Origin of the sequence: Alteromonas sp. 38 (genome assembly GCF_902506055.1) — a bacterium.
Taxonomy (GTDB): domain Bacteria; phylum Pseudomonadota; class Gammaproteobacteria; order Enterobacterales; family Alteromonadaceae; genus Alteromonas; species Alteromonas lipotrueae.
This window is the reverse complement of sequence record NZ_LR733300.1, coordinates 1,787,814-1,845,484: the sequence shown is the minus strand read 5'-3', so window position 1 is coordinate 1,845,484 and position 57,671 is coordinate 1,787,814. Positions and strand designations below refer to the sequence as shown.

General features: G+C 44.6%; 50 protein-coding genes (2 of these 50 cut by a window edge). 37 read left to right on the top strand and 13 right to left on the bottom strand.

Annotated features, from left to right (window positions below; genetic code table 11):
* Window positions 1-2,203: the end of a S8 family serine peptidase gene (locus tag FLAVO9R_RS20520; protein ID WP_159530249.1), read on the top strand. 2,681 nt of this gene lie to the left of the window's left edge; 2,203 of the gene's 4,884 nt are visible here — the last part of the coding sequence; the start codon falls outside the window, past its left edge; the stop codon is at window positions 2,201-2,203.
* Window positions 2,204-2,323: 120 nt separating this feature from the next.
* Here FLAVO9R_RS20520 and rmuC read toward each other — a convergent pair whose 3' ends face one another.
* Together rmuC and FLAVO9R_RS07880 are read right to left on the bottom strand one after the other, a co-directional pair.
* Window positions 2,324-3,715: a DNA recombination protein RmuC gene (rmuC, locus tag FLAVO9R_RS07885; RefSeq protein WP_159530247.1), complete on the bottom strand. Its 1,392-nt coding sequence runs from the start codon at window positions 3,713-3,715 to the stop codon at window positions 2,324-2,326.
* Window positions 3,716-3,799: 84 nt separating this feature from the next.
* Window positions 3,800-5,329: a fumarate hydratase gene (locus FLAVO9R_RS07880; protein WP_159530245.1), complete on the bottom strand. Its 1,530-nt coding sequence runs from the start codon at window positions 5,327-5,329 to the stop codon at window positions 3,800-3,802.
* Window positions 5,330-5,592: 263 nt separating this feature from the next.
* On the opposite strand from FLAVO9R_RS07880, the gene pabB reads away from it, so the two are divergent.
* The 3 genes from pabB to FLAVO9R_RS07865 all read left to right on the top strand — a co-directional run bounded on the left by pabB (window position 5,593) and on the right by FLAVO9R_RS07865 (window position 9,224).
* The gene (pabB, locus tag FLAVO9R_RS07875; RefSeq protein WP_159530243.1) at window positions 5,593-7,119 is read left to right on the top strand and encodes an aminodeoxychorismate synthase component I; all 1,527 of its coding nucleotides are present in this window, start codon (window positions 5,593-5,595) and stop codon (window positions 7,117-7,119) included.
* Window positions 7,106-7,678, top strand: a complete 573-nt coding sequence (locus FLAVO9R_RS07870) for a CoA pyrophosphatase (RefSeq protein WP_159530241.1) — start codon at window positions 7,106-7,108, stop codon at window positions 7,676-7,678. Before pabB ends, FLAVO9R_RS07870 begins: the two co-directional genes overlap by 14 nt.
* Window positions 7,679-7,850: 172 nt before the next feature.
* Window positions 7,851-9,224, top strand: coding sequence for an L-serine ammonia-lyase (locus tag FLAVO9R_RS07865; protein ID WP_159530239.1), 1,374 nt, complete (start codon window positions 7,851-7,853; stop codon window positions 9,222-9,224).
* Between the two features lie 189 nt (window positions 9,225-9,413).
* Here FLAVO9R_RS07865 and cysB read toward each other — a convergent pair whose 3' ends face one another.
* A complete protein-coding gene (cysB, locus tag FLAVO9R_RS07860) occupies window positions 9,414-10,388 on the bottom strand; it encodes an HTH-type transcriptional regulator CysB (RefSeq protein WP_013784052.1) in 975 nt (324 codons plus the stop codon).
* A gap of 245 nt (window positions 10,389-10,633) precedes the next feature.
* Between cysB and FLAVO9R_RS07855 the strand changes: the two genes are divergently transcribed.
* Together FLAVO9R_RS07855 and FLAVO9R_RS07850 are read left to right on the top strand one after the other, a co-directional pair.
* Window positions 10,634-11,335, top strand: a complete 702-nt coding sequence (locus FLAVO9R_RS07855; RefSeq protein ID WP_159530237.1) for a sensor histidine kinase — start codon at window positions 10,634-10,636, stop codon at window positions 11,333-11,335.
* Between the two features lie 72 nt (window positions 11,336-11,407).
* Window positions 11,408-12,163: a hypothetical protein gene (locus FLAVO9R_RS07850; RefSeq protein ID WP_159530235.1), complete on the top strand. Its 756-nt coding sequence runs from the start codon at window positions 11,408-11,410 to the stop codon at window positions 12,161-12,163.
* A 27-nt stretch (window positions 12,164-12,190) separates the two neighbouring features.
* Here FLAVO9R_RS07850 and FLAVO9R_RS07845 read toward each other — a convergent pair whose 3' ends face one another.
* Window positions 12,191-13,078: a LysR family transcriptional regulator gene (locus tag FLAVO9R_RS07845; protein WP_159530233.1), complete on the bottom strand. Its 888-nt coding sequence runs from the start codon at window positions 13,076-13,078 to the stop codon at window positions 12,191-12,193.
* Window positions 13,079-13,268: 190 nt separating this feature from the next.
* Here FLAVO9R_RS07845 and FLAVO9R_RS07840 point away from each other — a divergent pair, with 190 nt between their 5' ends.
* The 4 genes from FLAVO9R_RS07840 (at window position 13,269) to FLAVO9R_RS07825 (ending at window position 17,118) form a co-directional block, all read left to right on the top strand.
* Window positions 13,269-14,000: a CoA transferase subunit A gene (locus FLAVO9R_RS07840; RefSeq protein WP_159530231.1), complete on the top strand. Its 732-nt coding sequence runs from the start codon at window positions 13,269-13,271 to the stop codon at window positions 13,998-14,000.
* The gene (locus FLAVO9R_RS07835; RefSeq protein WP_159530229.1) at window positions 14,000-14,656 is read left to right on the top strand and encodes a CoA transferase subunit B; all 657 of its coding nucleotides are present in this window, start codon (window positions 14,000-14,002) and stop codon (window positions 14,654-14,656) included. The genes FLAVO9R_RS07840 and FLAVO9R_RS07835 overlap by 1 nt, the downstream gene beginning before the upstream one ends.
* A 92-nt stretch (window positions 14,657-14,748) precedes the next feature.
* Entirely contained in the window at window positions 14,749-16,146 is a 1,398-nt protein-coding gene (locus FLAVO9R_RS07830) for a DEAD/DEAH box helicase (protein WP_159530227.1), read from the top strand.
* A gap of 804 nt (window positions 16,147-16,950) precedes the next feature.
* Entirely contained in the window at window positions 16,951-17,118 is a 168-nt protein-coding gene (locus FLAVO9R_RS07825) for a hypothetical protein (protein ID WP_232370607.1), read from the top strand.
* A 34-nt stretch (window positions 17,119-17,152) separates the two neighbouring features.
* Here FLAVO9R_RS07825 and FLAVO9R_RS07820 read toward each other — a convergent pair whose 3' ends face one another.
* Window positions 17,153-18,157, bottom strand: a complete 1,005-nt coding sequence (locus tag FLAVO9R_RS07820; RefSeq protein WP_159530225.1) for an AraC family transcriptional regulator — start codon at window positions 18,155-18,157, stop codon at window positions 17,153-17,155.
* A gap of 189 nt (window positions 18,158-18,346) precedes the next feature.
* On the opposite strand from FLAVO9R_RS07820, the gene FLAVO9R_RS07815 reads away from it, so the two are divergent.
* The 13 genes from FLAVO9R_RS07815 (at window position 18,347) to FLAVO9R_RS07755 (ending at window position 35,267) form a co-directional block, all read left to right on the top strand.
* On the top strand, window positions 18,347-19,798 hold the full coding sequence (locus FLAVO9R_RS07815) for an FAD-binding oxidoreductase (RefSeq protein WP_159530224.1): 1,452 nt from the start codon (window positions 18,347-18,349) through the stop codon (window positions 19,796-19,798).
* Between the two features lie 44 nt (window positions 19,799-19,842).
* Window positions 19,843-21,129 (top strand): (Fe-S)-binding protein, encoded by a 1,287-nt coding sequence (locus FLAVO9R_RS07810; RefSeq protein ID WP_013796881.1) that lies wholly within the window; start codon window positions 19,843-19,845, stop codon window positions 21,127-21,129.
* Window positions 21,129-22,805 (top strand): FAD-binding oxidoreductase, encoded by a 1,677-nt coding sequence (locus FLAVO9R_RS07805; RefSeq protein ID WP_159530223.1) that lies wholly within the window; start codon window positions 21,129-21,131, stop codon window positions 22,803-22,805. The genes FLAVO9R_RS07810 and FLAVO9R_RS07805 overlap by 1 nt, the downstream gene beginning before the upstream one ends.
* Before the next feature lie 62 nt (window positions 22,806-22,867).
* A complete protein-coding gene (locus tag FLAVO9R_RS07800; protein WP_159530222.1) occupies window positions 22,868-24,388 on the top strand; it encodes a class I adenylate-forming enzyme family protein in 1,521 nt (506 codons plus the stop codon).
* Window positions 24,389-24,423: 35 nt separating this feature from the next.
* Complete coding sequence (locus tag FLAVO9R_RS07795; protein WP_159530221.1) at window positions 24,424-25,854, top strand: aldehyde dehydrogenase family protein; 1,431 nt, start codon at window positions 24,424-24,426, stop codon at window positions 25,852-25,854.
* A gap of 138 nt (window positions 25,855-25,992) precedes the next feature.
* Complete coding sequence (locus tag FLAVO9R_RS07790) at window positions 25,993-26,925, top strand: NmrA family NAD(P)-binding protein (protein WP_159530220.1); 933 nt, start codon at window positions 25,993-25,995, stop codon at window positions 26,923-26,925.
* A 366-nt stretch (window positions 26,926-27,291) separates the two neighbouring features.
* Entirely contained in the window at window positions 27,292-28,263 is a 972-nt protein-coding gene (locus FLAVO9R_RS07785; RefSeq protein ID WP_159530219.1) for a fumarylacetoacetate hydrolase family protein, read from the top strand.
* A gap of 2 nt (window positions 28,264-28,265) precedes the next feature.
* On the top strand, window positions 28,266-28,778 hold the full coding sequence (locus tag FLAVO9R_RS07780) for a cupin domain-containing protein (protein WP_159530218.1): 513 nt from the start codon (window positions 28,266-28,268) through the stop codon (window positions 28,776-28,778).
* Between the two features lie 113 nt (window positions 28,779-28,891).
* Window positions 28,892-29,827, top strand: coding sequence for an NAD-dependent epimerase/dehydratase family protein (locus FLAVO9R_RS07775; RefSeq protein WP_159530217.1), 936 nt, complete (start codon window positions 28,892-28,894; stop codon window positions 29,825-29,827).
* Window positions 29,828-29,849: 22 nt separating this feature from the next.
* Window positions 29,850-31,457 (top strand): carboxyl transferase domain-containing protein, encoded by a 1,608-nt coding sequence (locus tag FLAVO9R_RS07770; protein WP_159530216.1) that lies wholly within the window; start codon window positions 29,850-29,852, stop codon window positions 31,455-31,457.
* A gap of 95 nt (window positions 31,458-31,552) precedes the next feature.
* A complete protein-coding gene (locus tag FLAVO9R_RS07765) occupies window positions 31,553-32,344 on the top strand; it encodes an enoyl-CoA hydratase/isomerase family protein (RefSeq protein WP_159530215.1) in 792 nt (263 codons plus the stop codon).
* 5 nt (window positions 32,345-32,349) lie between these two features.
* Window positions 32,350-34,371, top strand: a complete 2,022-nt coding sequence (locus FLAVO9R_RS07760; RefSeq protein WP_159530214.1) for an acetyl/propionyl/methylcrotonyl-CoA carboxylase subunit alpha — start codon at window positions 32,350-32,352, stop codon at window positions 34,369-34,371.
* The gene (locus FLAVO9R_RS07755; RefSeq protein ID WP_159530213.1) at window positions 34,368-35,267 is read left to right on the top strand and encodes a hydroxymethylglutaryl-CoA lyase; all 900 of its coding nucleotides are present in this window, start codon (window positions 34,368-34,370) and stop codon (window positions 35,265-35,267) included. The genes FLAVO9R_RS07760 and FLAVO9R_RS07755 overlap by 4 nt, the downstream gene beginning before the upstream one ends.
* 29 nt (window positions 35,268-35,296) lie before the next feature.
* Here FLAVO9R_RS07755 and FLAVO9R_RS07750 read toward each other — a convergent pair whose 3' ends face one another.
* Window positions 35,297-36,208, bottom strand: coding sequence for a LysR family transcriptional regulator (locus FLAVO9R_RS07750; protein WP_159530212.1), 912 nt, complete (start codon window positions 36,206-36,208; stop codon window positions 35,297-35,299).
* A gap of 147 nt (window positions 36,209-36,355) precedes the next feature.
* Here FLAVO9R_RS07750 and FLAVO9R_RS07745 point away from each other — a divergent pair, with 147 nt between their 5' ends.
* From FLAVO9R_RS07745 to FLAVO9R_RS07700, 10 genes are all read left to right on the top strand, one after another.
* A complete protein-coding gene (locus FLAVO9R_RS07745) occupies window positions 36,356-37,951 on the top strand; it encodes a DUF1302 domain-containing protein (protein WP_159530211.1) in 1,596 nt (531 codons plus the stop codon).
* 15 nt (window positions 37,952-37,966) lie between these two features.
* On the top strand, window positions 37,967-39,328 hold the full coding sequence (locus tag FLAVO9R_RS07740; RefSeq protein WP_159530210.1) for a DUF1329 domain-containing protein: 1,362 nt from the start codon (window positions 37,967-37,969) through the stop codon (window positions 39,326-39,328).
* A 327-nt stretch (window positions 39,329-39,655) separates the two neighbouring features.
* Entirely contained in the window at window positions 39,656-40,813 is a 1,158-nt protein-coding gene (locus FLAVO9R_RS07735; protein ID WP_159530209.1) for an alpha/beta hydrolase family protein, read from the top strand.
* Window positions 40,814-40,835: 22 nt separating this feature from the next.
* Window positions 40,836-41,789: a VOC family protein gene (locus tag FLAVO9R_RS07730; RefSeq protein WP_159530207.1), complete on the top strand. Its 954-nt coding sequence runs from the start codon at window positions 40,836-40,838 to the stop codon at window positions 41,787-41,789.
* A gap of 241 nt (window positions 41,790-42,030) precedes the next feature.
* Window positions 42,031-43,197, top strand: a complete 1,167-nt coding sequence (locus FLAVO9R_RS07725; RefSeq protein ID WP_159530205.1) for an MFS transporter — start codon at window positions 42,031-42,033, stop codon at window positions 43,195-43,197.
* A complete protein-coding gene (locus FLAVO9R_RS07720) occupies window positions 43,194-44,255 on the top strand; it encodes a WD40/YVTN/BNR-like repeat-containing protein (protein WP_159530203.1) in 1,062 nt (353 codons plus the stop codon). The genes FLAVO9R_RS07725 and FLAVO9R_RS07720 overlap by 4 nt, the downstream gene beginning before the upstream one ends.
* Window positions 44,252-46,762: an efflux RND transporter permease subunit gene (locus tag FLAVO9R_RS07715; RefSeq protein WP_159530201.1), complete on the top strand. Its 2,511-nt coding sequence runs from the start codon at window positions 44,252-44,254 to the stop codon at window positions 46,760-46,762. Before FLAVO9R_RS07720 ends, FLAVO9R_RS07715 begins: the two co-directional genes overlap by 4 nt.
* Window positions 46,759-47,118: a Rieske (2Fe-2S) protein gene (locus FLAVO9R_RS07710; RefSeq protein WP_159530199.1), complete on the top strand. Its 360-nt coding sequence runs from the start codon at window positions 46,759-46,761 to the stop codon at window positions 47,116-47,118. Before FLAVO9R_RS07715 ends, FLAVO9R_RS07710 begins: the two co-directional genes overlap by 4 nt.
* A gap of 1 nt (window position 47,119) precedes the next feature.
* Window positions 47,120-48,250: an FAD-dependent oxidoreductase gene (locus FLAVO9R_RS07705; RefSeq protein ID WP_159530197.1), complete on the top strand. Its 1,131-nt coding sequence runs from the start codon at window positions 47,120-47,122 to the stop codon at window positions 48,248-48,250.
* 45 nt (window positions 48,251-48,295) lie between these two features.
* Window positions 48,296-48,880, top strand: coding sequence for a cupin domain-containing protein (locus tag FLAVO9R_RS07700; RefSeq protein WP_159530195.1), 585 nt, complete (start codon window positions 48,296-48,298; stop codon window positions 48,878-48,880).
* Window positions 48,881-49,080: 200 nt separating this feature from the next.
* Here FLAVO9R_RS07700 and FLAVO9R_RS07695 read toward each other — a convergent pair whose 3' ends face one another.
* Together FLAVO9R_RS07695 and FLAVO9R_RS07690 are read right to left on the bottom strand one after the other, a co-directional pair.
* The gene (locus FLAVO9R_RS07695) at window positions 49,081-49,320 is read right to left on the bottom strand and encodes a hypothetical protein (protein WP_013661371.1); all 240 of its coding nucleotides are present in this window, start codon (window positions 49,318-49,320) and stop codon (window positions 49,081-49,083) included.
* A complete protein-coding gene (locus FLAVO9R_RS07690; protein ID WP_159530193.1) occupies window positions 49,317-50,903 on the bottom strand; it encodes a phytoene desaturase family protein in 1,587 nt (528 codons plus the stop codon). The genes FLAVO9R_RS07695 and FLAVO9R_RS07690 overlap by 4 nt, the downstream gene beginning before the upstream one ends.
* A 116-nt stretch (window positions 50,904-51,019) precedes the next feature.
* On the opposite strand from FLAVO9R_RS07690, the gene FLAVO9R_RS07685 reads away from it, so the two are divergent.
* Window positions 51,020-51,967, top strand: a complete 948-nt coding sequence (locus FLAVO9R_RS07685) for an AraC family transcriptional regulator (protein ID WP_159530191.1) — start codon at window positions 51,020-51,022, stop codon at window positions 51,965-51,967.
* 63 nt (window positions 51,968-52,030) lie between these two features.
* Here the strand turns inward: FLAVO9R_RS07685 and FLAVO9R_RS07680 are convergent, their stop codons facing one another.
* Window positions 52,031-52,369 carry a hypothetical protein gene (locus FLAVO9R_RS07680; protein WP_159530189.1) on the bottom strand — a complete coding sequence of 113 codons (339 nt, stop codon included), beginning with the start codon at window positions 52,367-52,369 and terminating at the stop codon, window positions 52,031-52,033.
* A 124-nt stretch (window positions 52,370-52,493) separates the two neighbouring features.
* Between FLAVO9R_RS07680 and FLAVO9R_RS07675 the strand changes: the two genes are divergently transcribed.
* Window positions 52,494-52,850, top strand: coding sequence for a hypothetical protein (locus FLAVO9R_RS07675; RefSeq protein ID WP_159530187.1), 357 nt, complete (start codon window positions 52,494-52,496; stop codon window positions 52,848-52,850).
* A 184-nt stretch (window positions 52,851-53,034) separates the two neighbouring features.
* Here the strand turns inward: FLAVO9R_RS07675 and rluF are convergent, their stop codons facing one another.
* The 4 genes from rluF to FLAVO9R_RS07655 all read right to left on the bottom strand — a co-directional run bounded on the left by rluF (window position 53,035) and on the right by FLAVO9R_RS07655 (window position 55,780).
* Window positions 53,035-53,775, bottom strand: coding sequence for a 23S rRNA pseudouridine(2604) synthase RluF (gene rluF / locus FLAVO9R_RS07670; RefSeq protein ID WP_159530185.1), 741 nt, complete (start codon window positions 53,773-53,775; stop codon window positions 53,035-53,037).
* Window positions 53,776-53,909: 134 nt separating this feature from the next.
* Window positions 53,910-54,152 (bottom strand): EF-hand domain-containing protein, encoded by a 243-nt coding sequence (locus FLAVO9R_RS07665; RefSeq protein ID WP_013784036.1) that lies wholly within the window; start codon window positions 54,150-54,152, stop codon window positions 53,910-53,912.
* A 62-nt stretch (window positions 54,153-54,214) separates the two neighbouring features.
* A complete protein-coding gene (gene trhO, locus FLAVO9R_RS07660) occupies window positions 54,215-55,210 on the bottom strand; it encodes an oxygen-dependent tRNA uridine(34) hydroxylase TrhO (RefSeq protein WP_126872299.1) in 996 nt (331 codons plus the stop codon).
* Window positions 55,211-55,294: 84 nt separating this feature from the next.
* The gene (locus FLAVO9R_RS07655; RefSeq protein ID WP_159530183.1) at window positions 55,295-55,780 is read right to left on the bottom strand and encodes a VC2046/SO_2500 family protein; all 486 of its coding nucleotides are present in this window, start codon (window positions 55,778-55,780) and stop codon (window positions 55,295-55,297) included.
* 192 nt (window positions 55,781-55,972) lie between these two features.
* Between FLAVO9R_RS07655 and FLAVO9R_RS07650 the strand changes: the two genes are divergently transcribed.
* Both FLAVO9R_RS07650 and FLAVO9R_RS07645 read left to right on the top strand, forming a co-directional pair.
* On the top strand, window positions 55,973-57,616 hold the full coding sequence (locus tag FLAVO9R_RS07650) for a response regulator (RefSeq protein WP_159530181.1): 1,644 nt from the start codon (window positions 55,973-55,975) through the stop codon (window positions 57,614-57,616).
* Window positions 57,616-57,671, top strand: partial view of a hypothetical protein gene (locus tag FLAVO9R_RS07645; RefSeq protein WP_159530179.1) — the start only. It continues 274 nt past the right edge of the window; the window shows 56 of its 330 coding nt (coding positions 1-56); the start codon lies at window positions 57,616-57,618; its stop codon lies off the right edge, out of view. The genes FLAVO9R_RS07650 and FLAVO9R_RS07645 overlap by 1 nt, the downstream gene beginning before the upstream one ends.

Below are 57,671 nucleotides of genomic sequence, written 5' to 3'. Positions count from 1 at the left end.
AGGTATGGTTGCACAAGACTCAGACAACAGCGACTACCTAGATGACTTAGAAGATGGCTTGCATATTACACAAATCGAAGTACCTGAAGGTACCCTTCGTTTAGTAGCTGCAACTATGGATACGACGTCGCCAGATCTAGATTTACGCGTTGTGTTTGATGCAAATGCCGACGGTATACCTCAAGAAGATGAAGAAGTAGGTATTAGCGCAACGGCTTCATCTGAAGAGTACGTAAGCGTTGAAATGCCTGCAGCGGGTAGCTACTGGGTTATTGTACAAAACTGGGCCGCATCGTCTGATGAAGAAGGTTTTGAAGATAGCTTTGTATTAGCACATGCCATGGTTGATAACCAGGCAGGTGAAGGGTTAACTATTGACGCTCCTTCAGCTATTCCTCAGCTAACCGAGTTCGACGTACGCTTTACATGGGATTTAACCGACGCGGTTGAAGGCGATATCTACGTTGGTGCTGTTTCAATGGGTACTGATGCTGATAACGTTGATAACCTTGGCGTTATTCCTGTTGATATTGTTCGTGCTGAAGATGATGTTTATGTCACTGCGGAATCTGAAGAGCGCGTTCTACCGGGTGAAGAAGCAACTTTCTATGTAAACGTACTTCCAAACTTTACAACGGAAGACCGCGACTATGAAATTTCACTAACGCTGCCTGATAACGTTACGTTAGTTGAAGGTTCATTGTCTCATGATGGTGTCGCTACTGAAAATACGCTTTCTTGGTCTATTACCCAAGAATCGCTGCTTGGTGCTACTCCATCTTATGAAATTACCACTAATGCCACTGACGCATTCTGTGCTAACCCTGACTTTGGCCAAGGCGGTGGATATATCGACCTAGCCGCTTTTGGTGTTGGTATGGATGATACATTGGATGGGGACACAGTAGACGGAACTTATTCACTTCCTGCTTACTTCCTTGGTTCCATGTACAGTGCCGTGACGGTAACTGATGATGGTTTTGTAACATTAGGTACTGCTATCTCGTCGCCTTGGGTTAACCAAGACCTTCCAGATGTTGCAGATCCAAATGGTGTCATTGCTCCGCTATGGCGCGATCAAGAATTTGACGTTGCTAATGGCACAGGTGTTTCTGTCGCTTCTGCAGGCGCTGCGTATACCATCATTGAATGGGATAACATGAGATTCTGGGGTCTTAGCGAAGATTTTGCTGATATTGCAGATTACCAAATTGTTTTCTTCAATGAGCCAACTGAAGGTCAGCCAAACATCGTATTCTCATACGATAACGTGACACATGACCTTGGTAGTATCTTGCCTGTGACCATTGGTTACGAAGATATTGATGGCGCTACGGGTCAAGCACCTTACTACACGCCTTACAGTCAAGACTTCTTTGACGCGAATTTTGATGCTGAAATTGTATCTGGTACGCAAATCTGTATGTATCTTGATGACGTTGATAGCAGCCCTACTCAGTTAGCTTACACCGTTATGGTAAATGCTGATGACGAAGGTGGTGCGATTCAAATGATGGCGATGTCAGAAGTGACTAACATCCCTGGTGCAGCATCTGCAGTATCTGAAACTTATGAAGGTTTACAAGTTGAAGGTCCTCCAGCTGTAACTATCGACGGCATGACAGTGGCCACACTGGAAATTGTTGAATTAATGGAGTTGAACTTACCAGGTCTAGTAGAAGAGCCTAACGGCGATGCTGTTGACATTACTTGGAAGCAAGTTGAAGGACCAGCGGCTATTATTGCAGGTGCAGGTATACAAGAAGCTATCCTAGTTGCTCCAGAAGTAACTGAAGATACGCTAATTGTACTTGAGCTTACTGCTACTGATAGTAACGGTAACACTTCAATGGCAACAGCTAATGTAACGGTGAAAGATAACTTACCACCTGTTATCAACATCTCTGCTCCGTTTACTGTTGAAGAAGGTGAGTCAATCACTGTTTCTGCTACAGCAACAGATCCAGAAGGTGATGACGTTACATTCACCATCAATGACATCCCAGGCTCAAGTCTAACGACTACAGCGCCTAAAACGAATAGCACTACTACTGTTCAGTTTGAAGTGGTTGCATTTGATGGTTTAAATACAACAACAGAAACAGTAACCGTCAGTGTTACTGATAAGAGCGGTGGTTCAATGGGTTGGTTAACATTGCTACTTGTTCCAGTTATGTATTTACGTAGACGTAAAATGAAATAAGCGATATCACCTAGATATTACTTAAACGCAAAAGGCCGCTGTTAAGCGGCCTTTTTTATACCTGAAACTTTAATAATTATTGGTAGTTAACGTTACATCTATACCAACTACACCCTTTCATTATTCTTCATCCGATAATCTCGATAATGTATTGTCTAGACGTTTGTTGGGTTGAACCCCCATCTCTCTAAATTTCTCGACTTGTCGCACTAAATTTCCACGCCCACTTGAAAGCTTATTCATTGCCGCTTCATAGCTGCCATGCGCGGTGTCTAGTGCTTTACCAATCTTTTCAATATCAGAAACAAAGCCTACAAATTTGTCGTAAAGCTTTCCTGCTTGCTCTGCAATGAGCTGTGCGTTTTGATTCTGGTACTCGTATTGCCAAATGTTATTAATGGTTCTAAGTGCCACAAGCAAATTTGTGGGGCTAACTAACATAATATTATGATTAAGCGCGAGTGAAACAAGATCAGGCTCTTCTTCGATGGCTAACAAGAACGCAGGTTCGATAGGAATGAACAGTAACACATAATCCAGCGTGCGAAGCCCTTTAAGGGACTGATATTCTTTGGCACCTAACCCTTTAATATGCCCTTTTATTGAGGCGACGTGTGCACTTAGATACTGTTTGCGGCTAGTATCATCATCACAGTTAAAGTATTGCTCATAGGCCGCTAAACTTACTTTAGAATCGATAATCACGTCTTTGTCGTTAGGTAGGTGCACGACTACATCAGGTTGCAATCGCCTACCCTGTTCAGATTGTGCCGACACTTGGGTTTCAAATTCATGGCCTTCTCGAAGCCCAGATTCTTTGAGTATGCGCTCTAGAATAACTTCGCCCCAATTGCCTTGTTTTTTGTTATCGCCTTTAAGGGCATTGGTTAACGCTGATGCCTCTTCGGTTATGCGCTGGTTTAACGCTTTTAGACTTAAAATTTCCGTTTTTAGCGACGCGCGTTCTTGCCCCTCACGAATATGTTGCTCGGAAATTTGTTGCTTAAACCCATCTAATTGTGATTTGAACGGAGCCAAAACCGCTTCAATATTATGCTTACTTTGACTTTGATAGGTTGCACTTTTCTCATCAAAGATTTTGTTTGCTAAGTTTTCAAACTGGATTTGTAAGCGTTGTTCCGACGAATGCATTAACGCAAGCTTTTCTTCATGATTCTGCATAAGCGCATCAAGCCTAGCCTTTTGCGCCTCGTGTTGCGCCTGCAACTTACTGTACTCTTTTTGCAGCACGCCTGATGCTTCACTAAGTTGGTGTTTCTCAGCTAAAACCTGCTCATACTGACGTGACTTTTCAACCAGCATGCCCATACGTTCTTGGGTTTCATTGTAGCTCTGCTGCTGTGCGAGTAACGCATCACTTTTCTCTGCCACTTGTAAGCGAGCCTGACTCAACGTCCTGCGGGTCGCTAATAGCAAGATAAGAAAAATTAACGCCAGTAGTAAAAGGCCAGCATTCAAATATTGGGGGGGCAAATCAGATAAGGAATACATATTAAATACACGCACTGTTAATTTATACAGCACTATAAACAAAAACAGGTGCCATTGGCACCTGTTTTAATCACAAAGGCATGATTACTTAGATAATGCGTTATCTAAATCTTCAATTTTTGCTTTCCAAATAGCCGGTCCAGTTTCGTGGGCGTTAGCACCGGTGCTGTCTACCGCTACAGTAACTGGCATGTCTTCAACGTCAAATTCGTAAATGGCTTCCATCCCTAAATCTTCAAACGCCACTACACGTGACTTCTTGATAGCTTTAGAAACCAAATACGCCGCACCACCTACAGCCATTAAATAAACTGACTGATGCTTCGCAATAGATTTCACCGTTGCAGGGCCACGCTCTGCTTTACCTATCATACCGATAAGGCCTGTTTTCTCTAACATCATGTCAGTGAATTTATCCATACGGGTGGCAGTAGTTGGACCGGCTGGGCCTACTACTTCATCGCCAACCGCATCAACAGGGCCTACGTAATAAATAAAGCGGTTGGTTAGATCTACGCCTTCGGGCAAACCTTCACCGTTATCTAGCATGGTTTGAATACGCTTGTGCGCCGCATCACGGCCAGTCAACATTTTTCCAGAAAGTAGTACAGTTTCACCCACTTTCCAGTCTTGAATGTCTTCTTTGGTCACATCATTAAGGTTAACGCGACGGGTGTTTTCACCCACTTCCCACGTTACCTCTGGCCAATCTTCTAATTTAGGCGGCGTAAGTTCAGCAGGACCTGAGCCATCTAAATGAAAATGTGCATGCCGGGTTGCTGCACAGTTAGGGATCATTGCCACAGGCTTAGATGCCGCATGGGTAGGCAATGACATTATTTTAACGTCTACTACGGTCGTTAAACCACCTAGGCCTTGTGCACCAATACCCAATTGATTCACGCGCTCGAAAATTTCAACACGTAGCTTTTCATCTGTGGTTTCTGGGCCGCGAGCAATCAGCTCTTGAATATCAACCGGATCCATTAAGCTTTCTTTAGCGAGTACAGCCGCTTTTTCTGCTGTACCACCAATGCCTATGCCTAACATTCCAGGTGGACACCAGCCAGCGCCCATGGTTGGCAACGTTTTCACTACCCAGTCAGCAATATTATCGCTAGGGTTTAACATTACCATTTTAGATTTGTTTTCTGAGCCACCACCTTTTGCCGCAATCATCACCTCAACTTTTTCACCTGGCACCATATCAATGTGAACAACTGACGGTGTGTTGTCTTTGGTGTTGGTTCGTGCGCCCGCGGGGTCGGCAACGATAGAAGCGCGTAATGGATTATCTGGGTTTAGATAAGCACGGCGTGTACCTTCATCAACCATCTGTTGAACAGTCATGTCGGTTTTATCCCATGTCACACCCATACCTACTTTAACAAAGCAGGTAACAATACCGGTGTCTTGACATAAAGGACGCTTGCCTTCAGCTGACATTCTAGAGTTGATAAGGATTTGTGCCATCGCATCTTTAGCTGCTTGGCTTTCTTCTCTGTTATACGCTGCTTCTACGGCTTTAACGTAGTCGAGCGGGTGATAGTAAGAGATAAACTGTAGGGAATCTTCAATGCTATCAATGAAGTCCTGTTGGCGGATAACGGTCATGACATCCTCTTTTTTTATTTTGCTTTCGTGGTCTTAGCCTGCTAAAAAAGCGTATACTAGCGCATCTGTTAGCACCGTACCATGTAAAATATGGGTGAGGCTTTGCGATAAAACAAACTTGTACTGTTAAATTTAACACTCTTGACCAACGTTATCTGTTTGATGTGGTGCTAATACTGTTAAATTAACCATTCAAAGCCAATTTAACGCTGCTTTATTGCCAACAATATTCTTCTTAACCTGATGTATAGAGTTAGTTTTTCATGCCCGTAACATCGCTAGTTACCATTACGCCAATCAGTATATCCCCTTCCCTTATAGATATTTTTGAGCAGGTTGCTCATAAGGCCGGTGCCATTTTGCTTGATACCTGTGGCTCCACTAAAAGTAATGGACGCTACAATGTTATGGTGTGGGAACCCAGTGCTACCGTAACGGCCAAGCATGGCGAAACAGCGCTCGTGCAGTTAGCGGGCGATGACGCATTCACAACCGACCTTCTGCCTTTTGAAGCCGTTACGCACTATCTTCATGGTTCGGTGGCTAACCTTGAGGTAGATGTGGCTAGCGAATCGTTAGCCAAACAACTTCCTTTTATTGTAGGCGTAGCAGGTTTTGCAGGATACGATACAGGGCGTTATTACGAGAAACTTCCAGCAAATGCGGCGCAAACCTATACCACCCCCGATTTTTCCGTAGGACTTTATCTATCTTCATTGATTGAGGATACGGTAACAGGCACCTTATACTTTTGCTCGGCGAAAGGTGAGGTCACACCACCTGACTTTGTCTTTCAACCTAATTTTGCTGCTGATGTTAAAGAGAGTGCTGATGCTGTCTATTTATGCGATGAAAACGAGCATAAAGACCGTGTCTCTTTAGCCTCCAACAATGATGAGAAAACGCAAGGTGATGATATCGCCAAAATGCCGTTTTCATTAACCAGTGATTGGGGATCTAACCTAACAAAAGAAGCCTATATTGGCTGTATTGAACGAATTCATGACTATTTAAAAGCGGGCGATTGTTATCAAGTGAACATGGCTCAGCGGTTCTCAGCCACATACACTGGCGATTGCTGGCAAGCCTATCGCGCCTTACGTGAAAGTAACCAAGCGCCCTTTTCTGCATTCATTCAATTAAAAAACAGCACTATTTTGAGTATATCTCCCGAACGCTTTATAAGTGTAAAGCAGGGCGTGGTGGAAACTAAACCCATTAAAGGTACTCGGCCACGGTTTAGCGATAAAGCTAAAGATGCACAAAGTGCCCAGTCTTTGCTAACTGCATCGAAAGATCGTGCGGAAAACCTTATGATTGTTGATTTACTGCGAAATGATCTTTCAAAACACTGTAAGCCTCATTCAGTGAAAGTGCCTGAGTTATTTGCACTAGAGAGCTATGAAGCCGTGCATCATTTGGTAAGTACCGTTGTTGGTGAACTTAGCGACGACGCTACCCCATTAGATTTGCTCGCCTCCTCATTTCCTGGTGGTTCTATTACAGGCGCACCTAAAATAAGGGCGATGGAGATTATCGACGAACTGGAAGTGCATAGACGCAATATCTATTGTGGCAGCATTTTTTATATGGGCTTTCGTGAAGATATGGATTCAAGTATTTGTATTCGAACGCTGCTTGCCGAGAATAACCAGCTGCATTGCTGGGCTGGTGGTGGTATTGTTTTAGATTCAGTGGCTAATGACGAGTACAAAGAAACCTTGGATAAAGTGTCTAAAATTCTGCCCGTGCTAACCTCTCACTTTGGAGTGGGCCGTGAACAGAGCTGATTTTCTCCGCCAATTTCATCATTTGCGCCAAACGCACAGAGAGCCTGATTTTCCACTAAAGTCTAGAGGCAGACCAGCGGCGGTATTAATTCCGCTTATGGACTATGGACATGAACTAACGGTGTTACTTACAGAGCGTGCACATCATTTACGCCATCATCCAGGGCAAATTAGTTTCCCTGGTGGCGCGGTGGATGAAGTCGATAATAGCGTTTTCGATGCCGCCCTTCGTGAAGCCCACGAAGAAATAGGCATGCCTTCTGAAAACGTTGAGATTATAGGTGTCTTGCCCAATTACAGGACAGTAAGCGGTTATCAGATAGCCCCGGTTGTGGGTTTTGTGGAGCCTAGTTTTACGCCTGTTATCGACCCTAACGAAGTAGAAAGTGCTTTTGAAGTTCCGTTAGCCCATGTACTGAACCGCAAAAATCATCTTATCCATACCGCTCGCAAAGGTAAGCGTTCATCGCCTATCTACTTTATTCCGTGGAACGAACACATGATTTGGGGCGCTACGGCTGCCATTTTGCGAAACCTGTCTCACCATATTCACCCATAAGCTTGCTTACACTTAAGCTGGCCTGCCTTTGCGAGCTGCCACTTGCTTGCCGTTAAATATTTCTTTACACCACATTAGCAATTCTAATCAATTGATTAGCTTTTCTGTATTGTAGTTAAGCCCGTCTACATGCATGATCTGTTTATTCGAAAATTAGAACGGTGTAGATTTTATGATTAGTGTTTTTGATATGTTTAGCGTGGGTATTGGCCCTTCAAGCTCGCATACCGTTGGCCCCATGCGGGCGGGTGCTGAATTTGCTAAAACACTTGCAACAGACACCGCGTTATTTTCAAAAATCACCACGGTTAGAGTGGAACTATTCGGTTCTTTGGGTCAAACCGGTATTGGCCACGGAACAGGTAAAGCTGTGATCCTTGGGTTATCTGGGGAAATGCCTGAAAGCATTGACGTGAATAAAATAGAGCCTCTACTAGAAGATGTGCGAAGCCAAGAGTCTTTGTATCTAAATGGTGAGAAGCCCATTTTATTTCCAAATAAAAACGCGATTGTCTTTCACCGCCGCAAAACGCTTCCTAAGCATGCAAATGCACTTACCTTTTACGTATACGAAAACGACACTTTACTTTGCGAACAAACGTACTACAGCATTGGTGGCGGCTTCATAGTAAAAGAAGAAGATTTCGATGCCACTAAGGCACACGCTGGAGCCGTTCAAGCGACTGTGCCTTTCCCTTTTAAGTCTGGCGCCGCGTTGTTAGAACAATGCAAGAATAACGGGTTAAGTATTAGCGCCCTTATGCTTAAAAATGAAACCACGTTTCAACCTGCTCACGCCGTAAAACAAAAGCTGTTTGAAATATGGTTAGTGATGAAAGCCTGTGTTCAACGTGGCATCGACAGTGAAGGCATATTGCCAGGTGGTCTCAAAGTGGTGCGCCGTGCACCTGCGCTTTATCGTCGCCTGCAAACGGAGCATACCACCGACCCCATGCAAACCATGGACTGGGTGAACTTATTTGCCTTAGCCGTAAATGAAGAAAATGCCGCAGGGGGAAGAGTGGTTACTGCACCTACCAATGGCGCGGCGGGTATTATTCCAGCGGTTTTACATTATGTAGACAAATTTATTCGTCCAGTGGATGAAGAGGTGGCAAGCCGCTTCTTACTGACCGCAGGAGCGATTGGTATCTTGTACAAAGAAAATGCCTCAATTTCAGGTGCTGAAGTGGGCTGTCAGGGTGAAGTGGGTGTGGCATGTTCTATGGCTGCAGGTGCGCTGGCAGAGATTATGGGCGGTACTGTACCGGCAGTAGAAAATGCCGCTGAAATTGGTATGGAACATAACTTAGGGTTAACTTGCGACCCTGTAGGCGGCTTAGTACAGGTACCTTGTATTGAACGTAATGCAATGGGTGCAATTAAAGCGATAAACGCTTCTCGGTTAGCACTGAGAGGAAGCGGCGAGCACAAGGTATCATTAGATAAAGTCATTAAAACCATGCGTGATACCGGTAACGATATGAAAACCAAGTACAAAGAAACAGCCCGTGGCGGTCTGGCGGTTAATATTATCGAATGCTAGCCGTTAAATTAAATCACTAGACGTGATAAACCTGTAGAGACAAAAAAGGCGATTGGCGGTTTAGTAAGAACCCCGCAAATCGCCTTTTTTATGCCGTTACTTAAGTGCGTACTCAAACAGGCAATTCAAATGACCCGATTGTGAATTAAGCACTAAGCTAACCTGTTTAGATGAGCTTGACTCGTTAGCTTATTTAACGGGTAAGGTAACCCCTTTAAACATCTTTTCTACTTCGTCATTATTTTTTAGCATCATGGCTTTTTCAACTTTATCTTTCGTTAAGTGCGGAGCAAAGCGCTCGATAAAGTCGTACATATAGCTTCGTAAAAAAGACCCTTTTCTAAAGCCAATTTTGGTCGTGCTGTAATCGAACAAATGACTTGCATCAATTTTCACTAAATCGGAATCGAGTTCATCACTAACGGCCATGGAAGCAATAACCCCAATACCCACACCTAATCGAACATAAGTTTTAATAACATCGGCGTCGGTGGCGGTAAAGACAATTTTAGGCGTAAGACCCGCACGCTCAAACGCTTGATCGAGTTCTGAACGGCCGGTAAAACCAAATACATAGGTTACTAAGGGGTATTTGGCGATATCGCTAATATCAATAGAGCCCTTCTTCGACAAAGGGTGGTCTTTATTTACAATCACACTTCGATTCCAGTGATAACAAGGCAACATCACTAAATCATTGTATAAATGCAGAGCTTCAGTAGCGATAGCAAAGTCGGCTTCGCCCTTAGCGGCCAAATCACTGATTTGCGATGGCGTACCTTGGTGCATGTGTAAAGACACCTTCGGATACTTGCTCATAAAACCTTGGATTACATCCGGTAGCGCGTAACGTGCTTGGGTATGCGTAGTAGCAATATTTAGCTTACCTTGGTCTGGTAACGTATGCTCTCTAGCCACCGCTTTAATACTTTCTACTTTCGCCAGAATTTCGCGGGATATATTAATGACATCGTTTCCGGCATCTGTAACATGGGTAAGATGCTTACCGCTACGCCCAAAAATCTGTACACCCAACTCATCCTCTAGCATTCTCACCTGCTTACTAATGCCCGGCTGAGAGGTATATAAACTTTCTGCCGTGGCAGATACATTCAGATTATTGTTAAGTACTTCTACTATGTAACGTAGCTGTTGTAATTTCATGTAAAACATCGCTCCTTGTAACCAGTTGTGTACTATAACCTTATCGTTATAACCAAAACTACTAATAATTACGATAAGCTATTACAAAAGTGACAGATTAACCTAGAAAATAGTAGGTAATTTTGCGCTAAATAAGTAATACTGAAAATGGGCCATCTACTGAATAATTGTTTTCCTTTATCTTTACAGATGTTTTAATCGGTTCAACACCTTCTATTTTAAGGAAAATAACGGGTTTTATTCATATGAGCGAAAAAAAGCAACTTACCTCACCTATCGACTTTTCGTCGGTGCTAGCAGCTGCAGTGCACGATATGAAAAATTCGCTGTTTCTTCTTATTCAGTCAATTGAAAATCTGTCTAATGATTTAGCCCCTGAAAACAGTAAAGCACGAGAGCAAGTGGCTAATGTGCATTATGAAGCATCGCGGCTCAATACCAACCTAGTGCAAATTTTATCACTTTATCGTGCAGAATTAGAAAGTCTGCCGATAACAGTAGATGAATGTTTTGTCAGTGACTTAATAGACGATGTAGTTGGCTCTAATAATATTTACATTGATCAAAAAGAAATTGTGGTTAATGCAAATGTCGACCTTGATTTAAGTTGGTATTTAGATAGAGAGCTCATATACCTATTAATAAACGACGTGTTGGTGAATGCCCTTCGGTATGGCACCTCTCAAATTTGTATTTCAGCACAGGTTGAAGATGAATGCTTACATATTTGTGTGGAAGATGATGGCACTGGCTATCCGACGTCTATGCTTGAAAAGAGCCACGAAGACTTAGCCGATTTTCAGCTCAGTCAAGGCAGAACAGGATTAGGGCTTTTCTTTGCTAGACTCATTGCATCAGCTCACTCACAAGGCCAACTACAAGGTGAGATTTCTTTAAGTAATGGTGGTTCTCTTGGCGGAAGTGTATTTAAGGTAAAAATACCGTAACATTAACGCATAATAGTTTGGCAGTGAAAGCCAACATATAATTCGAATTAAGTAATAAACGGAAATACGCGCATGTACATGATAATAATAATTCTGATTGTTGTATTACTTATAGCGGCAATCTTTATAAATGCTATGCAACAACATCGCGCTAAGGCTGACTCGGAGCGTCGAGCAGATCTGGCTAAACAACGTGCTGTTATTGATGAAACAGAGAATGTTATTCTAGCGTGTTCGAACATGCCTATTTCAGGCCGCATGTTACAAATCTTGGATAATCGTGTGTTAGGCGCGCTTAAAACCGTCAACGAGCTTGGTGGTACGCCAGAAACAAAACAAAAACTTGCCAATGCAGAGCAAAAATCGGCTTCAATAAACCCTGATTCGGTCAGCGCTAACGAATTCGTTTTACCCGATAATGACAAACTTATTATTCAGTACATTCAGGCTGTTAAAAAGCTCCGCATTATACTTCGTTCAGAACACAGTAAAGGCAAAGTTGAAAGCAAAGTGTTTTTTGACGAAGACAAACAGTTAGAACGCTTACAAATTAAGGTTAATGTTGAAACGCTTATTAAACGCGGCAGAGCTGCACAGCAGTCGAATATGTTAGGTTCAGCTCGTCAGTATTACGAAAAAGCAAAAACCGCGCTAGAAAATCAAAATCATCAAGATGAATACACACAGTCTCGTTTGGCCACATTGCATGAATGGTTGTCAGAAATTCAAAACAACCTTAAAAGCGTTAACGCACAAGATAGAGCGAAGAAACAAGAAGAAGAGCGTGATGAATTGGATGAGTTATTTGCGCCTAAGAAGAAATGGTAACGCGTTAGTTCACATGCACTTGATACGTTACCTATGGTAGTGGTTTAACACTTCGCTCCACAGCGCTTGGCCAGCCACAGACATATCTCGTTTGGCATTTTTCACCATGCCTACCCTTTTTACCAAGGGGTCGTCTTTCATTTTAAGCACGGTTAGCCCGATGCTTTCCATCGAGTCAATACACAGCGATGGCATAATAGCGATGCCTAACCCCTGCTTAATTAGCTGACCAAGAGTACCCAACTGCCCAGTTTCGGCAACAATCACTGCTTCACCCACGGTACTTATCTTTTGCTGAGTCCACATTCTTACTGCTGACCCTCTATTCATCATTACCATAGGGTATTCGATACACGCTTCCCAGCTAACCGTTTTCGTTTTTGCTAATTCGTGCTTGGGGTTTACCACCACCACAAAACAATCGTCGAAAAGCGGCGTAAAAATAAGCCCTTCATTTTGCTGTGGTTCGAAGGTGAAGCCCATCTCAGCCCTTCCCTCTGATACTTCGTAAATCACGTTTTCCATGACCACATCTAAAATGCGCAGGTTAATATTAGGCGCAATTTGATGATACTTTTTAAGCAAATGAGGCAGATGTGACTCAGCAAAGGATGGCATAGCCGCAATGGTTAACCGCCCCTTGGCCATGGCGAAAAGGTTCTGAATATCGCCAAAGGTATCGTCCCAGTCCCGTAATATTCTAATGGCGTTAGGTAACAAGGCTTCGCCTTCTTTGGTTAACGCCACATGCCTGGTGCTACGACTAAACAACTTCCCTCCCAGCTGCTCTTCCATTTTCTTTATGGCAGAAGAAAGTGCCGGCTGAGTGAGATGAAGCTTAATAGCGGCCTCAGCAAACGTGCTTGAACGTGCTACGTGAATAAAAGCCTGCAAGTTTCTGTATGAAATATTCATTAAAATAATAACCTCGCCCTTGATTTGAAATACTGGCAAGGAAGGCCAATAAATTCAGTTACCCATGCCACGACCAATTAATAACTAAAGTTTATTAATTGAGTGATTAATTCAATTTTACATAACTGAAAACATTGTTGATACTTTTAATTAACATAAATTCAAAGCGATTAATTTAAGGGGAAGTACCATGTCTGGATTTGACAAAGTCGTCGCCACCTATCAAGAAGCCATGGATGGGCTAGCAGATGGTATGACGGTTATTGCTGGTGGTTTTGGCTTATGCGGCATACCAGAAGGACTCATCGCACAAATTAAAACTTTGGGCATAAAAGAGCTCACTGTAGTTTCTAATAACTGTGGCGTAGATGGTTTCGGGCTAGGGATCTTGCTGGAAGACAAACAGATTAAGAGAATGGTGTCTTCTTATGTGGGTGAAAACGCATTGTTTGAAAAACAATTACTAAATGGCGAGCTTGAAGTTGAACTTACGCCGCAAGGCACACTCGCCGAGAAGATGCGTGCAGGTGGTGCCGGCATTCCTGCTTTTTATACGGCTACTGGCTATGGCACGCCTGTAGGCGAAGGTAAGGAAGTGAAAACGTTTAATGGCCGACCTTATATTTTAGAAGAAGCTATTACTGGCGAATTTTCCATTGTGAAAGCGTGGAAAGCCGACCGATATGGAAATTGTATATATCGTCATACTGCACAGAACTTCAATCCTATGGCAGCCAGCGCTGGCACAATTACCGTCGTTGAAGCAGAAGAGATTGTTGAACCAGGTGAATTAAACCCTAGTGAAATTCATACTCCCGGCATTTATGTTAATCGAGTCATAAAAGGGGAATTTGAAAAACGCATAGAGCGTAAGGTTGTTTCTAAAACTGTACATAACACCACAGCAAAGGAGTCACAATAATGGCATTATCACGAGATCAAATAGCAATGCGTGTGGCTCAAGAATTCAAAGATGGTGATTATGTCAATTTAGGAATAGGTATTCCTACCTTAGCCGCCAGTTTTGTGCCTGAGGGCATTAGCGTGATGCTTCAATCTGAAAATGGTTTATTAGGTATGGGCCCCTACCCTCATGAAGATGAGCTAGACGCAGATATGATTAACGCAGGAAAAGAAACCGTTACCGCGATAACAGGTGCTTCAATTTTTAATTCTGCGGAAAGCTTTGCCATGATCCGTGGCGGCCACGTTGATTTTACTGTACTCGGCGCGTTTGAAGTAGACGTAAGCGGAAACATTGCGTCGTGGATGATCCCTGGAAAGCTTGTTAAAGGTATGGGCGGCGCTATGGACTTAGTGGCAGGTGCTAAAAATATTATTGTAACCATGACTCATACCGATAAACATGGCAACCCAAAACTACTCCGTGAATGTACCCTGCCGCTAACCGGTGTAAATTGCATAACCCGAATTATTACCGATCTTGCGGTATTAGAAGTGGTTGATGGTGCCTTTTTACTTAAAGAACGTGCCCCTGGAGTAACGGTTGAAGATATACAAGCAAAAACCGGCGGCAAGTTAGTTGTATCGGAAAATGTGACCGAAATGCGAGTATAACCGCATTTTCGCCAAGGTAAACGCATAGCAAGCTTTCATAATATCGGCCTTTAAGGGATAATACGCGATGATATTATTCATGAGGCCGAATCTTGCTAGTTACTGACTTACCCGTTCATCACAAAATCATTACCAAACTCGAAAGTAGAAACTTTACCGAGCTCACTGAAATTCAGGAAAAAAGCATGCTTCCTGCTATTCAGGGTAAAGATATTATTGCCTCATCTAAAACGGGATCGGGTAAGACACTCGCATTTTTAATTCCAGCCATTAATCGTTTGATGTCGCAAAAGGCGTTAAGTCGACAAGACCCACGCGCCCTTATTCTTGCACCTACTCGCGAATTAGCTAAGCAAGTTTTCATAGAAGCCAAAACCATGTGTACGGGATTGAACCTATCTTGCACTTTGGTTGTGGGCGGTGAAAACTACAACGACCAGGTAAAAGCCTTACGCCGTAACCCACATATTATTGTGGGTACTGCTGGCCGGGTGGCCGACCATTTGAAAGATAAAAGCATATTTTTAAATGGCCTAGAACTGCTTATTTTTGATGAAGCCGATCGCATGCTTGATTTAGGCTTTTCAGAACAGCTAAACATGATTAATGAATTTGCGAACCACCGTAAACGCCAAACGATGCTATTTTCAGCTACGCTAGATAGCATTGAGCTTAATTACATGACTGCGCGTTTAACAAAAGCTGCGGTGCGTGTATCGGTAGGTGATTCAACGGCGCACCATGGCGATATTCAACAACAGTGTTTCTTTGCCGATAATATCGAGCATAAAGACACCCTGCTTCATCATGAAATTTCAAACCGTACCTATAATCAAGCTATTGTATTTACCGCAACTCGTGAAGATACCGACCGTTTAACCACCATGTTAAACAAAGATAAGCTTGAAGCCATCGCCCTACGAGGCGACTTACCACAAAATCAACGTGCTGCTATTATGAGTGAGTTCGCCCGAGGACAACACTCTGTATTGGTGACTACCGATGTGGCATCACGAGGTTTAGATTTGTCTAAAGTTGGTTTGGTTATTAATTTTGATTTGCCAAAAAATGCCGATGAATACATTCACCGCATTGGTAGGACGGGACGTGCTGGACAAAAAGGTGAAGCTGCTTCATTTGTTGGCCCTCGCGATTGGAAGAGCTTTATAGCGCTGAAGGCACATTTACAATATGACCTGGAGTGCGAGGCACACGAAGCACTACCTGCTAAATTTAAAGGGATTAAAGCCCCTACGCCTAAACAAGATACGCAGAAAAATAAAGCCAGTAAGCAAGATTGCGCAGAAGCAGCTGTTGCTAAGAAAGTACGCCGCGTAGACACCATGGCAGGTACAGAAATTGGTATGGCGCCAGTGAAACGCAAGCCAAGAAAAGTAGAGCTTGAACCTGAAGACGATACCGAATTTGAATCTGGCATTAACGTAGATAACAGTGTTGATGATTTAGATAATAGCGATAAGACTAACTAGGTATAGTGGAAACCGGAAAATTTTCGGGTTCCAGATTTATATTATTGCAAAGGAGCCTAAGGGCTCCTTTTTACTTTCTGATTGTAGATAACCCATCAATATTTATTAAATCGCTTGCGCAGCATTTGAGCAAAGTCACCTTATCCCCCTTGATAATTTTAATTCATGAGCAAAAACACCACTAAGATTTGTTGTTTTATTTTCTGGTGTTTACGGTTAATCTGACAATATGAATAAAATTATAAACCCCAGTTTTTGGGAGGAAACAGGCCGCATTGGGGTCTAGTAAATTGTTATGCGCCTTTGAAGGCTTTATGTACATTTTAGGAAGTGATAAAGAAATCATCGATCTAGAACTGGGGATGCTTCAGGAAGTTTTACAATTCCTGGATTCAAAACTCATTAGCGTAGAATCCGAAATAGAGGCATGCAATGATCCCTTTTCAGATGGGATTTTGACCGTTGAGAGTACTTTATCGGTTTAGGTCTTGTCAGTATTTTACAATATTTAAACGATACTCTGACGTTTCAAAACTTAATAAAAGCGAAGCGTTAGCTTTAGGTAAAAAACATGAATCTGGAGTTAGCTTCATATCTGCAATAAGTGCAGCCGCTAATTGGGGTTTTGCGCCCATCCTCTCGAAATCGGCACTAGTTTAACGGCTCGAACAAAACTGCTCTTAGTCTATCCCTGTATGTTCTCGGGTGTTTAAGTAATATAACCTGAACTCGGTTTAAGAAATTGAACTGCTCTATATCCAGAAAACCAATGTAGGTACCGATTATGAAGAGTTTATCGACGGCATGGCGGTGGTCTCTGTGCCAGTTGTCGACAGTCATGGACGGCTGTTCGCTTGCCTATTCTGCAATGTTCCCGTTATTCGTAAGAACCTCGATAAGTTGCTGCATTTTATCCCTGAATTACGTGCGGTGGCAGTTGATATTGGTAACCTGGCTGAAGAAGTGGATTAGAACAGGTTACTGACGGTTTATTTTTAAACATTCATCATGACTTAGAAGCGTTGCTTTTTGAGTACTCTTTTGGACTTTGTCCGGTCATTTTCCGAAAGGCGGTCCGAAAAGCTGATTCTGACTGATACCCTAATTGCTGAGCCAATGTGGTGACGGTTGTCTCAGTGGTTTCCAATGCTAATCGGGCCAGATGCATACGCCATGCACAAACATAATCCATCGGAGACTCCCCCATGACGTCTGTAAAGCGTTTGGAAAAAACCGATCGAGACATTCCCGTTGCCTGCCCCAGCGTCTCAACACTCCATTTATAGCCCGGTTCTCGGTGAATACAGGTTAAGGCTTTGGCGATTCTGGGATCAGAAAAACCCTTTAACCAGCCTTCTCTATCACTGCCATAAGTCACCGCAAAGGTTCTAATGGCATGAATTAGAAATAATTGTGCGGTTTGTGCAACAAGTGAACCAAAACCCGATTGCTCAGGGTGCGCCTCTTTGAATAGAAAGCTCACCATAAGGTTTTGCAAGGTGGTACCTGCGTTTTCAGCATTAATCCTCATTAACTCAGGCAAGGTATCTATCAGAGGACCATAACATTGATCAAACCAATGAAAGGCAAACGAAAAAATGCGGACCATACTGCCGCCACCGCCCCAACTAATATGTTGAGGATAGGCCAAGTTAAATGGAATATGCTGGCCTTTATCAAACAGCTCATTCGCGGTGATCCAACTTTGCGGAAACTCTTCTGAAGACGAGATATAGTAAGGCTTACCACGCATGCCTTTCGGTAAAATAAAGGTATCCCCCGCTCGAAAACATTGCGTTATCCGGTTTTGATCACTCAACCACAGTTCACCTTCCACCACAGTACAGCTGATGGGAACTTCATACTCTATTTTGATGGCCCATGGCGAGGTAAATTCAAAAAATACCACAGCAGAATCGGCAACCAACAAAGAGGACAAAACGTCATCAAGAAAATCTCGCTCTGAGTTGGTTTCAATTGGTATATAAGGCGCACGTGTTGGAAGTTTCATGGGCAAATTATGTCAGGTTTAAAAAAAAAGTCATCGCTAATCTAGTTAAATTAGTCGTTATTTTCTAATTGAGACACAAAAATCAGGACGATTTAGACCATATGAGAGATTTATTCGGCGGTATAGTCTCTAATCAATCCCTATAGTAACTCTCATAATCTAATAATAATAAATGATGAGAAGATGCTAATGATTAATGACGCGTTTCCGCTTCCAAAATTTGTCACCTTTGAAAACGCCACCATAGCGAAAGAATTTTTAGGTGTTTCTACCGAGAATTCACTCAAGGTTCAAGGTATTGCTAGGCCAGAAGACGAACAACAAGTCCAACAACTTGTTCAGTGGGCCAATGAACACGAAGTGACGCTTGTCCCTTTGAGTTCACCATCAGGAAATCGTCGACACGGACTCGCCGGCTTAAAAGATGCGCCTTTTGTCGTGCTTGATATGTCGAGAATGTCTCGGGTAATTCATGCTGATAGCGAAGATGCCATTGCCATTATCGAACCTGGGGTTACCTTTCCTGAGTTCGATGCTCAGATACAAAAACATAACCTACGATCGATCAAACCTTTCCTCCCCAGAGCAAGTAAGTCAGTACTAGCCTGTTACCTAGAACGTGAACCGACAACCTTACCCAATGAGCACTGGGATTCAACCGATCCATTAGCAAGCCTAAGCCTCACTATGGGCAGTGGAGAAAGTTTTCGAACCGGTGGTGCCGCACTGTACGAAGACCTTGATGAAGCTTTAAAAAATGGTGCTCGTCAAATGATGGCTTCCGGTCCAATCGGCACAGATTACACCCGTGTTATGTTAGGTTCTCAAGGCACATTAGGCGTTACTTCTTGGGCCTCCATTTATTGTCAGCGAATCCCCAGCATTGAACAGGGGTTCCTTTACGGTGCCGAAGACGTCACCACGCTTATCTCCATTGTACGTCATCTGGCGCTGCATCAGCTTGGCGCTCAGTATTTTATGCTTAGCCAAGTTCAGCTCGTCGCAGCATTAGCCAAGGGCAGCGCCCATTTTGCGGAGTTACACCAACTCTTTGGCAAAGATGCGATGCCCGCTTGGTACCTCTATGTCAACATTGCTTCACGTGACGTGTTACCCGAAGAAAGCATGCAGTGGCAGTTAGCAGACCTCTCTTCCTTAGTCGATACCTTGCCGGTAACCACCATATCGCAACAGTATCCCAACTACCTTGCTGAGCTGGAAGCTCGCCTAAGTACACCCTCTAAAGAATTTTATAAAGACGTGCCTTTTGGCACCCATACCGAGGTGTTCTGCATTACCCAAATGAGCAAGGTCGCCAACCTTGTATACCTTGCTCAAAACCTACTGGCGGACCTATCGGATGTCCAAGTGGGCTTCTATTTACAGCCGATGATTCAAGGCACGAATTGTCACCTCGACATTTCCCTATTCCATACAGATGAGCAAACAACACAACTGGCTGACATCGAAATGCAATTGGTAAAAGTATTAGCAGATAACGGAGGTTTCTTCAGCCGACCTTATGGCAATTGGTCCGAGGATGCGTTTGCTCGCAATGAAACCATTGTGCCTCACCTTCGCAGGGTAAAAGACATTTTTGACCCTGCTGGAATTTTAAGCCCTGGGAAACTGTGTTACTGAGTTTTTCGAGACCTATCTAATAACAATAACCTGGTAGAAAAATTATGTCCTTAGAAGATCGAATTCATAATATTGAGCAGTGTAACCGCTGCTCTCAGTGCAAATTTGTGCACATGCCTAAAAGTCAGGAATTTTCGAGTATTTGTCCCAGCAAATATCAGAGCCGCTTTCATGCCTCCTCGGCGGGAGGGCAAGTTATTTCAGCCTATGGCTATCACCACAAACTGATTGAAGCATCACCAAAGATGATCGACAGCGTTTTTGCATGCAGCATGTGTGGTGCCTGTGAAACCATGTGTAAAAGCCATATGGGTGACAATGTTGAACCCTTTGATACCATTTTAGAATTCCGTGCGCAGTTGGCTGAAGATGGCAAGGTTCCCGAAACCTTGAGCAACATGGTCAAACACCTAGAACAAGAAGGCGCACCTCATGGCAAACGTGATGAGCGTAGTCGCTGGGCGGAAGGGTTAGACATCAAAGATGCCCGTAAAGAAACCGTCGACGTACTCCTGCATATCGGCAGTGGCCAAGCTTATAGCGAAAAACAATGGGATAACCTTCGTTTTATCGTCAAATTGTTAAAAAGCGCAAAAGTCGACTTTGGTATTGCATATGATTCAGAAAGTGACAGTGGGGGTTTAGCGTACGAAATTGGCTACCGCTCTGTTGCCGACAAACTGGCTCAAGAATGGGCGGATTTAGTTCAAAAAAGTCAGGCAAAAACCCTGCTTGCCATCAGTGCTGAAGCCTATTCCGCATTTAAGAATGTCTACCCTCGTTTAAACAAAACACTCTCCTCAGTACGGGTTCTGCATACTACCGAGTATTTCGAAGAATTGCTTCAACAGGGCAAGTTATCACTGGGCATGAAAAACACCGGCAAGGTTGCCTACCATGATTCTTGTCGTCTTGGACGACGCAGTGAAGAGTACACACCTTGGAACGGCGAATACATTCGAGTTCTGAACACCATGGCGGTGACCGACACGCCTCGTAAAGTCAATTACGGTAACGATGGTAACTATGACGCGCCTCGCCAGTTGCTATCAAGAGTCGACGGATTAGACATGGTCGAGCTAGAACGCACTCGACAATATTCTTTTTGCTGCGGTGGCTGCACAGGTGTCAAAGAAACCTACCCAGAGATGGCCGACGGCGCAGCTCAAGAACTTTTACGCGAAGCTGAATCCGTGGGGGCTGAGGTATTAGTCAGTGGTTCTTCGTGCTGTCAAGCAAACATGGCGGCGGCGGCAAAACGCAGCAACTCCTCCGTCAAGGTCGCCTATCTTTTTGACTTGCTAGCTGACTCAATTCAGGAGGGCGCGTAATGAGTAATTTACCTCCACACATATTAAAAGCCTTTGAAGCCGTCGTTGGTGCAGACAATGTGTCTGACGAAGATTTTGTTGTTAACTGTCACGACTGGATGGGCTTAGGCGCAGACCCTTCTACCCGTACCTTATTAGGTAAAGCACCGGCCGCAGTGGTGATGCCGGGATCAACTGAAGAAGTGGCGGGGGTCGTCAAGGTATGTAATCAATATAAATTGAAGTTTAAAGCGCACAGTACAGGATACGGTAACTATTCTGGTGTCGGCACTAAGGGCTCCATTTCCATCGATTTATGCCGTATGAAAGGCCTAGAAATTGACCCAGAAAGTCGTATGGCGATCATCCAACCCTATACCACGGCAGGTGAATTGGTCTCTGAAGCCCATAAGCATCAATTAATGTGCCACATCATTGGTGCTGGCCCAATCCATTCCCCGCTCGCCTCTGCCACCTCATTTGTGGGGGTTGGGGTCGCAGGTAATCATACCAGTATCAACTCACGCAACATGTTGTCCTTAGAATGGGTCACACCAGAAGGTGAAATCGTACGTATTGGTAGTAGCGGTTCGGACGCAGGCTGGTTTACCGGAGAAGGCCCTGGGCCTGGATTCCGCGGCATGATACGTGGTCTTTATGGGGCCGCAGGTGGCTTAGGTGTGTTTACCAAAATAGGCATCAAACTTTATCCTTGGGCAGGTCCTAAAACCCTTGAATGGAGTGGTCCACATCCATACAGAGGCACACCACCGCCAGAAAATTTCGCCACCTACCAGCTGGATTGGGATAACTGGGAAGACGCAACGAAAGCCACCCAGATGATGAAAAACAGCAAGGCGGTAGCCTTCATCAATCGCATGCCACCCGCTGCCGTAGGACACTGTCTCACGGCGACCAATCGTGAGTATTATGATTTACAACGCACCGGCAAATTACCGGACATTGCCACGAAAGCCAATGCGATCGGCTGGTCTGTCACCACCATGGCATGGACTAAGGCGCAGTTTGACTGGAACGAAGCGGTACTGAATAAAATCCTCGCCGAAACCAATGGCCGTAAAATGGACATTTCCGAGCGCGAGCGAGATATCCTCACGGCAGCCGTACTGACCTCTCATTACGTCGCCCGTTTCAACCGTATGGGTGACTGCGCGGGAGTCAGTATGGGCGTTCTCGATTCCATCAATCTAATTCCAGAAGTTGTCAAACGAACCAACGACGATATTGGTGATAAAGAAACCAAAGCCGGTGGCAAGATGATGGAAGTCGACACCGAACAAAACTGGATGTGGTTATCAGAAGGCCGACACTTCTGGACAGAAAATAACCCTGCCAGTACCCGTAGTTTTGTGAAAAACATTGTCGCTTGTGTGGACTTTATCCTCAGTAGCTTTATTAGCAATGAGAAAAAACCACTGGGTGCCGCGCTCTTTGTTCATGGTGAAGCGAGTGATTTATTTGGCCCCAAACTTGGCCACCCCAATAAATGGATGCGCAAGGTAAAAAATACTTGGGATCCAAACAATCTCTCAGATTCAAAGCACTTTATTCAACCCGAAGCGGCAAAAGAGTCAAAAGCTTGGCCAATTGCTAAAAAGATATTTTTCCACCCTTGGGGCAAGCCTATCTTTCGGAAGATCCTGACCAAAGAGTTTGGTAAAGACGCTCCCAAGTAAAAAGCTACTGCGTTGCTGATCTCAAAATATAACCAATAAAAAGAAATTTAGAGGTGATTACAATGATAAAAAATTTAAGCGACGTCATCACCCTGTCGGCAGAAAAATTCGGTGATAAAACAGCCTTAATCTACAACCAGCAGTCTTTCACTTACCGTGAAATAAATCGTCTGGCCAACCGATTAGCCAGTGCACTTAAGAAAAAAAGCATTGGCCCTGGCGATAAAGTCACCCTTTACGGTGAAAACTCATGGCAATGGCTGGTCAGCTATTATGGCATTTTGAAAACCGGGGCTGTGGTCAACCCTGTTAACGTCATGTTAACCCCTAATGAAGTCGAATTTGTCGTCCAAGATTGTGATGCAAAAGTCATCATTGCCTCTCAATCTAAAGGCACGCCTCTTGTAGGAATTCAGCAAAAAACGGGGGTTGAATCCCTTATTTTGTATGGTGAGGATATCCCTGAAGGCGCGGAATCTTATGATCACTTTTTAGAACAAGGTCGTGATGACTTTACCAGCTTTGAAGTTAACACCAATAGCCTTTCGACAATTTGCTATACCTCCGGCACTACTGGCAATCCGAAAGGCGCCATGTTGTCCCATCGTTCGGTGATCAGCAACTTCTTGATGACGGCACAAATGCACGGTCGCTCAGAGAAAGACACGGTTGTTTCAGCCTTACCCTGTCCGCATGTTTACGGCAACATTGTCTTCAACAGTACCTTTTACAAAGGTGGCACCTTAGTTATGCATAGTCTGTTTAATGTGGAGGAGGTATTTACATCAATCAACCAATATCAAGCCACCATGTTTGAAGGAGTACCGACCATGTACCTATATATGCTGGATCACCCCAGCTTATCCAGTGTGGATTTTTCTCATATGCGGATCTGTACGGTAGGCGGACAAACCATGCCAACCAGCAAGATGGAAGCCGTTGAGGAAGCCATCGCCTGCCCACTCATCGAACTTTGGGGAATGACTGAAATCGGTGGGCTTGGCGCGACCTTCGCTCACGATGGCGAATACAAACATGGCTCTATCGGCGTGGCATTACCCTATACCGGAGCAAAAATTGTCGATGTCGACAACGCAGAAGTAGAGGTGGCACGTGGAGACGTCGGCGAACTAATGATCTCCGGTCCTTTGGTTATGCAAGGCTATTATGGCAATCCTCAAGCGACCCAAGAAGCCATCACTGCCGATGGCTGGCTGCATACCGGTGATCTAGCCAAAATGGACAAGGACAACTGCATTTTTGTCGTCGATAGAAAGAAAGACTTAATTATTACCGCAGGGTTCAACATCTACCCCGCCGAATTAGAACGGGTGATCGCCAATCACCCAGATGTCGCCATGGTGGCAGTGGGGCCTATTGCAGATGAAGCCAAAGGTGAACTCGCAAAAGCCTATATTGTTGCGAAACAAAATACCCCCCCCGACATCGACCAGATTATCGCTTATTGTCGTGAACATTTGGCCGCCTATAAGGTGCCTCGTGACATTCAATTTGTCGATGATTTACCCAAAACCTCCAGCGGTAAAGTGATGCGCCGCAAACTCCATACCTTAGATAAATAACAATAAAAACTGTCATTCAGTTAGGAGCGATACTCATGTTCGATGCACATAATCACTATCAAATGGTCATTAATGGCAAGCTCATTGCCACAGAAAAAAGCTTACCAGTGTATAACCCAGCAACCAAAGCAATCATTGCACAGGTGCCAGACTGTCCAAAAGAGTGCCTTGATACGGCGGTATACAGCGCTAAAATCGCCTTCAAAACTTGGTCAAAAACCAGTTTTGATCAGCGTAAGGCTGTACTTACTAAGCTTGCCGACGCATTAGAAGACAATGCCGAAGACTTCATGGCTCTATTAACTCGTGAACAAGGTAAACCTCGCTCCGGTACAGAATGGGAAGTATTTGGCTCGGTTGCTTGGTTACGTGCCATTGCCGAACAAAAACTGGAAGACGAAGTCGTTGATGAAAATGACGAACGCTCTGTTATCACTCGCTACACGCCACTGGGTGTGGTCGGCGCAATCGTGCCTTGGAACTTCCCTATTTTGCTATCGGTATGGAAAATCGCGCCCGCATTAATGGCTGGCTGCACGGTAGTCGTCAAACCCTCGCCCTATACGCCATTGTGTAATCTTAAATTTGCCGAAATGGCAAAAGACATTGTGCCACCAGGTGTGCTCAATTGTGTCAGTGGTGGCAATGAACAAGGTCAATGGCTAACAGAGCACCAAGACATCGCTAAGATTGCTTTTACCGGCTCAACGGCTACAGGTCGTAAGGTAATGAGTGCCTGCTCTGAAACCGTGAAACGGGTCACATTAGAACTGGGTGGCAATGATCCGGCCATCGTTCTGCCAGATGTCGATCCGAAAGAAGTTGCTCCAAAACTTTTCTGGGCTGCTTTTCAAAATAATGCACAATTTTGTAACGCCACCAAACGACTCTACATTCATGATGCTGTCTACGACCAAGTACGAGACGCCTTGGTGGATTATATTAACCATGAAGTCATTGTTGGCGATGGTGCCAAGGCCGATACCACACTCGGTCCGATTCAAAACAGCATGCAGTTTGAAAAGGTTAAAATGTACTTTCAAGACTGCATAGATCAAGGCCAAAAATTTGCAGTAGGCGGAGACATTGACGATAACGCCGACGGCTGGTTTGTGCCTGTGACACTGGTTGATAATCCATCAGACGATTCTCGTATTGTCACCGAAGAGCCGTTCGGTCCTATTCTGCCATTACTTCGCTGGTCCAATGAAGAAGACGTTATTGCCCGTGCTAATGACACGATTTATGGCCTAGGTGCCAGTATTTGGGGTAATGACGCCGCCGCAACCCAACGCATCGCGGAGCAAATCGAAGCCGGAACCGTATGGATTAATGAAGTGCATCAATACTCTCCGGTACAAGCTTTCGGGGGCCATAAACAATCCGGTCTTGGCTGTGAAAACTCGCTGCATGGCTTGATGGAATACACTAACTGGCAAACCATTACTCGTAATAAACAGGCTTAATACACGGTTTTTAAGAGGATCAAATAACTTATGAAGAGCACTGTTTGATCCTGTTCACCCATCTTATGGTCGTTAAAGGTTTACAACACATACTTAGTATTTGATTACTTAGTATTAAATAATTTTTAGGAAACATTTATGAGTTATATCAAAAAAAAAATCCCCAACAGCATTTTGATCTTTGGCGCGGGAAATCATATTGGCAAACCGATGGCCAAATTTATTGAGAAGAACGCGCCTCAAATTAAACTGCGCTTGGTTTCCAGCCGAGAAGAAGGCATTGAACCACTGCGTCAAGAATTCCCTAACGCTGAAATCGTACAAGCAAACTACCTCGACTTGCCTTCCATGGAGGCTGCCGTGGATGGCATGGAAGGGATTTATATGTCAGTCCCCAATCACCTGCCTTTCTTACCCGTTACAAACAACTTTGTCGCAGCGGTTAAAAAGAGCGGCACAGCCATTCACATTGTCCGTCAGGTGGCCATGGTACCAGGTTACAACTACCGCCTAATGCCAGAAGCGATGAAGAAAATGATGGGCGACGAATACCCTGATTTGGTCACCAAACGAATTTACGAAGAAAATGATTTACCGACGACCTTTTTGAACTTTGGTGCCAGTTTTATGGATAACTTTACCACTCGTGCAGGTAGAGCCATTAAAGAAGACAAGCTGTTGATTTGGCCACCAAGAAAAGTCCCTTACATAGATGCCAACGAGATCGCGGAAGTAGCGGCACAACTATTGCTGTCCGATAACCAAGGTCACATTGGTCAATTGCACACGTTAAACAATGGCCAAGACAACCTACGTGGTCACGAAGTCGCTGACATCATGTCAGACGTTCTAGGCACCAACATCGACTATGTCGGAAACAAAGAAGAGTTTGTTAAAGAATACACTCGTATCTTTGGCCCAGCCGCGCCGATGATTTGGGGATTTTTTGAGTTTGAAGCCACTTATGAAGAAGGTTGGGTACTGAGTGATTTTGTTGAAAGAATGATTGGCCGTAAGCCCAAATCACTCCGCACTTGGCTTGCAGAAAATCGTGATGCGTTAATGAGCTAACCTTTACAATTTAACACACTGACCTTGCCCCCAAAGCAAGGTTGGTTGATGAATTGATCATTCGATAAAGCTGAATGATCAATTCGATTTAAAGGGTTTTTCTGCAAAACCAAGGGTGCTCTATATTGATTGACATTGTTCTGAACAATAAAAATAAAACTTACTCGGTAGGAAGAACACGTGAAAAAAATCCCTATTTTCCTCTTAAAGATCGGCTTAATTTTTTCAGCTGTTATCTCTGTCAAGGCATCGACCAATATGTTTGATCAATCTGCGATTAAATCGATTTCAAATTAGACAAGCTAGTCGACTGTTAAGTTGTTTTTTCTGCCTAACCCTATCTATCTAAAATGAGAACCTATCAAGATGAAACTTGCGACATTCAATAATAATACTGCAGACGGTCAATTGGTCGTTATCTCCAACGATGGTGCACGTTTCGCGCCAGCAGGCACTAGTATGCAAGCCGCATTAGAAAATTGGGCGAGCTTTGAAGCATCATTAGAAGCCATTTCAACCGCACTGAATAACGGCACACTTGCAGGGCAAACCGTTCAAACCACAGAACTCTGTGCCCCACTCCCTCGTGCATGGCAATGGCTGGATGGCTCAGTATATAAAAGCCATGCCGACCTGATGGGCGCCGTTACGGGGATGGAAGTCAAAACACTCGAAGGCCGGCCATTAATGTACCAAGGATTGTCCGATACCTTTCTCAGTGCGACAGCGGATGTGCCGATGGCCAGCGAAGCCGATGGCATCGATTTTGAAGGCGAATTTGGCATCATTGTCGATGAGGTTCCAATGGGGGTTACCCCAGAACAAGCACGTCAACATATCAAATTAATCGTGCAAATAAACGACTGGTCATTACGGGCGTATTCCGGCCCTGAAATAAGCACAGGCTTTGGTTGGATTCACGCAAAGCCACCTTGTTCAGTAGCCCCCTTTGCCGTGACGCCTGAAGAACTTGGCGAGCACTGGGAAAATTGCCAAGTGCAACTTCGTCTTAATGTCGAGTGGAATGGCAAAAAATTTGGTCACGCGCACGGCGGTCACATGCAATACGGCTTTGATGAGCTGGTTGCCCACGCCGCTAGAACGCGCAGTTTGGTTGCTGGCACCGTCATTGGATCAGGAACCGTTTCCAATGACGAGTACCGAGAGGTGGGGTCATCATGCATTGCTGAACGCCGTGGCATTGAACTGCTTGATCAGGGCGAAGCAAAAACCGGCTTTATGCATTATGGCGATACGGTTCGCATGGAAGCAAGAACACCAGCCGACCAAGTTGTGTTTGGTGCCATTGAGCAAAAAGTGACGCAGCCTGGGAGCTAACGATGACAGTCTATAAACCCTTTCAACGTGTTGTCACCGGACATGATAAAAGCGGTCATGCCATTATCCGTTCAAATGAGAATATTGTTCCAACAGAAATGCCCGGTGCAGATGGCGCTGGCTTTGCGACAATTTGGTCCGCCCCTGAGCTCCCCGTGGATAACAACGATGAAACGGATGGCCGTGACCGCAACGCTGGCATTACGCTCCCTGGGGGCTCTGTGATACGCATGGTTGATACACCTCCAGGCTCGGAATCCCCTATGCACCGCACCAACTCCATTGATTACGGCATCGTGTTAGAAGGCGAAATCGAGCTTGAACTCGATAAAAGCGTCAAAACCATAGTCTCAACCGGAGGCGTTATTGTGCAGCGCGGAACCATACACGCATGGCGAAACGTCAGCGACAAGCTGTGCCGTATTGTCTTTGTATTAACCGAAGCCAAGCCCTATTTGATCAATGGCGAACCACTGGACGACCTTAAACCTGAGGATATGGACGGCTTTCATTGATGTAACTGAGTTTATATAGCGCCATTCGCTTAAACACCGATTCCTGTGAGCTCGATCACTTACGAATACGGTATTCATATTATAAAAACGTTTTAAAGCACTGGAGAATACAGATGACAGTTTTAGTAACAGGCGCGGGCGGCTTCATTGGCTCCGGCGTTGTAGAAGCACTGTTAAAGGCTGGTAAGTCTGTCGTTGCGGCAGATCGTGAATTAACGGCACTAACACAACATCAAGCCTTAACCCTTAAACAAGGTGATCTAGCCGATGCCAGTTTTCGTGCGACACTGTTTAATCAAACCATAGAATCAGTGGTTCACCTTGCAACCATTCCAGGCGGTGGCGCAGAAATTGCACCCGAGTTATCTTTCAAAATTAATGTAGAAGCGACCGTTGACCTTATTCAATTAGCTGGCGCAAGCACAGAAAAGTGTCGTTTCGTCTATGCCTCGGCCATTGCGGTATACGGTGATGCCATTCCGCCTGAAGGTGTGAACGATGACACGCCGTTACAACCTAAACTGCATTATGCCATGCATAAGATGATGTCTGAGGTTGCGCTGGGAACCTTTACCCGTCGTGGCACAATTGATGGTGTCGGTGTTCGCTTACCCGGTATCGTGGCTCGACCTCAAGGCGCTGAAGGGTTTAAATCAGCGTTTATGAACGATATTTTTCATGTCATGCTCGCTGGCAAAACGATGACTATGCCCGTCTCTAAAACGGCACAAGTTTGGTTAATGTCCCGCACTCAAACAGTCAACAATCTCGTTCACGCGCTCGGTTTAGACAATCAAACCATGCCAGAAGACAGAGTCGTAACCCTACCGGCTATTCACGTCGTAATGGGCGACCTTATTAATGCTCTTTCAAAGACTACAAGCACCTCAGTAGATAATATTCGTTACGACTCTGACCCTCAGTTAGAAGCCGCTTTTGGCGCTTACCCTCCCCTTACAACCTTAAATGCTGAAAAAGCCGGTTTTGTACATGATGGTAGCGTAGAACAGCTGATCAGCAACACATTAGCCGACATACAGTCACGTTAATCAATGACGATAAGGCATATTTATGGCAATTTTAAATACCAAAGTGAATACGCGTAGTACCGAGTTCACAGAAAATCAGGCCGCTATGCAAACTCAAGTGGACGACCTTAAATGTAAAATAGCGGAGGTCAGTCAAGGCGGGGGGGACAAGTATCGCCAACGCCATGTTTCACAAGGCAAGTTGTTAGCCAGAGATCGAATTAATGCGTTGCTGGATAAGGGATCGCCATTTTTAGAGTTGTCTCAGTTAGCCGCCTATCAAGTGTATGATAGCCCCGTACCTTGTGCCGGGGTGGTAGCTGGCATTGGTATGGTTTCAGGCCAAGAATGCATGATTGTCGCTAATGACGCCACCGTAAAAGGCGGCAGCTACTTCCCGTTGACCGTAAAGAAGCATATTCGCGCACAAACCATTGCCGAAGAAAACAATCTACCCTGCATTTATATGGTGGATTCCGGCGGTGCAAATTTACCCAATCAAGACAACGTCTTCCCCGACCGAGAACACTTTGGTCGTATTTTTTTCAATCAAGCCAATATGTCCGCACAGGGGATCCCCCAAATTGCCGCTGTGATGGGGTCTTGTACTGCTGGTGGAGCCTATGTACCAGCAATGGCGGATGAATCCATTATCGTCAAACAACAAGGCACCATTTTTTTGGCGGGACCACCCTTGGTCAAAGCCGCGACGGGGGAAGTGGTCAGTGCTGAAGAACTCGGAGGCGCTGATACCCACTGTCGCACGTCCGGTGTCGCCGATCATTATGCTCAAAATGACCACCACGCGATTTCATTGATCCGTCAATCTGTATCTCGACTTAATCGAGTTAAGCCTAGCCAACTTGATACACAAGCCTCCCGTGAACCTTTGTATGACAGCCAAGAGATTTACGGCATCGTACCGAAAGATAAACGACAGCCATTTGATGTTCGCGAGATTATTGCTCGTATCGTCGATGCTTCGGAATTTGATGAGTTCAAAGCACTTTATGGCACCACCCTAGTCTGTGGTTTTGCTCGGCTTTATGGTTACCCCATCGGCATAGTGGCCAACAATGGCATTATGTTTGGCGAGTCCGCTGAAAAAGGTGCGCACTTTATCGAGCTCTGTACTCAGCGAAAAATTCCGCTCATTTTCTTACAAAATGTCACCGGTTTCATGGTGGGTAAACAATATGAAGCGGGCGGTATCGCCAAGCATGGCGCAAAAATGGTCAATGCCGTGGCGTGCGCAAAAGTGCCCAAACTGACGGTGTTAATCGGCAGCTCATACGGTGCAGGTAATTATGGTATGTGTGGCCGCAGTTACGATCCACGTTTCCTGTTTATGTGGCCAAATGCGCGCATCTCAGTCATGGGTGGTGAACAAGCTGCTGGCGTACTGGCGCAAGTTAAACAAGCGCAATATGAACGTGAGGGCAAGCGTTGGACCGACACCGAAGAAGCGGACTTTAAACAACCCATCTTAGACATGTATGAGCATCAAGGGCACCCATATTATGCCTCAGCAAGACTTTGGGATGATGGCGTTATTGACCCGGCAGACACCCGAAAAGTACTCGGTTTAAGCCTTTCTGCTGCATTGAATAAGCCTATTGAAGAAACGCGATTTGGTGTCTTCAGAATGTAACGAATGCTAATTATTGCGGATTCACTTGTTATACCTTGCGAGGTCTATTTCGTAATCCGTTGAATAAGTGAGCAAAACCATTAAAGAGAACACTTATGTCTGACTCAATTGTCCTTTATAGCCTGAATAAATCGGGTGTCGCAACGGTGTATTTAAACCGAGCGGAAAAGCATAACGCCTTTGATGACAAGGTCATTGCCGATTTGGAAATGGCGTTCCAACGTGCTGCTGACGACCCCAAGGTGAAGTTGGTCATATTGGCCGCAGAAGGAAAAAGCTTTTCCGCTGGCGCTGACCTGAATTGGATGAAGCGCATGGCGCATTATGATTATCAAGACAACCTTCGTGATGCTCAAGGCTTAGCAAGTATGTTGAAAACGCTCAACTTTCTTGAAAAGCCCACCATTGCCCGTGTTCAAGGCGCTGCCTTTGGTGGCGCGGTGGGTTTGGTATCCTGCTGTGATTTTGCGATTGCCACTGAACAGGCTTCTTTTAGCCTCAGTGAAGTAAAACTCGGTTTAATTCCCGCCACCATCAGCCCTTATGTCATTGCCGCCATCGGTCAACGAGCCGCACGCCGTTACTTTCTGACTGGCGAGCGCTTTTCGGCCAAGGAAGCTGAACATTTAGGACTTGTAACAAAAATAGCAAGTCACGAAGAACTGAATTCAACCCTAGATCAGTTAGTTAATCAGCTACTTAACAACAGCCCTCAAGCACTCAAACAGGCCAAGCAGTTGGTTTTTGATGTGGCCGACAAAAACATTGATGACGCTTTAATACAAGACACATCTGAGCGCATTGCTGCCATACGTGTGTCGGATGAAGGTCAAGAAGGATTACGCGCCTTTTTCGACCAGCGCCCTGCCGCGTGGATAGGAGAATAACCAAGATGTTTGACAAAATACTCATTGCTAATCGAGGCGAAATCGCCTGCCGAGTGATAAAAACCGCTCGAAAAATGGGCATTCGTACTGTTGCTGTGTATTCTGATGCTGACCGTCACGCCCTCCATGTTGAGATGGCGGATGAAGCCGTACACATAGGTCATGCCCCTTCTCGCGAATCGTACCTCGTCATAGAAAAAGTCATTGCAGCGGCAAAACAAACCGGGGCTCAAGCCATTCATCCGGGTTATGGTTTCTTAAGTGAAAATGCCGATTTTTGTCGAGCTTGCCAAGACAACAACCTAATCTTTATCGGTCCGCCGGTTGATGCGATCGAAGCCATGGGGTCAAAATCGGCTGCCAAAGACATCATGGGAAAAGCCGATGTGCCATTAGTACCGGGTTATCATGGCGCGGATCAAGACCCAGAGTTACTCAGAGCAAGTTCGGAACAAATGGGCTACCCCGTACTGCTAAAAGCCGCTGCCGGTGGTGGTGGTAAAGGCATGCGCCAAGTCTGGCAAGCCGAGGATTTTGATGAAGCTTTATCGGCCGCTAAACGCGAGGCGATGAATGGTTTTGGTGACGACACCATGTTGGTGGAGAAATACTTGACCGAGCCTCGTCATGTGGAAATTCAAGTTTTTTGTGATCAACACCACAATGCCGTTTATTTATTTGAGCGCGATTGCTCATTACAGCGCCGTCACCAGAAAGTTATTGAAGAAGCTCCTGCTCCCGGCATGTCAGATTCTTTACGCCAACAAATGGGTGAAGCCGCAGTCAGAGCAGCCCAAGCGATTGATTATCAAGGCGCTGGTACAGTGGAATTCTTGCTTGATCATGATGGCCGCTTTTACTTTATGGAAATGAATACTCGCTTACAAGTGGAGCATCCTGTTACCGAAATGATTACGGGGAAAGATTTAGTAGAATGGCAACTGCGTGTCGCCGCGGGACAAACATTACCCTGCCGACAAGAGCAATTAACGATTCATGGGCATGCATTTGAAGCTCGGGTATACGCTGAAGACCCCGATAAGGATTTCTTACCCGTTACCGGTCAACTGCTTTTGCTACGTCCCCCAGCCAGTAACGATAATGTTCGAGTGGATACAGGCGTTCGACAAGGCGATGAGGTCAGCGTTTACTACGACCCTATGATTGCCAAACTAATCGTTTGGGATGAAGACAGAGAAACAGCGTTACAACGCTTACGCCAGTCCCTACGTGACTACCAAATTGCAGGCATGAAAACCAACCTACCTTTTCTTTACAAGTTGGCCAGTGTCGATGCGTTTGCCCAAGCTGATCTGGACACGCGATTCATCGAGCGCCATGAGCAGGAGATCTTCAAGCCCGATGAACATGACAAGACAAAGCATTTACTACTCGCCACATTATTTATGCTCCTGAAAGAAAGTCAGTACCATACTGGCGACGCTCATTCATCTGACGATAACCGTTCACCGTGGTTGGAAACACATGACTGGCGCATGAATTTAGTTCATTGCCAACACATCACGCTATTGATCGATGGCGAGCCTCATCATCTCAAAGTCCAAGCCACCACGCGAGATACACTTGATGGCTACAGGATTCAATATGACGGACAAGACTATTTTGTCGCTGGGGAACGGTTTGAACACGAGCTTATCGCTCACATTGAAGGACACCGGCAAACAGCAACCGTGTCGCTCCAAGATAACAAAGGGATGCTATTTACTCAGCAAGGAAGGCTTGAATTCACCTTGCCGGAAGTCGATTTAGGCATGGAGGGTGCCAGCCAGTCACAAGGCGCGCTAGCGGCACCCATGAATGGCACAGTGGTTGAACTGGCTGTCAAAGCCGGTGAGAAGGTTAGTAAAGACAGCCTATTACTCGTCATGGAAGCAATGAAAATGGAGCACAGTATTCGTGCGCCAGCCGACGGTTATGTAGAAGAATTCTATTTCACCGCAGGTGATTTAGTCGACGGTGGTACGCAACTTATGTCCTTTAATACGGAGGCTGAGACCGCCCTATGAGCTTACCTAAAAGGGTAAAAATCGTTGAAGTCGGCCCAAGAGATGGTTTGCAAAATGAGTCGCAGATCATCTCAGCTGAAACCAAGATTGCACTGGTTAAAAAGCTAGCTGAGAGTGGTTTAGGCTATATTGAAACAGGCAGCTTTGTTAACCCTACGTGGGTACCCCAGATGGCCGACAGCGAACAGGTATTTAGCGGCATAGAACGGCTGCCCGACATTACCTATGCGGCCTTAACGCCCAATCTAAAAGGCTTCCAAAGGGCAATGGACGTAAAGGCTTCTGAGGTGGCTATTTTTGCCGCTGCTTCAGAAGCTTTTTCTAAAAAAAACATTAATTGCTCGATAGCCGAAAGTTTACAGCGGTTTGAACCACTGATCGCCGCCGCCAACGAGCAAAAAGTAGCGGTGCGCGGTTATGTGTCCTGTGTTTTAGGCTGCCCCTATGAAGGCGATATTGCCCCCAGTAAGGTCGCAGACGTGACAGAACAATTACTCGCAATGGGCTGCTACGAAGTCTCCCTTGGCGACACCATAGGCGTGGGCACTCCAGCTGCCGTTGAACGCTTGTTGGATGAAGTTTTAATCAATACCCCAACAGACAAGCTGGCGATGCATATGCACGATACTTATGGGCAAGCGTTGGCCAATATCTATGCCGCCCTATTGCGTGGTATCTCCGTGGTCGATGCGTCCGTGGCTGGATTAGGCGGCTGTCCCTACGCCAAAGGTGCGTCTGGGAACGTGGCGACAGAAGACCTTCTCTATCTACTCAATGGTATAGGTATTGAGCATAAGGTGAATCTAGGAAAACTGATCGAAGCGGGTCAATTTATCAGCTCTGCTCTTGGCCGGAACAATGCGTCTAAAGTAGCTCACGCCCTTTCTCAGCAATAACGATGCTTATAAGACTGACATAGCATCCTTTAGGATCCCATGTTTTGTGCCGCCTCTTGAAAGATATTTCGTAGCCAAATAAGCCCTTCGTCTTTGTGGCGATACTGGTGCCACTGGGCACATTGTTTTAAGACTGGAATATCAAATGGCAGAGGGTGAATTTTTATCGGCCATGCTTGGGCCATCTTATGCGCTAACCTAGCGTGGATCGTAGCAATATTGTCAGTGCCAATGACTAAAGCGGGCAAGGAGGCAAAACTGAAGGTAGTCGCCGCAATACGACGCTCTATATTGTGTTGGTTCGCAAAAGACAGTTCAAAAAAGCCTTTTTTCATACCACCTAGGCGCATCACTACATGACCTGCCTCAGCATATTTTTGCTTAGTCAATTCGCCTTTTGCCAGCTCACTATGCTGCCATACAACACAGGCAAACTCTTCTTCATACAAAACATCGTTGGGATGCTCCTTCGAAACAAAATCGGAAGGAATGATTAATAAGTCTGCTTCACCGCGTTCTAATTGCTCATGAGGGGAGTCGATTTGCGCTAAAAACTCAAAACGTGCTGTGCATTTGTGCTGCCCTACCACCTCAAGTAAGTAGGGAATAAAAACGGTTTGCGTATAGTCGGAACAAAAGATGCTAAAAATTCTATCTGTGTTCTGTGGCTCAAACGTAGGCTGAATCAGAATCGTGCTTTCTATGTTGTTCAAGGCATTGCGTACATGCACTTTTAAGTTCTCACCAAACGGTGTAATCAGCATTTTTCGACCCACTTGTGCCAGCAAGTCATCATTAAAATACTCTCTCAACCTAGATAAAGAATTGCTCAGTGCCGAGGGACTCATATTCAGTTTCTCTGCCCCTTTGGTAATGCTTTGCTCCGTCAGCAAGGTGTCTAATGCCACCAGCAAATTCAAATCAAGCTTTTTAAAACGCATGGGGATCTACCCTTCTTTATCATCTTAATCATTCGATAGTATCGAATCATCAATTCAATTTAAAGGGCTCTTGTGAATGATAGAGCTGGCTTATAGTGAACTTGTTCTTAACGATAAAAATAATGCCTTCAACAAGAGGAAGAACAAATGAGTAGATTTAACTCCGCGTCATTTCGGCTTACGTCTGTGGCTGTCGCCATTATTTCCAGTACGTCAACCGCCTATGGCTTCAAAATCGATACCGGCAGCTCTGATTTTAGGCTCAGCCTAGACAATACGGTTAAATACAGTACAGCGCTTCGCTTAGAAGACGCATCACCTGCCCTGACAAACAGCGCAAACCAAAACGACGGTAACAATAACTTTGATAAAGGGCTGGTTTCCAACCGGCTTGATTTGTTCAGTGAACTGGATGGCGCCTATAAAAACATTGGCTTTCGAGTGAGTGCTGCCGCTTGGTACGACGACGTCTATAACGGTTCTACCGACAACACCAGCAGTACCGCTAATAACACACCTGCCAGCGAATTTTCTGATAACACCCAAAAAATCATGGGTTATAATGCTGAAATACTGGATGCCTTTGTCTATGCTTATTTTCCCGTTATGAATGGGATGGAAGGAACCGTTCGTTTAGGTCGTCACTCCCTCTTATGGGGTGAGAGTTTATTCTTCGGATCTAATGGTATTGCAGGCGGACAAGCGCCTAATGACGTGGTTAAACTGCTATCTGTTCCCAACTCCACATTCAAAGAAACCGTTCGACCAACGGGCAAACTGTCGGTCGACATACCAATCAGTGATGAAGCAACCATTGGCGCCTATATCGGCTATGAATGGGAAGCGTCACGTATTCCACCTGTAGGTTCCTACTTGTCCAGTGGTGACGCCGTTGGTTCAGATGTCTTATTGGCTGGTACAAGCACCATTGAAAAAACCGAAGATGAGGAAGCCAGTGGTTCCGGGCAATATGGTCTGCAATTGCGTTGGACCGTTAATGATCTAGATGCAGATTTTGGCTTGTATGCCATTCGCTACAATGCTTATAGCGCCAGTAACCAGTATATGGTTGCACCTAGTGGTTTTCCTGAGCAATTCAAATTTGCCTACGCCGAAGGCATCGAAGCTTACGGTGCCAGTATGGCGAAAAGCGTTGGCGTTTGGGGTCTGGCAATGGAAGTATCTTATCGCCGTAATGCCCCTCTACAAAGTAAGGGGCAAATAATCACAGCAACGGGCGTGCAATACGACAACAATGATAATCCAGGTTATGCGGTCGGTGAAACAGCCCATGCTCAGTTCTCTTGGATGGCAAGTCTAGGGCCAAGTTTTATCTCTAAAGAAGCCAGTTTTATGGGCGAAATTGCTTGGAATACTCGAGTTAAAACCACCAAAAACGAAAGTATGCTAAACCCCAATGCTGAACGCTCTGCGGTCGGTTTGAGAATGGTGTATAGCCCAACTTACCGTCAAGCTTTTGATGGCCTTGATATATCTCCATCCGTTGGCTTTGGCCACACTTTGGGGAAATCATCTGCAGTAGGCGCCTTTGGGGTTGATGGGGGCGGTGATGTCAATGTCGGCATTAAAGCTGTCTATCTAGATCGGTGGAATATGTCCTTAAGCTACACCAAATTCTTAGGTGAAGAAGGCAACTTCCTCGATGACAACAATTATGCGCAATATAAGCAAACGTTGAAAGATCGAGACTTCCTTGCAGCTTCTATTAACACCACCTTTTAAGTTTTGGAGAACGAAATGTATAAAAACATAAAACATCGTTTGAACGTTCTTTTCGCCTTAGTACTGTTGGGCGGTTTTGCTTCACTAAGCTTGGCCGCGGTCAGCCCAGAAGAAGCGGCACGTTTAGGCCAGGATTTAACCCCTCTCGGCGGTGAAAAAGCAGGCAACAGTGCAGGCACGATTCCAGCTTGGACAGGAGGATTTAACAAACCTATCCCTGGGGAAATTCTAGGAGGAAAGCGATTAGATCCATTTAAAGATGAAATGCCTCTGTATTCCGTCACTGCACAAAATATGGCGCAATACAGTGAACATCTAACAGATGGCGTCAAGGCGATGCTTACTAAGTACCCGGATACCTATCGTTTAGATGTCTATCCTACGCACAGAACGGCGATAGCACCACAGTGGGTCTATGACTTTACGATGCAAAATGCACTCAAAGCAAAGTCTGAGGGGCATAAACTGATTGATGCTTATGGTGGCACCCCATTCCCTCTCGCTAAAAATGGTCTAGAAGCCATTAATAATCACAGATTATCTTGGCGTGGCGTTAGCTGGGAAGCCGCATTCAACCAATATCAAATTACGTCAAGTGGCAAGGTGGTACTGACTACCGATGGCTTTATAAAACGCCAAGTCCCCTATTATTTTAAAGATGGCTCAAGTGAAGACTTCAATGGCTACTTTGAGCAGATTTTGCTTGAAAATTATGGTCCGCCAATTCGAGCTGGGGCACTGATAGGTGGACAAACCAATCTCAATTCCTCGAAAACCAAGTCGTACGTTTACTTAGCTGGCCAACGCCGAGTAAGAAAACTCGCCAATCCTTGCTGTGATACACCAACGCCTGCTACCGCTGGCTTGATGTCCTTTGATGAAATCGGTGTATTTTCTGGACGTACCGAAACCTTTGATTGGAAGTTATTAGGTAAAAAAGAAATTTTCCTGCCTTATAACCAGAATCATTTTTTGCAATACCCAGACAAAGACATCTTTACTGGAAATCATTTAAATCCAGATGCGGTTCGCTGGGAGCTACACCGAGTATGGGTGGTTGAAGCAACTGTAGCGAAAGGTAAACGCCATCAAGCCGCACGTAGCCGATATTATCTTGATGAAGATACTTGGCAAGCCATGTTGGGCGATCGCTGGGATTCAAAAGGACAATTATGGAAAACACTTTGGGGTTTCAATTACATTATGCCGGAATTCCCAGGCACCATCCCTCAGACATTCGGCTTTTATAACCTACTGTCAGGGGAAGGTTACGCGGCTAACGTGATGAACGATAAAGCATTTCATTATCGTCCAAGAAAGCGTTTTCCTACCAGTACCTTTACAGGTCAAGGTATCGCGCGACAAGGTATGAGGTAACTAGAAGTAAATTGAGTTGAACGGTTTGCCTTGAGGAGTGAGTAGCCTTACTCCCCTTTAGGTTACCTTATTGACTTGGGGCAAACTGCATTTTATCTATCAAGTTATTAAGGAAAGTACGAACAAGTTCACTGGCTTCAGCGTGGTAATAACTCTCTTTTAGTCGAGGCAAGTTTCGCCGTCCAATATAAGTATATTGGCAACAAACTTAACAAACAATAAAGAGAGCTTAGCCTACGCCCTTCGTGTCTATCAGAAGACTTTTTCGCACCTTCCTTAAACAATTTAAACGTACTATTAAGCTGAAATAAAAAAATTGGAGAACTTATGTTTCGTTATTTTCCGAGCAATTATCCATGGGACCTTTCGATCAACCTGGCACTAGAAATGGGGGCTCGTATAGGGGAAATTGAAGAAATGTGCGCACCGCTAAAAGAAGCGGCTAAAGCTAAAGACGAAGCGGGTTCAATAGCCTTTAGAGAAAGCTGGGAACGCATGGCGGATAAGCTGTGTGATTTGGCAAAAGAAGACGAAGACAAGGGTCGATTGTTATCTGCTGGTGACAAATATGCTCGAGCAGCAACCTATTATGGCACAGCTGAACGCTTGCAAGGCCTTGGAAGCGAAAGTCGACTAACCCTTTACAAACACTTTTTAAAAGTCTTCGCTAAGGGAACGACCTTAGCGAAAGAAAACTGTGAACGCGTTGAGATTCCTTATGAGGGTAAACACATATCCGCCTTATATGTTCGCGCCGAAGGCGTCGAAGGCAAAGCGCCCATTCTCGTTCAAGTCAATGGCCTAGATTCTATTAAAGAGATGATCTATCGCGTAGGCGTGCCTCAATTATTAGCAAAACGTGGCATTTCCTCTCTCATTGTTGACCAACCAGGTACAGGCGAAGCCATACGCCTACAAGGATTTACTGCCCGCTATGACAGTGAACATTGGGCCAGTCGAATTGTCGACTGGTTAGAAACACGTGACGACATTGATGCCAAAAGAATTGGTTTACAAGGGGTTTCCCTCGGTGGTTATTACTGCCCAAGAGCCGTTGCTTTTGAACCTAGATTTGCCTGTGGCCTTGTATGGGGAGCTAACCATGATTGGCGTGATGTACAAAAACGTCGCTTAGAAAAAGAAGGTGACTTTCCCGTTCCGCACTATTGGGATCATGTACGTTGGGTGTGGGGTGCAAAAGACATGGACGAATTTATGCAAATCTCTGAAAACGTCCACCTTGATGGTGTACTCGATCAAATCAAGGTGCCATTCCTCGTCACCCATGGTGAAAAAGATTCTCAGATCCCTCTTAAATGGGCGCACCGAACCTATGAGCAGCTCGTCAATAGCCCTAAACGTGAACTTAAAATTTTCACTGTTCGAGAAGGTGGTGTACAGCACTCTAGCTTTGATAACTCAGCCAATGCAGGTGCCTACTTAGTCGACTGGGTGGCAGAAACGCTTGGTGGTCATACAGCCTAACCACTTACTAGAGGAAAGAGATATGAAAGTTGTAGGTTTAGAAACCATTATTTTTGGGGTAGACGATATCCCTTCTTGTGCCATCTTTTTAACCGATTATGGTCTCATTCCAGTCGATGTTACTGATGAGGGTGGGCGCTTTGAGGCGCTGGATGGCACGGGCGTTGTTCTGGCTAAAACAGAGGATCCGAGTCTGCCAGCCAGTGTTGGTAATGGCTGTATGATGCGAAAAACAGTCATGGGCGTCGCTGACCAACAAAGTCTTGACGACCTGTATGCTGAGCTCAGTAAAGACCGTGCAGTCGAAACTTTAGCAGATGGGTCTATCGAATCTCATGATGACTCAGGTTTCGCCATTGGCTTTCAAATCTCTAAGAAAAAGCAGATTAACCTAGTGGGCGAAATTTCAAACCTTCCAGGCTCGCCATTTCAAAGACCGGTTAACCAACTGGGCGTCGACGTCGATGCGGAACAAATTCGTCCGATAAGCCTGTCTCACATTGTGTATTTTGTGCCAGATGTTAAAAAAGCAGAAGCCTTTTATGTTGAACGACTGGGCTTTCGCTGTACCGATCGTTTTGAAGACATAGGACCGTTTTTACAACCGAGCGGCAGTTTAGAACATCATACTCATTTTTTAATTGGTGCACCGCCGTTCATGCAAGGTGTTGAGCATTTTACCTTCCATTTTAGTGGCCCGACTGAGTTGATACAAAATGGGGAGCGCTTTATCAAGAAAGGTTATCAAGCCTTTTGGGGACCAGGTCGTCATATTTTAGGTTCAAACTGGTTCTGGTATTTCAACAGCCCGTTTGCTTGCCATATTGAAATGGACGCCGACATGGATCTTCACGACAAAAATTGGACGCCTCGTGTTTCACCGATGGGAGCAGATGCTTCACAGGCTTTTTTGATGCGAAATCGAGAGAAATGGGCGCCTGGGGCAGACACACCCCACAACGGTGATTATGAATAAAGGATCGAGAGAAAAGGGTCGTTCTTCCCTAACAAAGCGTGGTACGAAGCACCATTCCCCCTTGTTTAATAACAAGGGGGTCGGCCTATAACAACGGCCTTTAGCCTTCGCGACCACAGAATAAAAATAAATAACGTGGGTGATAAAATATGTTGATACTAAGAATCACAAACCAGATACGCTTTGGCAATGTAAAAGCCAGAATTTGCCGACCTATTATTTTCCACTTAGGAGACGTGTTATGAGTCAGCGATTTGGTTTAAAAGGTAATGTCGCTATCATGGCGTCGAACTGCGCAGGCATGCTTGATTTGGTTGCGTTACCCCTCTGGATAGGCGTGTTAGTAGCGGCTTATCATTATGACGCTCAGCAAGCTGGCGCGTTAGTGACTCTCTTTCTTATCGGTGCTGTTTGCGCAAGCCTATCAATTGCACCGCGTTTCAAAAAAATGAATCACAAACTGGTGACTACGGTTGGTTATCTGTCCGCGGGGGTGTGTTTTTTTATTGCCTCACAGACTTCCGGCTTTTTGCATTTAGCCATACTGCACTTGATTGCCGGTGCTTGTGCAAGTTCAGCGCTTAGCATGACCCATGGCACCGTTGCACGGGCTGAAAACCCTCATAGATTATACGCTATGACTGGGTTCGCATCCGGCTTGTTAGGCTTGGCATTTATGGCCGTTACACCAAACATCATCCAGCTAAAAGGTGGCCATTCCTTGTTTATTATCTTTGCGGGAGTAATGGTCTTAGCCGCTTTAATCTGTGCCCTAGCCTTCCCTAGAGTCAATTTTGACAAGCAAGAGTTAGAGAAAAGCGAAACCGTAACTCATAAAAAAATCCCCACTAATGTTTGGTACGGCATGATAGGCATTAGCTTAATGGTGGTGACACAGGCCATGACCTTTAGCTTTATGGAACGTGTTGCCAATGAGAGAGGCTTCAGCGCACAAGAAATCACCTTCATTCTAGTGGCGCTTTCCCTATTTAACCTTTTTGCTACTGTCATGGCTGGTATCTCAGAAAAACGTATCTCGACTCGTTTAGTACTTTTCCTTGGCCCTGTCATACAGGTGATCTTAGCCAATATTATTATGAATTCGTCGTCATTAGTGTTATTCGGTGCCGCGTCTATCGTCTTTGTCTCACTCATCATGTTTACCCATACCTTTGTATTTGGTTTGTTAGCTAAATTGGATACTTCTGGACGTGCTTTAGCCGCCACACCTGCAGTACTAATGATAGGCGCCGCAATCGGCCCGGTTCTCGGCGGCACCATTGTCAAGCTTGCCGGCTATCATGGTATCGGTATTGCGGCACTGTGTTTTGGCAGTCTCTCTGTGTTTTGCTTTATGCGTGTTTTTCACCAAGCTCCTCTAATGGTTAAATCGGAGCCTACAGTATGAAGGGACAAGGTGGAAAATTAGGCTTCTATCCTATCGCACTACTGCTTTTACTTATTTTCTCTATCAGCAAAAGCCAAGCGGCAACAAAGGATGCAATGGAGCGCGCTGCGACCCAATCCGATTTAGGTGATCATTCTGTTCTATTAGGTGCCGCCTACGCGGGCGCTTCTCTTTTTACCGTGGGTGAAAGAGGCTTAATTCTCCGCTCTAACGATAATGGTGAAAGCTGGCAACAGGTCCCCTCTCCAGTGAGTGTGACCTTAACTGGCATAGCCTTCAGCGATAAGAATAACGGTTACGCGATTGGGCACAGCGGCATTGTCTTAGGAACAAGCAATGGTGGTGACAGTTGGCAAGTTAAGTTAGATGGCCAAGCCTTAGCAAAGCAGTTACTCACGGAAGCCATCGATGACGGCGATAAGCAAACGATTCAAGAGATGCAGCGTTTCGTGACAGATGGCCCAGACAAACCCTTTTTGGACCTTTTACAACTGGGTCCAAAACATTTGGTGGTCGTCGGTGCTTATGGCCTTGCCATTGAAACAAAAGACGCAGGAAAAACGTGGCAATCTTGGATGGGGCGCATCGAAAACTTTTTCGGTTACCACCTTTATGCCGTCAGAAAACAAGGCAATCAAGTATTAATCGCGGGGGAACAAGGCTTCATTGCATTATCCGTGGACAATGGACAAACCTTTAAGACACTAGAGTCGCCATATGAAGGCAGTTTTTTCACTGCTGAGTTACTCCCAAATAACGATTTGATTGTTGCAGGCCTTCGAGGCAATGCTTTTGTTTCTCATGACAAGGGTTCTTCTTGGGAAAAAATCAATGATCAGCTACCTGCGTCTATTACCGCCTCGCTGATCAGTAAAACTGGACAGCTGTTTATGTCAACTCAAGCCGGCATGATACTGTCATTAGCAAACGACCAGTTGCTTCCTATTAATCACAAACCACTTCCGCCACTAACTCATCTAATAGAAACCTCTAAAGGTAATCTGCTTGCTCTTAGTATCAAAGGTTCCATTCCAGTGCACATAGGAAACTCAAAATGAAGTATGAAGTCCCTGTTTCCGACACTAAAAAAGCGCCTTTCGACCCAAACTCTGGGCAACTGATTGAGAGAATACTGTTTAATCATAGATTGATTGTGTTGATGATTTTTACCGTTTTGTCGGTCATTCTTGTATGGCAATCGAGCAAACTGACCATTAATGCAAGCTTTGAAAAAACACTTCCGACAGAACAAAGCTATATCAAAAATTACCTTAATTATGAGACAGAACTGACCGGGCTAGGCAACGCGCTTAGAATTGCCGTCGCCAACCCTGGTGGCAGTATTTATGATGCCCACTATCTTCAACTCTTGCGTCAACTAAGCGATGAAGTCTTCCTTATGCCAGGCGTGGATCGTGTCCAAATGAAATCCCTTTGGACACCTTCTACTCGCTGGATCGGTATCACCGAAGAAGGCTTAGAAGGCGGCCCAGTTATTCCAGAAGGGTACGACGGTTCTCCTGAAAGCCTACAACAGCTTAAAGCGAATGTTGCTCGCTCTGGGCAAATAGGCCAACTCATCGCCTCAGACGAAGAATCGACTGTGATTTATATGCCGCTGTTAAATCAAGACGCAACAGGCAAGCCTCTTGATTATGCAAGCTACTCTGAAAAATTAGAGAAGCTACGTGCTAAGTATCAAGAAAAAGGATTAGACATTCACATAACGGGCTTCACAAAAGTGATGGGGGACCTCATTGCGGGAGTGCAAACCGTTATTTGGTTTTTCGTTGTTGCTGTGGTCATCGCAACATTAATGGTCTTTTGGTACACCCGCTGCGTTCGCTCCACTGGCTTAGTGGTGTTTGCTTCTTTATTGGCTGTGGTATGGCAGTTGGGCATATTGCCAACGCTAGGTTATGACCTTAATCCCTATTCCATCCTAGTGCCTTTTTTAGTCTTTGCGATCGGTATGAGCCACGGGGCGCAGAAAATGAATGGCATTATGCAGGATGTAGGGCGAGGTTTTGACAAACTTGTCGCTGCTCGATTTACCTTTAGACGACTGTTTCTAGCGGGTCTTACCGCCTTACTTGCTGATGCGGTAGGTTTTGCAGTGCTATTAGTGATTGATATCAAAGTCATTCAAGAACTGGCCATCGCCGCTTCCATAGGTGTGGCGGTACTGATCTTCACCAATTTAATTCTACTTCCTATCCTGCTTTCCTATGTGGGTGTCAGCACTTCGGCGGCACAACGCAGTGTCGTTAACGATATAACGTCCGATGAAAGCAAAAAAGCGCCCATGTTTTGGCGTCTTTTGGATAAATTTACTCAACGAAAATGGGCCACCGCGGCCTTAACTTGTGGATTTATATTAGCGGCAGGCGGCTATTATCACAGTACTTATTTAAAGATTGGGGATTTGGACCAAGGCGCACCAGAGTTACGTAAAGACAGTCGATACAATCAAGACGTTGCCTTCATGAATAAGCATTATGGCGCTTCAAGTGATGTATTAGCCATTATGGTCAAAACCCCGGATGGTCAATGTTCTCAGTATCAAACACTGAATAAAATTGATGCGCTAGAATGGCAGTTACGCCAATTACTGGGCGTAGAATCCACCAATTCACTCCCCTTATTGTCCCGCAGAGTGTTAGCTGGATTAAACGAAGGCAACCCAAAATGGTATGAATTTTTAAAAAACCAAAGAATGTTAAATTATATCACTGCTGGTGCGCCCCGAGGGCTGTACAACAACAGTTGTAATTTACTGACTATTTATACCTATCTTGAAGATCACAAGGCTGACACCTTAAGCCGGATTGTGTCCCACGTCGAACAATTCGCTGCGCAGAATAATACTGATGATGTCCAATTTCTATTAGCGGCAGGCAGTGCTGGTATTCAGGCAGCAACCAACATAACGGTTAAAGAAGCTTGGTATAACATGCTCTTCCTTGTTTATGGGGCGGTCATCATTCTCTCCTTTATTACCTTTCGCTCATGGCGCGCCGTCGTGGTGGCGGTGCTTCCGTTAATGCTGACCTCAGTGTTAGCTGAAGCGCTAATGGTTCAACTTGAGATGGGCGTAAAAGTCGCTACCTTGCCAGTTATCGCCCTTGGAGTAGGTATTGGCATCGATTACTCCTTGTATATTTTATCCATTACTCTGGTGGAGTTACGTCGAGGTTCAAGCCTATCAAAGGCGTACTTAAGAGCACTTAATTTCACTGGAAAAGTGGTCATGCTCACAGGCATAACCTTATCGATTGGTGTTATTACTTGGGTACTTAGTCCCATTAAATTCCAAGCCGATATGGGGTTATTGCTGGCCTTCATGTTCTTATGGAACATGTTAGGAGCGCTTATTTTGCTGCCTGCGTTAGCACACTTTTTATTAAAGCCCAGTTATGCCAATGCAAACCAGCAGGAGGTAAGTGAGGCTCGTGATCAAGATGTGACGCCACCTCAAACAACGAAAGCTGAATCGATAGCAGACGCGTCATCAGAAAAGACGCTGTCTGATACAAGCAACCGGCCCCTATCAACATCATTATGAATAAGTTCTCTCCTCTATGTCATGTTGATGACCTAGAGAATGACAGCACAAAAGGTTTTCTAGAAAACGAAAATGGGCAGGATGCCATTTTTATCGTGAAAAAAAACGGTGAGCTTTACGGTTGGAAAAATGCGTGTCCGCATGTGCAGGGAGCGCCGATGGCATGGCGTAAGGATCAGTATCTGAATACTCAGAAAACGCACCTTACCTGCTTTGCTCACGGTGCATTGTTTGACCCTACCACAGGGCTTTGTACTCAAGGTCCCTGTCTTGCTAAGACATTAGAAAAAGTTGAACTCTTCGTCAGTTCTGAAGGCATTGTTTCATTTTTAGACCTAAACAATAAGGAGTCATGATATGTCAGCGGTAAATAAAGTTTTGGTGATCGGTGGTGGTTTCTCGGGAATGGCCGCGGCAATCAGGCTATCTTACAACGGAATCGATGTCGACTTGGTCGAGATTGACCCAGATTGGTGTGAACTGGGTGCTGGTATTACTATTAATGGTGTCTCCATGCGAGCTTTAGAGATCCTCGGTCTTTATGAGGAAGTCGTTAAGCAAGGGTGTGTAACCGATACCATCGGCATGTATTTAAGTAATGGTCAGCTGTTAACCAATCTACCAACGCCAAGCCCAGTCGGTTCGAGCGTAGGCGGTTGTGGTGGTATTTTTAGACCGACCTTGGCACGCATTATGTCCAATGCAACACTTGAAGCAGGCGTTAACGTGCGTTTGGGTTGTACCTATAACAGCATTACTCAGGCAGAAAATGGGGCGGAAGTGACGTTCACTGATGGTACGACAGGACAATATGATCTCGTCATCGGTGCGGACGGTATTCACTCAAAATTACGCCAAGAATTTTTCCCAGAGGTGCCAAATCCTGAATATGTCGGTCAAGGTGTATGGCGTGCCATTATGCCTCGCCCAGAAGAAATTGACCGTGTTCATATGTGGTTGGGTCAACACCTAAAACTGGGGGTTAATCCTGTTTCTGATTCGCTCATGTATATGTTCATCACAGAAGATCGTCCAAACAAAGAACACATTGATAAATCTACCTGGCCAACACTGTTTGCCGAGTTAATGTCGGAATTTTCCGATCCCATTGTTCAAGCCTTGATTCCTCGTGCTTATGATGAACGAGCCAGTATTGACTACCGCCCTCTGATGAATATCTTGGTCAAAATGCCTTGGAACCGTGGTCACCTTGTTTTAATCGGTGATACCGTCGCCGCCACCACTCCTCACCTAGCCTCAGGCGCTGGTATTGGCATTGAAAGTGCCATCGTTTTAGCAGATGAGTTAGCCGGAAATGAGGATCTAGACAGCGCGTTTGTAAGATTCCACGAACGTCGTTGGGAACGCTGCAGAATGGTTGTTGAAAACTCGGCTCGCCTCTGTGACATCGAGATTCATGGTGGTGATAAAGAAGAACATTCCGCCATTATGCGTGAATCTTTAATCGCTCTGTCTCAACCTATTTAATGAACCTTCTTTTTTTAACCTGCTGTACTATAGGAGTGAAGCCGTATGACTCTTCCAACAACTCATCGTGTTATAACGGGTCATGATGAAGAGGGTAATGCCATTATTGTCGAAAATGGCCCAATACCCACTACGATGGATTTCGACGCCATTCCAGGGACAAAATTTCATGAGATATGGAACACTACTGAAACACCAAGCGTCATTAATTTTGATGAGCAAGACCCAACTTTAGGGCCAGTTGTTTTATCGCCGCCAAAGAATGGGACACGTATTCGTTTTGTCGATATCCCGCCAGATACAGAAGAGTTTTTAACTCAGGGTAAAGACAAAATGGAGGGGGTCTTTTCGAGCATTGGTAGTAGTGAATTTTCAACGGTAAAAGAAAATTCACCACACCCCCTAATGCACAGGACAGAATCCATCGATTACGGCATCGTCATAGAAGGAGAGCTGACCCTCATTGTGGACGATGGAGAGGCACAGCTAAAGCCTGGCAGTGTGGTCATACAACGAGGGACAAATCATGCTTGGGCGAATAAATCCAACAAGATGTGCCGAATTGTCTTTATCTTGGTTGATGCTTGTTATGAGGCGGAATTAGACAAGGCTTTAACCGCTAACAATTAGCGAATAATCAAAGTCTAAAAAGCCATTCCGTTGGAATGGCTTTTTTGTTATTAAACAGGATAAGTATTTGCAGTGACATTCCTGAAAATAACGGATTCTCAGGAAAATTGAATAGATGGCGAGCGTCCAAATTGAAACGTCCAACATTGAGAGTAGCAACATAAAACCATCGTTACTCTCACGACAGGACGTTTAATTGGTTACGATTTCGAACGACGAAATAAAATGGTCAGTACGAATAATATCGTTTTGAAATTAAGCAACTTAAGAGCAGCTCTGGCTTCTTCAGGCTTAAGTCGCGCTTTCATTGGCATCGATCCAAATATCTTTCCCGTTATGACCAGATCGTCACCATCTTGCTCCAGCGCTCGGATGGTCATCAGCTCCTTACCTTGACCATCGTATACCATCATCTGTTTTTTCTTGTCGGAACGGCTCATCGCACTTCCTCATTGAATACTTTATCGTAGTCAATACCAAGGTCGTCCATCATTTGAATGGCAGTTGCACGGCCTCCGCCTGTCACGCCACCACCTGGGTGCATAGCGGGGCCCACTAGATACAAGCTTTCTACTTCAGGGACTCGGAAATCGCCAAGGTCAGGGGTCGGTCTATGGCCCATACTTTGATAAAAGGGATTTGCCGCACCATGAATATCGCCATTCAGAAAGCTGTTCGGGCTATAACGTTGATGGTCCATTGGCGAACCAATATGACGCACTATAATATTGTCATCGTCAATGCCGTCATAAAACTTACGATATTGTGCTAAAGCTTCATCAGCAATGGCTTCTTTGCTCTCATCCCACCCTTCTAATCCGCCTTCATGCAGTTTGGCAGGCACTAGATGTACACCGTAAAACACACCGCTGCCCGCCGGCGCTCTGGATGGATCTGTGTGAGTAACATCAAACCCACCAATCAAACGAGATGACGGTACTCCGCGTCGAATTTTATCAAACTCCATGCACATGTCGCGAACCGTATAAAAGTCCATCAGTTCTACCGCATGTGAGTGATACTCTTTGCCGACCTTCAGGGTCGCTTGCTTTTTCAAATTTAGGTGAATCATATTGACCGATATTTCAGTGGTCGTAACACGCTTTGCACGCTTAACAACAGGCTCTGGAACCCCCTCAACGAACTTATCCAAAACGTGCGGATGGATTGCGCCAATCACACCATCTTTCGCCATAAAGGTTTCGCCGTTAGTCAGTTCAAGTCCTGTCGCTTTTCCAGAAGAGACGATGACGCGTGCCACTTCAGCATCACATCGCACTTCCCCGTCATAATGCTCAATACATTTAACTAAGGATTCAGAGAGTTTGCCAGATCCCCCTTTCGGGACACCACCACCATAGGTATGAAGCATGGCGTTAGACAAGAAAGCCGCAATGCCTGTACCTAAATCGTCAGGATTAATCAAGGCTTCAGCGACGGCACGAAGCAAATGCAATTTAACCAGTTCATTTTCAAATGTTTCTTCGATAATGTCGCGAGCGCTACGCTGCATCATATCAAACATAAAACGTCCCTGATCGGATTGATCCATCATGGCGACAAACGCACCTAATGGCGTTGGCGGAATAGCAAGTCCTGTCATCATCATGGGCAAAACTTTCTGCCCCGCTTGAACAAACTGTCGATACACTTCGGCATCACGAGGAGAAACTTTCGCAAACTCTTCACAGGTCCGATCAAGATCTTTCCATGAAACGAGAACAGTGCCATCATCCCACACACTCACGACACTGCGATCCATGTAGTCATAACTCAAACCAAACTTAGACTGCAAACCCAGTTCGTCATTTTGTATTAAAGGGTTCGCTAAAATCATAACGTGCGTTGCGGAATGCTCGTCATTAAAATAACCAGGGGTCATCAACTCTCTTGTTGTGACACCACCACCGTAAAAAGGCTGCCGCTCCAAGACAATTACTTTTTTGCCGGCTTTCGCCATGTAGGCAGCAGCAACCAAACCATTGTGGCCGGCGCCCATTACAACAACGTCATAATGACTCATCTCACTCACTCCTATTATTTTTTTTTATAGATTGGGTTATAGTCTATCCTTTCTGAAAAACACCAATAAGTGCGAAATACACCTTTTTTAGATCAAATCGTACATAAGGAAGGACTATGGACCTCTTAAGCGAAACGTTACTTTCCCTAAAAATAAAAAATATGTTGATCGGAACCTATCACTTAAGCGCCCCTTGGGGGTTTAGCTCACAGGGTTTTGACTACGGCTTCAGCTTTAATGTGATTGAAAACAGTTGCTGGATAACACCAGAGGGAGAAGATCCAATTGAACTTCACGCAGGCGATTCTTTTATCTTTCCCCGTGGTGGGCCTATGTCACTCAGTTCTGATCACCAAGTAGAGATTCATCCTGTGGCTGACGTCTGGAACTCAGATGAGGAACGCTTTATTGGGTTTGAGCAACATCCACCTGGTGCCTATTACGAAACTCATTGGGGAGGCAGTGGTGAAAAAACTCGCTTGCTGAGTTTAGTGTTTGAAATCGAGGAACAAAGCCGAAGTAGTTTATTCAATGCCTTGCCACATTTTTTAGTATTACGTAAACATGAATGCCAAGAGTTTCATTTGATTCGTTCTGCCCTCTACGCCATTGCTCAAGAAAAAACCAATATGCAACCGGGAGAATATGCGATTAGAAACCATATCAGTGAAGCGCTTTTAGTCAGCCAGTTACGCGCCCATGTCGCTCAAACACACTATTCATCGGGATTACTGGCCGCCATTAAAGACCCCTATTTGCAACCGCTATTAATTGCGTTACATAAAACGCCACAAAAAAAGTGGAGTGTGGAATTGATGGCCAAAGAAGCAGGATTGTCGCGGACAGCGTTCGCCAAACGATTTAACAACATACTAGATAACACGCCGATGAATTACTTACATCAACATCGAATGGAGCTGGCCGCAACCAAACTAAAAGAGACTCAAGCTAATGTTGAAACCATTGCTCAGGATTTGGGGTATGCGAATAGTCAGCACTTTAGAAAACACTTTTTACGCACTTATCAACAATCACCAAGTGCATACAGAAACTCATCGTCTTAAGGTGTTTCGTTCTTTTTAGCTGAACCCTTTTGTGCGAGGCGAAATAACGATACATAATCGTATTTACAAGACACTTTGCTCTTTTTTAAAAGTAGTGTTTTGGGTGTTAACTAGGCCCCATGCTAGGCAAGAAGTTTTACAGGAAGATATAATTTTAGGCTTGATTTGCGCACTGTTTGCTTTAGCTATTTCATATTGGCCGATGTTTATCATAACCCCCGCATCAACTGAACCTGCCGCAAGTTCGGTAGGCTTAGTGTTTATTAATGTTCCTTTATTTGGGTATTCTGCCACTCTATTAATCCCATCGTCCTTAGCTTTAGTAAACGCTAATTCTAGGAGGGCAACCTTCTTCTTTGGTAAGTTTGGTACTGTGTATGGGGTATTAATAGCTTTTTTCATTAGCCTATTTACCTTTCGGATTATACTTTTATTACTTTAATAATGCTGTTGGTTATCGAAGTTAATCTCACGAAAAAATAGTAAAAGCCATTTACTCAAATAATGGCTAATAGGGAAAAAACCAATGAGACAGTTTCTTTTTAGTTTGTCTATATCAACCTTGTTAGGTGCTGCTATTTTGTTTTTTTCACCCTATATTACCGGTGAGATTGAACCTTGGGACACAGAGACTTTTTATTACACTGGCGCACTACTATTAGCAGGATTTTTAGTGCTATTAGATAGGCATGTTTCTTATGAAAGCATTTTTATAGGCATTATGCTTGGGCAAGCTATTTATATGTTTACTTTTATGCCTGTAGATTCATTGGTTGGTATTGCTTTGGTTATTATGGCCTTCAAGAGCTTGTTGTCTTGTGTAGGTCTATTGTTAAAGTCAGCAATTATTGACATTCTGTATTTGATTAAAGGGAATACCTAACATCCTGTTATATATGATTTCCCCTTACCTACTCGCTGTTTTAAAGATAAACGTAATCGCCTGTCGAAGTTTGTATTTCCAAGGATTACTAGGCACTTCACACGGCGGACAATTTGCTATTACAAAGCTAAGAAGGTGCCAGTAACTATTGTGTTTCTATACTGGCTCCCTCTATTAGCATCGCCTACCCTGCTGTTTTAGACGATTGTTGTACGGCGTTATTTAGCTGATTAAGCTCTTTTTCAGTAAGGTTTCGCCATTGGCCTGGCTTTAAGTTACCTAGCTCTAGATGCATAATGCGCGTGCGTTTCAACTTGGTAACTTCATAACCGAGGAACTCGCACATGCGACGGATTTGTCGGTTTAAGCCCTGAGTTAGAATTATTGAAAACTGAAACTTACCACGAGCATTTACCTTACACGGTTTAGTTAACGTTCCTAAAATGGGAACGCCTCTTGCCATTTTTTGTACAAAACGCTCACTGATGGGTTGGTTAACCGTAACTTCGTATTCTTTATCATGGGCATTTTCAGCGCGCAGAATTTTATTCACAATATCGCCATCACTGGTCAGAATAATCAGTCCTTCTGATGGCTTATCGAGTCTGCCTACTGGAAAGATTCTCTGTTTGTGCTTGATTGCATCGATGATATTGCCTTTCACATGACGCTCGGTAGTACAGGTAATGCCAATAGGCTTGTTGTATACCAAGTAAATGCGGTCTGATTTATCTTCGGCTACCGCTTTAACAAGCTTTCCATCAACCTTCACTTTATCGCCTTGCGCAACTTTGGTGCCCAGCTCAGGCAGCTTATCGTTAATGGTAACTCGATTTTGCTCAATTAATTTATCAGCTTCACGTCGTGAGCACAGCCCTGTATCACTGATATATTTATTAAGACGTTTTGTTACCTCAGAGCTCATGCTAAAAGTCCTTACCCTTTTTTCTAAACGACAACGTGAGTAAACCGTGCCGGTTGTATTCTCAACTTTATTACCGTTAATTTTACTATAAAAAAAGCGAGCTAAAAGCTCGCTTTTTTAACATTCAGTTAGTATTAATATTCCCACCAACACTCTTGCCACCACTCAAGGAATTCCTCAAAGTCGATATAGCCGTCGTTATTGCTGTCTATTAATTTAAAACCTTCCTGCACATGGCTGGCTTTTGTTTTTGGCGAAATAACGGTTAATAACTCGATAAACTCCGTTAAATCAATTTGACCATTACCATCTTGGTCGAAGAAGGTAAAATCTTTCTTTATTTCTTCAATTTTTTCGTCTGAAAGTTGAGCGGTCACGCGCTTTCCCTTTTTTTAGCAACTACATAGAGGGTGAGTGTAACGCCGTTATTGAGTAGTGTCTATGCCTGATTTTCTCTTGCTTTTAACGCGCGTTCACGTTGCAAACGGGCTTTTTCTTCACGCTTTTGTTCCATGGTGATTCGCGCCTCTGTACCCACGTGTTCTTGCTGTCTCATCTTCGCAAGATTAACTTGTTTTTCACGTTCACGAAAACGAGAAAGTTGATCTTCTGTATGGGTACCAAAACAATGCGGGCAGCTTACGCCAGACTCATACTTCTCACTTTGCATGTCTTCATCTGTAATCGGTAAGCGACAGGCATAACATTGATGATAATCACTTTTTTCAAGGTCGTGATTCACAGCCACACGATTATCAAATACAAAACAATCGCCTTCCCACAATGATTCTTCTTTTGGTACATCTTCTAAATATTGAAGAATACCGCCTTCCAGATGGTATACCTCGTCAAACCCCTGCTCTTTTAAATAGGCCGTAGATTTTTCACAGCGAATACCGCCGGTGCAAAACATGGCAACTTTTTTGTTTTTCTCTGGGCTTAATGTTTTAGCGACATATTCTGGAAACTCGCGAAAAGTCTCCGTTTTTGGATCGATAGCGTGCTTGAAAGTACCGATTTCGATTTCATAGCCGTTACGGGTATCTATCACGGTGACGTCGGGATCGCTAATTAACGCGTTCCAGTCACTAGGTTTCACGTACGTACCTACGGTTTTACGCGGGTCGATACCTTCAACACCCATGGTGACGATTTCTTTTTTAAGCTTGACCTTGGTGCGATAAAAAGGCTGTTCTTCGTGAAGTGACTCTTTACAAGAGATAGGATTAATTCTCTCGTCGGCGTTAAGATATTGGAGTAACCCATCAATACCTTCTCGCGTGCCTGAAACGGTGCCATTAATGCCTTCGCTGGCAAGTAAAAGCGTACCTTTAATGCCATTAGATTCCATGGCAGTTAATAGTGGTTGACGCATGGCCTCAAAGTTTTCAAGCGCAACGAATTTGTACATCGCGCAAACGATATATTTAGACATAGTAATTTACCTTTGCTAGTTGGAACGTAAAACCAGTGCAAAAATGCGGCGCGCACTATATCAAACCAGTTTTAAAATTTCCAGTTAGGCAGCAAGAAAGGATTCAGACTGCTCAATAATGTCACTAAGCATTGTGTTGTCTTCATCAATAGAGGTGGAATAAGTAGCGGCAATGCGCTTTTGAGTGGCTAACGAACAGTTCGTAATAATATCTTGGCTAATTTTCTTTGCGTCATTGGTTTGTGCAAGAGGTACTGGGTGCATTTCATTGTGAAGACGTACTTCGTCAAACTGAAGTGATGTGGGCTCTTGTAGTGCTACTTGATGCGCTATTGTTTGAGACAATCGATTCATGTGCAACCAGTCTGAGTCACTCGCAAAAAGTGGGGTTTTGCGATAGAAATTAAGTGCTTCTAGCCGTTGCGTAATGTCATTAGTGGCTTCGTTTTCGCTAAGACTTTCTATCGATATCGTGTCGGCAAGCGCACTTTGTTGCATTGCCAAATACAAAGCAAAAAGCGTGGCATTACCCGCTGCTTTTGACAGGGTGCCGTTCCATTCCCATGCCATGCTGGGGTCTATGGATTTTAATTGATTTATATCGTTATCAGACACAAAAATAGGAAGATTTAAAATTCATACCTATGGTGTCGGCAAGATAATGTTTTTCTTAAGCTTATTCTTGCTCTAATCGTTATTTTAAACAATCATGTATAGAACCTCTCAAGTAGTTAAAGTGTCATGGTTATCATTGGATGAAAAATGAACTTTTCGAATAAGCAGGTGCTTATTGTTGAAGATCAACGCCCTTTTCTCTTACTGCTACGTGGATTATTGCACTCCATGGGCGCAAGTGACGTTGTCACCAAATCTTCTGCGGAAAAGGCTTTGTCTCTTTGTAAAAAACAAAAATTTGATATTGTTGTTTGCGATCTTCATTTAGGGGTAGACAAAAAAAACGGTTTCGAGCTTATTGAAGAGCTTAGAATAAAGCGTTTAATTAAGCCCACCACCGTATTTATATTAATTAGCGCTGATAGTGCGCGTCCTATAGTACTTGGCTCTATTGAACGACGCCCTGATGATTATCTTATTAAGCCTTTTTCGCAGGTACAACTTAAAACACGTATTACCCGCGCCTGGCAAAAACGACAATTTTTAGGGACAGTCTTGCAAGAGGTGGCCAATGAAAATATCAACAATGCCATCGATTTGTGTGAAGATCTTATTAGTGCGCCATCGCCCTATAAAGGCACGTGTGAGCAGTTGTTAGTTGAACTGTATTTGCGCCTGGAACAAAACGACAAAGCGTTGGACGTCCTTACGCCCTATTTAGAAGGAAAACCAATAATTTGGGCCAAAGTTGCATTGGCAAAAACCTATCTCGCCTTAGGTAATTACGATAAAGCCATTGGTATTGCCGAGGATATCGTTAAACGCAATCGTTTCAATGCAGAAGCACATGATGTATTGGCTAAAGCCAATGATGCAAAGAACCAAGGTGAAACTGCAATTACTGCGATTAAGCAGGCTATAAAGCTTTCGCCCTTTTCACTTCCTAGGCATTTTAGTGCATGTTCAATTGCCCGTAACCATAACGATTACATTTTAGCCTCTACTTCTAGTTTAGCCATTTGGGATCTATCTAAAAGAACCGTGCATCAAAACAGCCTGCATTGGTGTGGTTTTATTCGAAGCTTGCTTGATGTCGCTGAATATACCGACGACAAACGCACACGAAACCGCTATCAACAAGAGGCTTTACTTGCCCTACAACGAGGTAAGTTTGATGAAAATATATTACGTATAGACGAGGATTTTGATGTCAGTATTTTTGGCAGCATCATTAACGCACGTGTTAATGCTATTGATGGGAAAATGCTGGATGCCAAAAAGAACTTGGCGCAATCACAAGCTGCTATAGACGAAAAGTACACCACGCCACCAATCGCATTTATACCCGATAGCCTTAAAGTCATGTACGACCTTGGTGAATTTGAAGATGCACTGCAACTTCAAGACATTATTAAACAGCAGAATTTAGAATTCGATTCCAACAGTAACTTTTTATTACATTCAGAGTCTGCTAAAGCCCAACAAAATCTTACAAACTATCAGCAGTTTAACCGTGAAGGCATTCAGCTTTACCAACAAGGGCAGTATGAAAAAGCAAAAGACTCCTTTGCCCTTGCACAAGGTTTTTCGCCAGTAAATACCGGTGTAGCCCTTAATCTAATGCAATGCTTATTACAGATATTGAGTAAAAACCAAAAGCCAGACCCTGATTTATTCAGAGAATGCCGACGACTTTATAAACTTATTGATGACATGCCACTAAAGGCCCAACACGAAGAAAAATACACCACGCTTCGCAACGACTTAGACACCTTTATGGGGACAACATAATGACAATAACCCAATCAAAAAACATCTGTGCTCTTGCTAGCCTACTTTCAGCTTT

What these genes read in the sequence shown, in the direction of transcription:
- FLAVO9R_RS07735 (WP_159530209.1), top strand. Translation starts at nt 39,656, where the DNA reads ATGTTTCGTTATTTTCCGAGCAATTATCCATGGGACCTTTCGATCAAC.
- FLAVO9R_RS07685 (WP_159530191.1), top strand. Translation starts at nt 51,020, where the DNA reads ATGGACCTCTTAAGCGAAACGTTACTTTCCCTAAAAATAAAAAATATG.
- FLAVO9R_RS07700 (WP_159530195.1), top strand. Translation starts at nt 48,296, where the DNA reads ATGACTCTTCCAACAACTCATCGTGTTATAACGGGTCATGATGAAGAG.
- FLAVO9R_RS07810 (WP_013796881.1), top strand. Translation starts at nt 19,843, where the DNA reads ATGTCCTTAGAAGATCGAATTCATAATATTGAGCAGTGTAACCGCTGC.
- FLAVO9R_RS07745 (WP_159530211.1), top strand. Translation starts at nt 36,356, where the DNA reads ATGAGTAGATTTAACTCCGCGTCATTTCGGCTTACGTCTGTGGCTGTC.
- FLAVO9R_RS07710 (WP_159530199.1), top strand. Translation starts at nt 46,759, where the DNA reads ATGAATAAGTTCTCTCCTCTATGTCATGTTGATGACCTAGAGAATGAC.
- FLAVO9R_RS07825 (WP_232370607.1), top strand. Translation starts at nt 16,951, where the DNA reads ATGGCGGTGGTCTCTGTGCCAGTTGTCGACAGTCATGGACGGCTGTTC.
- FLAVO9R_RS07785 (WP_159530219.1), top strand. Translation starts at nt 27,292, where the DNA reads ATGAAACTTGCGACATTCAATAATAATACTGCAGACGGTCAATTGGTC.
- FLAVO9R_RS07880 (WP_159530245.1), bottom strand. Translation starts at nt 5,329, where the DNA reads ATGACCGTTATCCGCCAACAGGACTTCATTGATAGCATTGAAGATTCC.
- FLAVO9R_RS07690 (WP_159530193.1), bottom strand. Translation starts at nt 50,903, where the DNA reads ATGAGTCATTATGACGTTGTTGTAATGGGCGCCGGCCACAATGGTTTG.
- FLAVO9R_RS07760 (WP_159530214.1), top strand. Translation starts at nt 32,350, where the DNA reads ATGTTTGACAAAATACTCATTGCTAATCGAGGCGAAATCGCCTGCCGA.
- FLAVO9R_RS07795 (WP_159530221.1), top strand. Translation starts at nt 24,424, where the DNA reads ATGTTCGATGCACATAATCACTATCAAATGGTCATTAATGGCAAGCTC.
- FLAVO9R_RS07820 (WP_159530225.1), bottom strand. Translation starts at nt 18,157, where the DNA reads ATGAAACTTCCAACACGTGCGCCTTATATACCAATTGAAACCAACTCA.
- FLAVO9R_RS07740 (WP_159530210.1), top strand. Translation starts at nt 37,967, where the DNA reads ATGTATAAAAACATAAAACATCGTTTGAACGTTCTTTTCGCCTTAGTA.
- FLAVO9R_RS07755 (WP_159530213.1), top strand. Translation starts at nt 34,368, where the DNA reads ATGAGCTTACCTAAAAGGGTAAAAATCGTTGAAGTCGGCCCAAGAGAT.
- rmuC (WP_159530247.1), bottom strand. Translation starts at nt 3,715, where the DNA reads ATGTATTCCTTATCTGATTTGCCCCCCCAATATTTGAATGCTGGCCTT.
- FLAVO9R_RS07835 (WP_159530229.1), top strand. Translation starts at nt 14,000, where the DNA reads ATGGCATTATCACGAGATCAAATAGCAATGCGTGTGGCTCAAGAATTC.
- FLAVO9R_RS07815 (WP_159530224.1), top strand. Translation starts at nt 18,347, where the DNA reads ATGATTAATGACGCGTTTCCGCTTCCAAAATTTGTCACCTTTGAAAAC.
- FLAVO9R_RS07695 (WP_013661371.1), bottom strand. Translation starts at nt 49,320, where the DNA reads ATGAGCCGTTCCGACAAGAAAAAACAGATGATGGTATACGATGGTCAA.
- trhO (WP_126872299.1), bottom strand. Translation starts at nt 55,210, where the DNA reads ATGTCTAAATATATCGTTTGCGCGATGTACAAATTCGTTGCGCTTGAA.
- rluF (WP_159530185.1), bottom strand. Translation starts at nt 53,775, where the DNA reads ATGAGCTCTGAGGTAACAAAACGTCTTAATAAATATATCAGTGATACA.
- FLAVO9R_RS07705 (WP_159530197.1), top strand. Translation starts at nt 47,120, where the DNA reads ATGTCAGCGGTAAATAAAGTTTTGGTGATCGGTGGTGGTTTCTCGGGA.
- FLAVO9R_RS07765 (WP_159530215.1), top strand. Translation starts at nt 31,553, where the DNA reads ATGTCTGACTCAATTGTCCTTTATAGCCTGAATAAATCGGGTGTCGCA.
- FLAVO9R_RS07790 (WP_159530220.1), top strand. Translation starts at nt 25,993, where the DNA reads ATGAGTTATATCAAAAAAAAAATCCCCAACAGCATTTTGATCTTTGGC.
- FLAVO9R_RS07845 (WP_159530233.1), bottom strand. Translation starts at nt 13,078, where the DNA reads ATGAATATTTCATACAGAAACTTGCAGGCTTTTATTCACGTAGCACGT.
- FLAVO9R_RS07715 (WP_159530201.1), top strand. Translation starts at nt 44,252, where the DNA reads ATGAAGTATGAAGTCCCTGTTTCCGACACTAAAAAAGCGCCTTTCGAC.
- FLAVO9R_RS07840 (WP_159530231.1), top strand. Translation starts at nt 13,269, where the DNA reads ATGTCTGGATTTGACAAAGTCGTCGCCACCTATCAAGAAGCCATGGAT.
- pabB (WP_159530243.1), top strand. Translation starts at nt 5,593, where the DNA reads ATGCCCGTAACATCGCTAGTTACCATTACGCCAATCAGTATATCCCCT.
- FLAVO9R_RS07650 (WP_159530181.1), top strand. Translation starts at nt 55,973, where the DNA reads ATGAACTTTTCGAATAAGCAGGTGCTTATTGTTGAAGATCAACGCCCT.
- FLAVO9R_RS07780 (WP_159530218.1), top strand. Translation starts at nt 28,266, where the DNA reads ATGACAGTCTATAAACCCTTTCAACGTGTTGTCACCGGACATGATAAA.
- FLAVO9R_RS07750 (WP_159530212.1), bottom strand. Translation starts at nt 36,208, where the DNA reads ATGCGTTTTAAAAAGCTTGATTTGAATTTGCTGGTGGCATTAGACACC.
- FLAVO9R_RS07675 (WP_159530187.1), top strand. Translation starts at nt 52,494, where the DNA reads ATGAGACAGTTTCTTTTTAGTTTGTCTATATCAACCTTGTTAGGTGCT.
- FLAVO9R_RS07855 (WP_159530237.1), top strand. Translation starts at nt 10,634, where the DNA reads ATGAGCGAAAAAAAGCAACTTACCTCACCTATCGACTTTTCGTCGGTG.
- FLAVO9R_RS07850 (WP_159530235.1), top strand. Translation starts at nt 11,408, where the DNA reads ATGTACATGATAATAATAATTCTGATTGTTGTATTACTTATAGCGGCA.
- FLAVO9R_RS07680 (WP_159530189.1), bottom strand. Translation starts at nt 52,369, where the DNA reads ATGAAAAAAGCTATTAATACCCCATACACAGTACCAAACTTACCAAAG.
- FLAVO9R_RS07775 (WP_159530217.1), top strand. Translation starts at nt 28,892, where the DNA reads ATGACAGTTTTAGTAACAGGCGCGGGCGGCTTCATTGGCTCCGGCGTT.
- FLAVO9R_RS07800 (WP_159530222.1), top strand. Translation starts at nt 22,868, where the DNA reads ATGATAAAAAATTTAAGCGACGTCATCACCCTGTCGGCAGAAAAATTC.
- FLAVO9R_RS07725 (WP_159530205.1), top strand. Translation starts at nt 42,031, where the DNA reads ATGAGTCAGCGATTTGGTTTAAAAGGTAATGTCGCTATCATGGCGTCG.
- FLAVO9R_RS07865 (WP_159530239.1), top strand. Translation starts at nt 7,851, where the DNA reads ATGATTAGTGTTTTTGATATGTTTAGCGTGGGTATTGGCCCTTCAAGC.
- FLAVO9R_RS07730 (WP_159530207.1), top strand. Translation starts at nt 40,836, where the DNA reads ATGAAAGTTGTAGGTTTAGAAACCATTATTTTTGGGGTAGACGATATC.
- FLAVO9R_RS07655 (WP_159530183.1), bottom strand. Translation starts at nt 55,780, where the DNA reads ATGGCATGGGAATGGAACGGCACCCTGTCAAAAGCAGCGGGTAATGCC.
- FLAVO9R_RS07720 (WP_159530203.1), top strand. Translation starts at nt 43,194, where the DNA reads ATGAAGGGACAAGGTGGAAAATTAGGCTTCTATCCTATCGCACTACTG.
- FLAVO9R_RS07770 (WP_159530216.1), top strand. Translation starts at nt 29,850, where the DNA reads ATGGCAATTTTAAATACCAAAGTGAATACGCGTAGTACCGAGTTCACA.
- cysB (WP_013784052.1), bottom strand. Translation starts at nt 10,388, where the DNA reads ATGAAATTACAACAGCTACGTTACATAGTAGAAGTACTTAACAATAAT.
- FLAVO9R_RS07805 (WP_159530223.1), top strand. Translation starts at nt 21,129, where the DNA reads ATGAGTAATTTACCTCCACACATATTAAAAGCCTTTGAAGCCGTCGTT.